Annotated in this window: 33 protein-coding genes and 1 other annotated feature (1 of these 34 only partly in view); of the genes, 4 read left to right on the plus strand and 29 right to left on the minus strand. The window is 37.0% G+C overall.

Going from position 1 to position 44,057, the window contains the following annotated elements:
- From IGJ32_RS09930 to IGJ32_RS09970, 9 genes are all read right to left on the minus strand, one after another.
- Nucleotides 1–583, minus strand: the 5' portion of a protein-coding gene (locus tag IGJ32_RS09930) for a class II fructose-bisphosphate aldolase (protein ID WP_010718708.1). The gene continues 287 nt to the left of window position 1, outside the view; 583 of the gene's 870 nt are visible here — the first part of the coding sequence; it begins with the start codon at nucleotides 581–583; its stop codon lies off the left edge, out of view.
- A gap of 269 nt (nucleotides 584–852) precedes the next feature.
- Complete coding sequence (locus IGJ32_RS09935; RefSeq protein WP_010718709.1) at nucleotides 853–2,463, minus strand: CTP synthase; 1,611 nt, start codon at nucleotides 2,461–2,463, stop codon at nucleotides 853–855.
- 327 nt (nucleotides 2,464–2,790) lie between these two features.
- Nucleotides 2,791–4,314 (minus strand): hypothetical protein, encoded by a 1,524-nt coding sequence (locus IGJ32_RS09940; RefSeq protein WP_342081883.1) that lies wholly within the window; start codon nucleotides 4,312–4,314, stop codon nucleotides 2,791–2,793.
- A gap of 810 nt (nucleotides 4,315–5,124) precedes the next feature.
- Nucleotides 5,125–6,465, minus strand: coding sequence for a type I glutamate--ammonia ligase (gene glnA, locus IGJ32_RS09945; RefSeq protein WP_010718711.1), 1,341 nt, complete (start codon nucleotides 6,463–6,465; stop codon nucleotides 5,125–5,127).
- 30 nt (nucleotides 6,466–6,495) lie between these two features.
- The gene (locus tag IGJ32_RS09950) at nucleotides 6,496–6,888 is read right to left on the minus strand and encodes a MerR family transcriptional regulator (protein WP_010718712.1); all 393 of its coding nucleotides are present in this window, start codon (nucleotides 6,886–6,888) and stop codon (nucleotides 6,496–6,498) included.
- 202 nt (nucleotides 6,889–7,090) lie between these two features.
- Nucleotides 7,091–8,323: a GTPase HflX gene (gene hflX, locus IGJ32_RS09955; RefSeq protein WP_342081884.1), complete on the minus strand. Its 1,233-nt coding sequence runs from the start codon at nucleotides 8,321–8,323 to the stop codon at nucleotides 7,091–7,093.
- On the minus strand, nucleotides 8,313–9,239 hold the full coding sequence (gene miaA / locus IGJ32_RS09960) for a tRNA (adenosine(37)-N6)-dimethylallyltransferase MiaA (RefSeq protein ID WP_081128158.1): 927 nt from the start codon (nucleotides 9,237–9,239) through the stop codon (nucleotides 8,313–8,315). Before miaA ends, hflX begins: the two co-directional genes overlap by 11 nt.
- Before the next feature lie 7 nt (nucleotides 9,240–9,246).
- Complete coding sequence (locus IGJ32_RS09965; protein WP_081128160.1) at nucleotides 9,247–9,981, minus strand: glycerophosphodiester phosphodiesterase; 735 nt, start codon at nucleotides 9,979–9,981, stop codon at nucleotides 9,247–9,249.
- Nucleotides 9,982–10,451: 470 nt separating this feature from the next.
- Nucleotides 10,452–10,979 (minus strand): hypothetical protein, encoded by a 528-nt coding sequence (locus IGJ32_RS09970; RefSeq protein WP_010718716.1) that lies wholly within the window; start codon nucleotides 10,977–10,979, stop codon nucleotides 10,452–10,454.
- Between the two features lie 178 nt (nucleotides 10,980–11,157).
- Between IGJ32_RS09970 and clpP the strand changes: the two genes are divergently transcribed.
- Nucleotides 11,158–11,751, plus strand: a complete 594-nt coding sequence (gene clpP / locus IGJ32_RS09975) for an ATP-dependent Clp endopeptidase proteolytic subunit ClpP (RefSeq protein ID WP_010718717.1) — start codon at nucleotides 11,158–11,160, stop codon at nucleotides 11,749–11,751.
- Between the two features lie 86 nt (nucleotides 11,752–11,837).
- Here the strand turns inward: clpP and IGJ32_RS09980 are convergent, their stop codons facing one another.
- The 4 genes from IGJ32_RS09980 to efrA all read right to left on the minus strand — a co-directional run bounded on the left by IGJ32_RS09980 (nucleotide 11,838) and on the right by efrA (nucleotide 18,730).
- The gene (locus IGJ32_RS09980; protein WP_010718718.1) at nucleotides 11,838–12,326 is read right to left on the minus strand and encodes a gamma carbonic anhydrase family protein; all 489 of its coding nucleotides are present in this window, start codon (nucleotides 12,324–12,326) and stop codon (nucleotides 11,838–11,840) included.
- A 671-nt stretch (nucleotides 12,327–12,997) separates the two neighbouring features.
- Nucleotides 12,998–14,470: a lectin-like domain-containing protein gene (locus IGJ32_RS09985; RefSeq protein WP_207426806.1), complete on the minus strand. Its 1,473-nt coding sequence runs from the start codon at nucleotides 14,468–14,470 to the stop codon at nucleotides 12,998–13,000.
- 766 nt (nucleotides 14,471–15,236) lie between these two features.
- On the minus strand, nucleotides 15,237–17,003 hold the full coding sequence (efrB, locus tag IGJ32_RS09990) for a multidrug efflux ABC transporter subunit EfrB (protein ID WP_010718720.1): 1,767 nt from the start codon (nucleotides 17,001–17,003) through the stop codon (nucleotides 15,237–15,239).
- Nucleotides 17,000–18,730: a multidrug efflux ABC transporter subunit EfrA gene (gene efrA, locus IGJ32_RS09995; protein ID WP_010738063.1), complete on the minus strand. Its 1,731-nt coding sequence runs from the start codon at nucleotides 18,728–18,730 to the stop codon at nucleotides 17,000–17,002. The genes efrB and efrA overlap by 4 nt, the downstream gene beginning before the upstream one ends.
- 387 nt (nucleotides 18,731–19,117) lie before the next feature.
- On the opposite strand from efrA, the gene IGJ32_RS10000 reads away from it, so the two are divergent.
- Both IGJ32_RS10000 and rnjA read left to right on the plus strand, forming a co-directional pair.
- Nucleotides 19,118–19,330 carry a DNA-directed RNA polymerase subunit epsilon gene (locus IGJ32_RS10000; protein WP_010718722.1) on the plus strand — a complete coding sequence of 71 codons (213 nt, stop codon included), beginning with the start codon at nucleotides 19,118–19,120 and terminating at the stop codon, nucleotides 19,328–19,330.
- Between the two features lies 1 nt (nucleotide 19,331).
- Nucleotides 19,332–21,014, plus strand: a complete 1,683-nt coding sequence (rnjA, locus tag IGJ32_RS10005) for a ribonuclease J1 (protein ID WP_010718723.1) — start codon at nucleotides 19,332–19,334, stop codon at nucleotides 21,012–21,014.
- A gap of 165 nt (nucleotides 21,015–21,179) precedes the next feature.
- On the opposite strand, the gene IGJ32_RS10010 is transcribed toward rnjA, so the two are convergent.
- From IGJ32_RS10010 to IGJ32_RS10070, 13 genes are all read right to left on the minus strand, one after another.
- A complete protein-coding gene (locus tag IGJ32_RS10010) occupies nucleotides 21,180–21,380 on the minus strand; it encodes a cold-shock protein (protein ID WP_010718724.1) in 201 nt (66 codons plus the stop codon).
- A gap of 163 nt (nucleotides 21,381–21,543) precedes the next feature.
- Complete coding sequence (gene radC / locus IGJ32_RS10015) at nucleotides 21,544–22,236, minus strand: RadC family protein (RefSeq protein ID WP_034698946.1); 693 nt, start codon at nucleotides 22,234–22,236, stop codon at nucleotides 21,544–21,546.
- A gap of 57 nt (nucleotides 22,237–22,293) precedes the next feature.
- Nucleotides 22,294–22,950: an HAD family hydrolase gene (locus IGJ32_RS10020; RefSeq protein WP_342081885.1), complete on the minus strand. Its 657-nt coding sequence runs from the start codon at nucleotides 22,948–22,950 to the stop codon at nucleotides 22,294–22,296.
- Nucleotides 22,940–24,253 (minus strand): bifunctional folylpolyglutamate synthase/dihydrofolate synthase, encoded by a 1,314-nt coding sequence (locus IGJ32_RS10025; protein ID WP_342081886.1) that lies wholly within the window; start codon nucleotides 24,251–24,253, stop codon nucleotides 22,940–22,942. Before IGJ32_RS10025 ends, IGJ32_RS10020 begins: the two co-directional genes overlap by 11 nt.
- A gap of 215 nt (nucleotides 24,254–24,468) precedes the next feature.
- The gene (locus IGJ32_RS10030) at nucleotides 24,469–27,114 is read right to left on the minus strand and encodes a valine--tRNA ligase (RefSeq protein ID WP_010718728.1); all 2,646 of its coding nucleotides are present in this window, start codon (nucleotides 27,112–27,114) and stop codon (nucleotides 24,469–24,471) included.
- A 47-nt stretch (nucleotides 27,115–27,161) separates the two neighbouring features.
- Nucleotides 27,162–27,402: a binding site (T-box leader), on the minus strand.
- A 161-nt stretch (nucleotides 27,403–27,563) separates the two neighbouring features.
- Complete coding sequence (locus tag IGJ32_RS10035; protein ID WP_342081887.1) at nucleotides 27,564–30,923, minus strand: hypothetical protein; 3,360 nt, start codon at nucleotides 30,921–30,923, stop codon at nucleotides 27,564–27,566.
- Nucleotides 30,924–31,347: 424 nt separating this feature from the next.
- On the minus strand, nucleotides 31,348–31,995 hold the full coding sequence (locus IGJ32_RS10040; RefSeq protein ID WP_430610467.1) for a redox-sensing transcriptional repressor Rex: 648 nt from the start codon (nucleotides 31,993–31,995) through the stop codon (nucleotides 31,348–31,350).
- Between the two features lie 226 nt (nucleotides 31,996–32,221).
- Complete coding sequence (thiI, locus tag IGJ32_RS10045; protein WP_010718731.1) at nucleotides 32,222–33,433, minus strand: tRNA uracil 4-sulfurtransferase ThiI; 1,212 nt, start codon at nucleotides 33,431–33,433, stop codon at nucleotides 32,222–32,224.
- 18 nt (nucleotides 33,434–33,451) lie between these two features.
- Nucleotides 33,452–34,594, minus strand: coding sequence for a cysteine desulfurase family protein (locus IGJ32_RS10050; RefSeq protein WP_010738070.1), 1,143 nt, complete (start codon nucleotides 34,592–34,594; stop codon nucleotides 33,452–33,454).
- Nucleotides 34,595–34,749: 155 nt separating this feature from the next.
- The gene (locus IGJ32_RS10055) at nucleotides 34,750–36,471 is read right to left on the minus strand and encodes a septation ring formation regulator EzrA (RefSeq protein WP_010718733.1); all 1,722 of its coding nucleotides are present in this window, start codon (nucleotides 36,469–36,471) and stop codon (nucleotides 34,750–34,752) included.
- Nucleotides 36,472–36,693: 222 nt separating this feature from the next.
- Nucleotides 36,694–37,224 (minus strand): haloacid dehalogenase, encoded by a 531-nt coding sequence (locus tag IGJ32_RS10060; protein ID WP_034698938.1) that lies wholly within the window; start codon nucleotides 37,222–37,224, stop codon nucleotides 36,694–36,696.
- Nucleotides 37,225–37,288: 64 nt separating this feature from the next.
- The gene (locus IGJ32_RS10065; protein ID WP_034698936.1) at nucleotides 37,289–38,128 is read right to left on the minus strand and encodes a Cof-type HAD-IIB family hydrolase; all 840 of its coding nucleotides are present in this window, start codon (nucleotides 38,126–38,128) and stop codon (nucleotides 37,289–37,291) included.
- 14 nt (nucleotides 38,129–38,142) lie between these two features.
- Nucleotides 38,143–38,976, minus strand: coding sequence for a DUF72 domain-containing protein (locus IGJ32_RS10070; RefSeq protein WP_178285716.1), 834 nt, complete (start codon nucleotides 38,974–38,976; stop codon nucleotides 38,143–38,145).
- Nucleotides 38,977–39,131: 155 nt separating this feature from the next.
- Between IGJ32_RS10070 and IGJ32_RS10075 the strand changes: the two genes are divergently transcribed.
- Nucleotides 39,132–40,100 (plus strand): asparaginase, encoded by a 969-nt coding sequence (locus IGJ32_RS10075; protein WP_010718737.1) that lies wholly within the window; start codon nucleotides 39,132–39,134, stop codon nucleotides 40,098–40,100.
- 615 nt (nucleotides 40,101–40,715) lie between these two features.
- Here IGJ32_RS10075 and IGJ32_RS10080 read toward each other — a convergent pair.
- From IGJ32_RS10080 to IGJ32_RS10090, 3 genes are all read right to left on the minus strand, one after another.
- Nucleotides 40,716–41,453, minus strand: a complete 738-nt coding sequence (locus IGJ32_RS10080) for an acyl-ACP thioesterase domain-containing protein (RefSeq protein WP_034698929.1) — start codon at nucleotides 41,451–41,453, stop codon at nucleotides 40,716–40,718.
- 15 nt (nucleotides 41,454–41,468) lie between these two features.
- Nucleotides 41,469–42,302, minus strand: a complete 834-nt coding sequence (locus IGJ32_RS10085) for a fructosamine kinase family protein (RefSeq protein WP_207426785.1) — start codon at nucleotides 42,300–42,302, stop codon at nucleotides 41,469–41,471.
- 282 nt (nucleotides 42,303–42,584) lie between these two features.
- Nucleotides 42,585–43,913 carry an aminopeptidase C gene (locus tag IGJ32_RS10090; RefSeq protein WP_342081888.1) on the minus strand — a complete coding sequence of 443 codons (1,329 nt, stop codon included), beginning with the start codon at nucleotides 43,911–43,913 and terminating at the stop codon, nucleotides 42,585–42,587.
- Nucleotides 43,914–44,057: the final 144 nt, after the last annotated feature.

Here is a 44,057-nt window from a genome sequence, read left to right on the forward strand (position 1 = left end):
CTTGTAAATGATCAAATGCTAAACCATTCCAGTTTTCTGGATATTGACCATGGATGTTACCGATACCACATGCTAGGTAGTCGATTCCTGTAGCAACCATTTGTTTACATTCTTCGATATCTGCTAATTCACCGTTACCGATGATTCCATCTTCTTCTCCGCCGATTGAACCAACTTCACATTCAACAGAAATTCCTTTAGCGTGAGCTTTTTCTACAACTTCTTTCGCTAATTTCAAGTTTTCTTCAAATGGTAAGTGAGAACCGTCAAACATAACTGAAGTATAGCCTACTTCGATACATTCCATAGCTGCATCATAGTCACCATGGTCTAAGTGGATGGCAACAGGAACAGTGATGTTCATTGATTCAACTAAGTCACAAATAATATCTTTAGCAACTTTGTAGCCGCCCATGTATTTAGCCGCACCCATTGAAGTTTGGATAAGTACTGGTGCTTGTTTTGCTTCAGCTGCTTCAAGGATTGCTTGAGTCCATTCTAAGTTATTTGTATTGAATCCGCCGACAGCGTAACCGCCTTTACGAGCAGCTTTTAAAAATTCAGCTCCTGATACTACTGGCATAATAAATTCCTCCTAAGTTTTGTAAAACTAAATTTGTTAAGACTATCCTTAACCAACGAACCTATTTTACCAAACATTTTCAGAGTTTTCTACTAAAATCAATGAAAATGAAAATTTTCAAGAACTTTTTTGCAAAAAATAAGGTTTTCAGTTGGCTGATTTAGTCAAAAATGGCTAGTTTATCGTTTTTTATTGTTCAAACAATAACAATTTATTTATAACTGTTTTCTCTAAATTCATCTGAAACATTAAAAGCGTATTTGTCCCGCTTATTTTCCTTCACGTTCAGACAAAGCAGCTCCGACAAATCCTTTGATCAATTTTTGTGGGCGATTTGGTCTTGAGATCAATTCTGGATGGAATTGACAACCAACAAAGAATTTTTTCTCTGTTAATTCCACGATTTCCACTAAACGATTATCAGGAGAAACACCTGAGAATACTAATCCTTTTTCTTCAAATAATTGACGGTATTTATTGTTGAATTCATAACGATGACGGTGACGTTCTTGTACTACATCGGCTCCGTCATAAGCTTCGGCTGTTTTCGTTCCTTTTTTAATTTTACATGGGTAAAGACCTAGACGTAACGTTCCACCTAAGTTTTCGATATTTTCTTGGTCTGCCATCAAATCAATGATATTATTTGTTGTTTCTGGTGTAGTTTCTGCTGAAGCAGCATCTTCCAAACCAACCACATTACGAGCGAACTCAACACACGCCATTTGCATGCCTAAACAAATCCCTAAGAAAGGCACATCATTTTCACGAGCGTAACGGATCGCTTCAATTTTTCCTTCGACCCCACGATCGCCAAAGCCACCAGGTACTAAGATACCATCTGCATCTTTCAAATATTCTGCAACATTTTCTTTGGTTAGATCTTGAGCCTTGATCCAGTCAAGTTCGATATCCGCATCAAAAGCAAAGCCTGAATGTTTCAACGCTTCAACAACTGAGATATAAGCATCTGGTAATTCTACATATTTACCTACTAAAGCAATTCGGACTTTTTTCTTCAGATTCAATACTTTTTCTTCTAATTGTTTCCATTCTTCCATATCAGCTTCTGGCGTTTCTAGTTTCAAATGTTCACAAACAATGCGATCCATCCCTTGTTTTTGTAAAAGCAATGGAATAGAGTAAAGTGTGTCCACATCTGGTGACTCAATCACTGCTTCGGGTTCTACGTCACAAAATTGTGCTAATTTATTTTTCACATTTTGTGAAACAGGTTGCTCTGTTCGAACCACCAAGATATTAGGTTGGATGCCTAAACCACGTAATTCTTTCACGCTATGTTGAGTTGGTTTAGTTTTCATTTCTCCAGCAGCTTTTAGGTAAGGAATCAATGTGGTGTGGATATACATCACGTTATCAGCACCAACATCCGCCTTCATTTGGCGTAGTGCTTCTAGAAATGGTAAAGATTCGATATCGCCGACTGTTCCGCCAACTTCAGTGATGATCACGTCTGAATCAGTCATTTTTGCCGCACGCATGATTTTCTCTTTGATTTCATTAGTGATATGAGGGATGACTTGAACAGTTGCTCCTAAGTATTCCCCTTTTCGTTCTTTACGAAGTACTTCTGAATAAATTTTCCCTGTAGTAACATTGGAGTATTTGTTCAAATTGATATCGATAAAACGTTCATAATGGCCTAGATCCAAATCAGTTTCTGCTCCGTCGTCTGTTACAAAAACTTCTCCGTGTTGGTACGGACTCATTGTTCCCGGGTCTACGTTGATGTAGGGATCAAATTTTTGGATGGTTACTTTTAAGCCACGATTTTTCAACAAACGACCTAAAGAAGCTGCAACGATTCCTTTACCAATCGATGAAACTACGCCGCCCGTTACAAAAATGTATTTTGTCATAAGTTCAAAAACTCCTTCTTCTTTTATCTGCAGGAAAAGTCCCAGAAAATGAACAAAGCTCCCTATTCTAGTTAGAATAGGGAGCAAAATTTCTGTGAACTTCTGACCCTTTAAAAGGGTGCCCAATGAGTATACTACAAGCAAATTTGAAGAAAGTCAAGCCTCTAATTTAACGTTGCAGATGTCGTTAATCATAAGAATAATCCAACGTCATTGATAAATGAAAACAGGTAGTTCACTCTCTAATAAAAAACTGCACGAAAAATGGTACACTCATTCTTTTAGTAAGAACGATTAGCCATACGACTTCTTTACTCATTCACTAGACTATCTTTGATGATCTCTAGAAGATTTTTGTCCTTGTTTTTCAGATGTGTTTGTACTTCTCGTTCCTGCAGCATTGAATTTTTCTGTCCTATTTTTTAACGGTAACAATTTTTCTACATCTAATTGTTTCCAGTTTTCTTGTCTTCTTTTCTTCAAATCCTCCACTTTTTTCATTACCTGTTCCTGTTGTTCGGGGGTCAAATTAGAAATTTCAGCTTGAAAACCTGATTTATCTTCAGCTTTAGTTCCCACCTTGCCTACACTTTCTTTAACCAACTCTCTAAATTCTCTTTTATATAATTCAAGGTTTGAAAGTTCCTGTGGATTGCCATGCACAAGATCTGTTTGTGGATGCTGTAACATATTGAATTCAGCATAGTTAGTCAGCAGTTCTACAGCATGGCGGTTAACCTGCCAACGTTCATTTACGTTTTCCACGCTCAAACCGAGATTATGTATAATTTCCCTATATTCATTCTGCCTAAGAGGCAAAACACGTCTTGAAGTACCTTCTATTGTTATACTATGTCGTGTATCTAAATTCGCTTCTAATATAGATACAACCTCGTGTTGTGCAAGTGGAATAACTGGGTCATTCATTTGCTCACGAAGTACTGAAGTGATATCCTGTATCAGGGTAACAGGACGGCGTATTCTCAACTCCTCTATTTTTATTGAAAGTCCAACATCCCTACTTGCTTTCATACCCTCAATTCTTTTCTTTTGAGATTCTTTAATTTCATTACGAGTATCAGGATGGAGGTCAAACAAGTCCACGAAAGAACCAATATCATTAGGTTTCATCTTAAACGTTTCTATTACAAATCCTATATCCTCACTTAAATCAGCCTCATTAACTTTGTAAGGTAACTCTGAATACATTTTTTTAAGACTTTCTGCAACCTCTGTGAACGTCCTTGAAGAATCTGTCATCGACTGTTGCACCATTTCGTTAATTTTTTGCTTTCGTTCTTCTTTTAAAAACTTGATTTTACGTCGAGGTTCTCGTTCAATCTCCGTTTTTCTAAGTGTTTCACGAAAATTTTCTTTATTTGCTAGTTCTAGCTTATCAATAGTTGAATTTATTTCATCTGGTGTAAAATAGTTTTTTTCAAAGAAGATGTATAATGCCTCACTTATCTCAGACTCGTCTATCGGTCGAATAGCATTAATTTCCGGATCATGAATCAATTGATTGATAGATACAACAACTGTATCTATCCTCTTTGAGCGATCAGACAATGAATGGACTTCCTCACTTTGTTTGTTTAAATTTCTATGAACAGCTATAAGTTTTTCTTCTCTTAATAAATATTTTTTTTTCACTTGATGTTTTTCCATTGAATTAATTTGTGATTTTCTAACCTTTTCACGCTTATGATCATTTAGATTAAGACGATCTACTACGTAATTGATTTCATCTTTAGAATAAGTACGTAGGTCTAATACAAATATATTTTCTTCATCTTCCTCTAATTCTTTATTCATATCTTTGATTATTTGATCTAATTCAACTTCATTCATAAATTTATGCCTCCTTTATAATATAATAATAAGGCAATAACTTTAATTTGAGCACTCCTAATTTTCCTCCCAGAAGAAATAAATGTGCTCAAATTAAAAAGATTCAATTATTTATCATCATATACAATCTTCAATGAACTCATTTTTTACTTGTGCGTATCAACCAGGAGTGCAATAATCACTGTAAAACAAGAATATTCTTAGGAAAATTCTACACACAAAAAAAATGAAAAAAATTTTTTATACTATAGAATAGGTGTGTTATTCATATTTTGCAAATAATTTTCTTTCCATTAAAATTTTTAAAAAAATTTCAATCAGAAATAGCTGTATACTACTCGTAGAGAATGATTTCATTACACAATCCAACCAGTTATTTGTGATTCAGAATAACTTAACATCATCCGTTTCTCATTCTCGTACTCCTGAAGTGTATTCTTCAGGAGTTTTTTGTTGTCCCACCACATAAGTTACTCACCAAACAATGCGCGAACAAAATAAGCCAAAATTTCCTAAAATAAGTCTTCAGCGACTAAGAAATCAGTTAAAACAAACTGTCTTTCTTTTCAGTCGTACTCATTTTTCGTAAAATTTTGGCTTATTGTCCTGTTTATCAAGCATAAGAAGGTTGTGAAAAGAGCGGTTTGCCCTGAGTATTAAGGATGAAAATCTCGAAACAGCTTTTCATGTTTTGAAAAATTCAGGCTTATTTCAAGGAGCTGATGCTAAAAACCCATTTACTCGTTTTTAGAATGAGGTGAGATTGATCTCTCCAACTCCAATTATTCGTATTCTAATGGGCAACGATAATCAATATAATTCCAAGTATTGTTCTCTTTCCCATTCTGAAACAGTTTGTCTAAAGGCTGCCCATTCTAAGCGTTTTGCTTCGACAAAGTTCGAAAAGATATGTTGTCCCAAAGCATCGATCATCACTTTGTCTTTTCTTAATTCTTTGATTGCATTATGGATCGTTGAAGGAAGATCTTGAATGTGGGCTTCTTCTCGTTCTTCTTCGTTCATCACATAAATATTTCGGTCCACCGCTGCTGGTGGTGTGATTTCATTACGAACGCCATCTAATCCAGCTTGTAATAAAACAGCCATTGCTAGATATGGGTTAGCAGATGGATCAACTGAACGCAATTCCAAACGTGTGGATAAGCCACGTGATTCTGGAACACGGACTAATGGTGAACGATTACGACCGCTCCATGCCACATATACTGGTGCTTCATAGCCAGGAACTAAACGTTTATATGAGTTGACCGTAGGATTGCAAACCGCTGTATAGGCACGAGCATGTTTCAATAGCCCACCTAGGAAATGATACGCTGTTTGGCTAAGTTCTAAATCGCCATCTTTGTCATAAAAGACATTTCCTTCATCATTGAACAAGGACATATTACAGTGCATCCCCGAACCATTGATCCCGAATAATGGTTTAGGCATGAACGTTGCGTGTAACCCATGTTTACGAGCAATTGTTTTAACGACTAGTTTGAATGTTTGAATATTGTCACAAGCATCCACAACGTCTGCATATTTAAAATCAATCTCATGTTGCCCAGGAGCTACTTCGTGGTGAGAAGCTTCTACTTCAAACCCAAGGCTTTCTAATTCTAAAACAATATCACGACGACAGTTCTCACCTAAATCTGTTGGTGCAAAATCAAAATATCCACCTTTATCGTTTAACGTGGTCGTGATTCCACCATCTTCATCTAACTTAAATAAGAAGAATTCTGGTTCTGGACCTAAGTTGAAAGAGGTAAATCCAAGGTTGCGCATATCTTTTAATGCACGTTTCAAATTCCCGCGTGGATCACCTGCAAAAGGTGTGCCATCTGGGTTATAGATATCACAAATCAAACGAGCTACTTTGCCATGATCACTTTCCCAAGGGAAGATCATCCATGTTGAAAGATCAGGATACAAATACATATCGCTTTCTTCAATCCGAACAAAACCTTCGATCGAAGAACCATCAAACATCATTTTGTTTTCAAGTACTTTATCGATTTGACTAACGGGTACTTCGACATTTTTGATCGTTCCTAAGATATCTGTGAACATTAATCTTAAAAATCGAACGTTCTCTTCTTCAATGATTCGTTTAATTTCATCACCAGTTATTTGTTTCTTTACCATGGTATCCCTCTTTCTTTTTCTTTATATTATTCAGTCAAAGAATTGTCGTTGCATTCCTTGCGACTGATAATGCCCAGTTTTACTTAGCCCACCTTGCGCCAATATCTCATCACGAAAAATTTGTCGAACGTCATGATCAGTTAGCGGTTTTTTGCTCTTTTCTTCCTGTTTTTTGGCTTGAGCCATTTCGTAAACTCGTTTGATACCAGCCATATTTAATCCATCAGAAAGATAATCTTTGATCTCTAACAACAAGTCAATATCGTTTAATGAATACATTCGACGATTTCCTTCGCTTCTTTCAGGATGAACAAAATCTTGTTCTTCATAATAACGAATTTGTCGTGCGGATAAATCAGTCAGTTTCATTACTGTACCAATTGGAAATACAGACATTGAACGGCGCAATTCCTTTTCTCCCATCAGACGTCCCCTTTCGTTTAACAAGTTGGGTAAAGTATACCAATCAAAAAAACTACTGTCAACCGCTTATGTCAGGTTTTCTAACATGAGAGTTGGTTTTTTTACAAAAAAACTTGAGCAACGATTCATTGCTCAAGTTTTCTAACTTTTAAAAAAAGAGAAAATACATAGGTCACTCTGATAAGAAAGAGACAACGACCATTTAACTATTCAGCCATTTAGAAGTTGACTTTGCAAATCCTTTTACTTCATATCCATTTTTTTCTTCTACAAAATGCTCTTTCAAAACGAGGGTTTGTCTTCGTAAAGCACTTAACGTTTGCCCATCCTGACTGGGTACAAAGAGCGTGTATGGCACCATCAATTCCAACAACTGCTGTTTGATCGCTTGTACTAGCTTTTCTTCCCCATCGGTACTTTGCGCCGATATCAATACATTTGGAAAGAGTGAGGGAGTAAATAAGGCTGGATCAATTTGATCCGCTTTGTTATAGACTGTTAATACAGGCATCTCTTCCATCTTTAGTTCCGCCATCAACTGTAATACAGTCTGCTCCTGCAAAATACGATCTGGCGAACTTGCATCAACTACATGTAACAATAGATCCATTGATTGACTTTCTTCCAATGTTGAATGGAACGCATCAATTAATTGTGTCGGAAGATCTTGAATAAATCCAACCGTATCAGTAACAGTAATCTCAAATCCTTCTGCAAATCGCCATTTCTTTGTTAAGGGATCCAAAGTAGCAAATAACTGATCTTTAGAATACGTATCCGCTTGCGTAAGCAAATTAAGAATGGTTGACTTCCCCGCATTGGTATACCCAATCAAACCAATTTGAAAGATTTCACTAGACTGTCTTTTCTGGCGGTTTCTCGCTCGATGCGCTTCTACAGCCTTCAACTCACGTTTTACCCCTAATATTTTATTACGGATATGACGTCGATCCGTTTCCAACTTGGTTTCCCCAGGTCCTCTCGTTCCGATTCCACCACCTAATCGAGACAATGACTTTCCTTGTCCAGCTAAGCGTGGTAAAAGGTATTCTAATTGAGCTAGCTCTACTTGCAGCTTTCCTTCTTTCGAACGGGCTCTCATGGCAAAAATATCTAAAATCAACTGGACTCGGTCAATGATAGGGATTCCTACTGCTTCTGAGACTAGCTGACTCTGCCGAGGGGTCATTTCATGGTTAAAGATAATCAGATCCGCTTCATGAGCATCCGCTTGTTGGATCAATTCTTGTAATTTACCTTTACCGATAATGGTTTGACGATCGACTTGCGGTCGTTTTTGCGTCAATGTAAATACAACTTCCCCAGAAGCTGTATTGGTCAGCTTGCTTAATTCTGCCATCGACTCTGTGAAGTATCGTTGATTCTGTTCTGTCTCAACGCCTACGATGATCACTTTTTCTTTTTTATTTGTCATCTTTTTCCTCCAACCACGTTCTGATCAATTGATCAATTTGCTCCATACTACTGGACTCTGCTAATAAGTCAAACCAATGTGCATCAAGACGATTACGAAACCATGTTAATTGTCGCTTTGCATACCGTCTCGAGTTCATCTTCAACTGCTCCACAACGTTTTCTAAAGATTCTTCTCCCTTAAAATACGGATAAAATTCTTTGTATCCAATACCTTGACTCGCTTGGACTTCACCAAGTTCATACACAAAACGTGCTTCTTCTAATAAGCCTTCCTCTAACATACTATCTACACGTTGATTGATGCGCTGGTATAACAAGGCTCTCTCGGTATTAAGACCAATCATACAATAATCATAAAGACGTGCGGGTTCCTCTTGCGGTGTTGTGATACTGTAGCCAGTCACTTCAAATACTTCTAAAGCTCGAATCACTTTTCGTTGGTTATTCCAATGAATTTTTTCCGCTGCTAGCGGATCTTTTGTTTTCAAACACTCCCAAAGTTCTTTTTTACTGAGTGTTTCAGCTAATTCTTCATATTTTTTTCGTACTGCTGTGACGCTTTCCTCTTTTGCACCCAATTGAAAATCATAAAGTAAAGATTGAATATACAACCCTGTTCCGCCAACGATCATCGGCAAACGACCACGTTCTGTGATTTCTGTGATCAATTTTCGTCCAGCTTTTTGAAAATCTGCTACGGAATAAGTTTCATTCGGTTCGATGACATCAATCAAATGATGAGGGATACCTTCCATTTCTGACGTTTTTATTTTAGCCGTCCCGATATCTAATTTTTTGTACACTTGCAGTGAATCCCCACTAATAATTTCACCGTGAAATTTTTTAGCCAATTCCACGCTAAGCGCTGTTTTCCCTACCGCTGTAGGTCCAACGATTACTAATACTTTTTCCATTATCATCCTACTTTTTCATTGTTTGTTTTATCCAAAATGCTTTTTGGGGAAAGTCTGTGATTATTGCATCTAGTTGTTGATCGAAACATCGTGTCATCTGCTGGTCGTCGTTGATGGTCCAGCATCTGATAGCTTTGGGGAATGTCTCCATGGATGGCAAATGCTCCAAGTACCAGTCACCTCTAGGATGAATCCCTTCTATCCAAGGAGTATCTTCAGCTAACTGTACTTTCTTTTGTGACGTACTTAAAAGAAGATCCAGCTGTGCTTGAGGATCAATTTTTACTACTCGTTCCAATGTATGAAAGTTAAAACTGCAGTACGCATGTCGAAAAGGCCATTCCACTGCTTTTAATTGTTGAACTACTTTTTCTTCGATGCCAGCATACTCATATTTATCTGTTTTGATCTCGATCATTACCGTTCCACGATAATTCATTTCCCAAAAAAGATGCAAGACCTCTTTCAAAGTTGGCACTTTTGTTGCCTGAAACTCTGTATTGAACCACTTTCCTGCATTCAACTTTTTTATCTCTGCTAATGTTTTTTCCCGTACCAATCCTTTGCCATCCGTCGTCCGATCCACTTCCTCATCATGAATCACCACGATCTGCTCATCTTTCGTCAAATGAACATCTAGTTCAATCCCATCTGCACCTATTCGAACCGCTTCGGCAAACGCAGGCAATGTATTCTCTGGATGGGTACCACTACTTCCACGATGTGCAAAAATCTGAACCATTTCATCACCACTTTCAGTCTCTTTGATTGTACCATAGGAAAAAGGCTGTGAAAAAGTCGTAATACTTCAAATGGTTAAGAATGAGGTTGACTTGTCATTCTAAAAAATGAGTAAACGGTATTCAATAAAGAACTACTCAGCAATAAGCGATGATTTTCTAAAATATGAAAAGCTATAAAAGTCCTCTCTCATTCGCTTAAAGCTGTTCTTCGACGATCAGTCAAAAATCTCAAAATATGGGGAGCTGTTTCGAGATTTTCATTCTTCATACTCAGGGCAAACTGCTGTTTTCACAATCTCTCATTCATAGTGTTTCATCTATCGAAAAATAAGCCGAAAAAACCAAAAATATAAGGAACTACTTTTGGATTCTTCGGCTTATTTCTAAAAGCTAGACAATTCTGTCACAACCTTGACTTTACAAATTATAAAAGTTTTTTGATCCTCTTCGATCTCAACTCAAAAAACAATTAGCTCCACACATTATCATTTGAGAAAAAGCCAATGGGTTGTCGCGTGACACTTTTTAATTGCGCTTTTTTTTCATTGATCATTTCCGTCAGATTATCCGTGAAGTTTTCTAAGATCACACGTCCACCTTTATAAGCATAACCGCCTATTTTCATCGTTTCGTCAGGAGAAAGAACGACTTTACGGTGCGCAATGTTTTTAAACAACTCCTCTAAGATGTAATTTGGAAGATAAAAATTATTTTGTGCAGCAAATGACTGTAAATAAGCAAAATCATCAATAGTGATATAACAATCATCAAATGCATCAAAGCTGACATATTCATCTAACAGTGTTGCTCTTTTTTGCAAGATTTCATTGATTTTTTTATTTAGTTGATTCAAAGTCTCAATCTCTTTGACTTTTAATTCTAACTCCCGTCTTCGTTGCTCTTTGTTTTCAAGATGGCGCATCTGAACAACCATCCCGATATATACTAAAATAGCTCCTAATAAAACGCCAATTAAGCCTACGATGCCAACTACCAATTAGTGTTCCTCCTTGCTGTATTCTTCTATTTCATCATAACATAAACGTGCAAGCACAGACTATTTTCTAAAATTTTTTTATTTGACCTTTATTGACCAAGAATGTATACTACTTTTTAGGTAGAAGAAATGAATTTGTGTTACACTATTTGTAAAGAACTTAAGGAGGAACCAAATTATGAATTTAATCCCTACAGTTATTGAGCAATCCTCTCGTGGCGAACGAGCTTATGATATTTATTCACGCTTATTAAAAGACCGTATTATCATGTTAAGTGGTCAAGTGACAGATGATCTTGCAAACTCGATTATTGCCCAATTGCTTTTCCTAGATGCACAAGATTCTGAAAAAGACATTTATCTTTATATCAACTCTCCTGGCGGTTCGGTTACTGCTGGAATGGCGATTTATGATACGATGAATTTTGTTAAAGCAGATGTCCAAACCATTGTGATGGGTATGGCTGCTTCTATGGGTAGTTTCTTACTGACAGCAGGTAAAAAAGGCAAACGTTTTGCTTTACCAAATGCTGAAATCATGATCCATCAACCACTTGGCGGCGCACAAGGTCAAGCGACAGAAATCGAAATCGCAGCTCGTCACATTTTACAAACACGAGAACGCTTGAACAAAATTTTAGCAGAACGTACTGGTCAACCTCTTGAAGTGATCGAAAAAGATACCGACCGTGATAATTACATGACTGCTGAACAAGCAAAAGCATACGGTTTGATTGATGAAGTGATGGAAAACAGTGCTGGATTAAACTAATATCATTTGTAAACTAAAAGGACGATGGGACTGCTCGATTGAGCGGCTCATCGTCCTTTTTTCAGTTGGAACGAAAGCTCGTTTTTTCAATGCTGTTCTTTAAACTTTCCTTCGTTATATTGTTCTCCAAGTTCAACGTAATGTTGAATATTTTGGCGATTCTTTTCAATCTCTTCTTCCGTTAAAGGACGAATGACTTTAGCTGGCCGACCAAACGCTAATACGTTGGGCGGAATGACCTTTCCTTCGGTCACTAAAGAACCAGCACCAATCAAACTATTTTCACCGATCACTGCATGGTTCAAAATAGTTGATCCCATACCAATCAACGCGCCCTTTTCGATGGTGCAACCATGAAGCATACATTGATGTCCTACCGTTACATTTTCAGCAATTTCAACTGGTGCATCATGGTCCACATGAATAACAGTACCATCTTGAATATTCGTTCTTGCTCCAACTTTAACCGTATTGCTATCCCCACGAATCACCGCTTGATACCAAACTGTGACCGATTCTGCGAGCTCTACATCGCCAACAACAGTTGCATTCGGTGCAATAAATTTTTGACTCATTTTTACACATCTCCTTTTTTGGCTTATTTCCAATTATAGCAGAAGATGGATTTCTCCTTCAAAAAGACTGGCAGCTATTATTTCATAGTCCCTTCAAGCACACCTACTCTCTAGGGACTGAGACAAAAGTTGTCTCAGTCTCTTCTAGTATCTCTAAAAACGAATAAACGGCGTTCAAGAAGCAACTCCTCAACAATAAGCGATGATTTTCTAAAATATGAGGAGCTATTTTAAAAAATCCTCTCTTATTCGCTCGGAGTTGAACGCTTCTTTCACAGCCTCTTGCTTTAAACGGTGTTCAAACATCAGCTCCTTGAAATAAGCCTGAATTTTTCAAAACATGAGAAGCTGTTTCAAAAAATTCTTTCTTATTGTCATCAGAGCTACCCGATGTTTTCACGACCTCTGATTCACGGTGAGACAAAAGTAGCATCTTCGGAAAATTTGCCGAAATTTACCAAAAATTTGAGAAGCACCAAGTAGGTAACAATCAACATCAAAAACTAGTTTTTGTGTTTCTTGTCAATTTTCGGAAATTCCTTCTTATTTCTTGATGCTGAACACTTTTGTCTCAACCTCTCGTTTTTACACAACTAAAGAGCTCAGAACAATCTTTCGTGTTCCAAGCTCTTTCCTTTTATCTATATGCTATCTAAACTGGTAGCTAAATTTTATCCATTTACTTTAGAAATATTGATTGAGCCGATATAGCCAGCTTTATAGTTTTCCACATTGATTAGTGGGCTTGTTTCTCCTTTATTTACTTTAAAAGTAGTTGTAAGTCGATAGTATCCTTTTTCTTCTAACACCCCATCTCTCATCAATGTGGTGTTAAGGAGTTCACGGCTATCTTTAGACGAAGTATCTTCCTTCAATGCCACTTTTACATAATGGTCACTCAACATATCGACCACTGGTTTCACATAAACGGTTACTCGATAAGTTGCATTTTCTTCTAAAGCTTCACTACCGTTAAAGATTTTATATACACTCGCATGCTGATCAGCAAAGAAAGTATAGTCACCAACTAAAGCATTCACAGGGTCTTTCACTAGTTCAATGTCATCTCCTGAGAACATTTTCCATCCAGCAGTTTGTCCGTCAGGCCAAGTATCATTGATTTTCACCGTTACATTAATCGTTTTTCTAGCCACTTCATTTACACTATTTTTCACTTCATAAGTGACTTGGTATTTTCCAGGAATAGAGGAATCAACGTTGTTTTCTACCACTTTGATTTTGTCTGTGATGTCTCCGTCAACACGATCATAAGCACTTAGATTGATTCGTTTGTCAAATGGATCAAATAACTCATCGTGCAAAATTTCAATATCATTTGCATGTAACTCTGGTTTTTCAAAAACAGCTGCAAATTGATTGATTCTGACAGTATGCGTATTGAAGTGTTCTCCTGTTGCAGCTCCAATCGTAAAAGTATATTTCTTTGATTTATCGATGTTTGGATTTTTCAATTCCCAATGTTGCCCATCATAATCTGCAGTAATAAGTTGTTGCTTGCTATTCCATTTTAACGTTAATTTTTTAAAAGTATTTGGCGTGAATTTAATTTGTTGCATAGGAGCTAAAGCGGTTAAAAATCCGCTGTTGGCATCTGTTGAAACAAAGCCTCCATGAGCACCAACCATTTGAGCATGGTTGAAAGAAGTATCCGCATCATCTCTATCTGGCGCTTTAGAATAGGTATCCAATTCAAATCCAATTCCCTTTTTCAGGCCTCTGATACCTAGACCACCACCATTAGCTCCAATGTCGCCAATTGCTCCTTGGTGGAAAGCCACACCTACCCCATCAGCACCATTTACATTATCACCTAAATTGACATCCATATCCAACAAGAAATCATAGTTCATATCAAGGGAGACGATTCCAGATATTGTTCCTTTTTGAAATTGTTTCGATTGAGTAAGACGAGCTGTATGGGAATCAAGTTGGACGGCACTTCCATTAAATGCGACGATGTCTTTCAAATCAAAATTATTTTGATCCACATTTTGGGAGATAGCAATATTTTTATTGACTAAAACATTACTAGTTTCTGCATTTACTGACAATCCAACAACACTTACCCCAATTAATCCAATAGTTCCTGCACATACTTTTTTATAAAAGGTCTTTTTGTTCATAATAAATAACACTCCCATTCATATAGTTATTTTTTATACACTATCCTTTTCCGTTTTATCTGCATTTCACCATCTCTTTTCATTCTTTTAGTAAACAATTACGCGTAAAATTCATTTACTAGCAAGCATCCAGTAGTAGAAGCATTTTTGAATGCTATTTCGCCTCCCTTGATCTTTTTTCTACTACAAAATTATCGTAACGCTCAGATCCTATTATTTTTATTTTGTATAGTAGTCCAACAAATAAAAAAAGAGGTGAGACAAAAATGTTTAGCTTTAATAAATAAGAAGGGATTTCTGAAAATTAACAAGAAGTATAAACACTCGTTTTTTGCTTTTGATCGTTACCTACTTGGTGCTTCTTATTTCTTGATGCTACTTTTGTCTCACTGTTTATTCGATTTTTAGAGATACTAAAAGAGACTGAGGAAAGTTTTTCCTCAGTCTCTCTATTCTAAAATTCTTTCTTATTTGCTCGGAGCTGATCGCTTCTTTCACGACCTCATGGTTTAAACGGTGTTCAAAGAGCTGACCTTCGGCGATAAGTCAAAAAATCTCAAAACATGGAGAGCTGTTTCGAGATTTTCATCCTTAACGCTCAGGTCAAAACGCTCTTTTCACAACCTCTTGGTTTAAACGGTGTTCAAGAAGCAACTCCTTGAAATAAGCCTGAATTTTTCAAAACATGAGAAGCTGTTTCAAAAAATTCTTTCTTATTGTCATCGGAGCTACCCGCTTCTTTCACAACCTCTTGGTTTAATCGGTATCAAGCATCAGCAACATCTTCAGCAAATTGGCTATTGTACAGTTTTTCATAGAATCCGCCTTGAGCTAACAGCCCTTCATGCGTTCCTTTTTCGATAATTTGTCCTTGATCCATCACTAAGATCAAATCCGCATCACGAATTGTTGAAAGGCGATGAGCAATAACAAAACTTGTTCGTCCTTCCATTACACGATCCATTGCTTTTTGGATCAATGCTTCTAAACGAGTATCGACAGAACTAGTAGCTTCATCAAGTATCAAGATTTTAGGATCAGAAACTACGGCTCTGGCAATAGTCAATAATTGCTTTTGCCCTAACGAAACATTGTCACCTTCAGCGTTGATTTCCATTTCGTACCCATCAGGCATTGTCCGAATAAAATGATCAACGTTAGCTGTTTTTGCTGCGTCAACGACTTCATAATCCGTCGCATCTAATTTACCAAAACGAATATTATCAGCGATTGTCCCTTCATAGAGCCAAGCATCTTGAAGAACCATCCCAAATAATGAGCGGACATCACTACGACTCATCGTTTTAGTATCAATACCATCGATTTTTATTGCCCCATGACTCACATCATAAAAACGCATCAATAAATTAATCAGAGTGGTTTTCCCTGCACCGGTTGGTCCGACTACCGCAACTGTTTGACCAGCTTTTACTTCAAAGTTCAAATCTTGAATCAACGGTTTTTTAGGGTCATAAGCAAAATCAACATGTTCAAATGAAACATTTCCTGCTACTGTTTCTGGTAAAGTGACATCCACTTTATTTTCTTTTTCTTCTGGTTCATCTAAAATCTCAAAGACACGTCTGGTAGCCGCAGATGCACTTTGCAATACAGAAGATAACTGTGTGATATTCCCCATTGGCTGGCTGATTTGCCAAATATATTGGATAAATGCTTGTAATTGCCCCACAACGATGACACCCGTAATGACGTAAAAACTTCCCAATACAGCCATACCGATATAAGTAGCATATGCGGTCAACTGAACTAAGGGCATCATCAATCCAGATATAAAGGCTGCTCTAAATCCATAATGTTTCAATCGATGATTGACTTGTTTGAATCCTTCAAACGTTTTTTGCTCACGTCCATAAACTTTTAACACACTAAAACCAGTCATATTTTCTTGGACATAACCATTTAAATCCCCTAACGAATTTTGCATTTCTTGGAAATATTTTTGCGAAGCATTGATCACACGTTTTGAAATCCAGATAGATGCAGGAATCATGATCATCGAGATCAACGCCATCAATGGCTGGATATAAAACATCATCGCTGCTGCCAGTGTTATCCCTAAAATAGCATTCACCACACCGATAAACGCTTGCTGTAACGCCCCGCTGACTGCGTCTACGTCATTCGTCACCCGAGATAAGATATTTCCTTGTTGATTTTTATCAAAATAAGAAACAGGCAATCGATTGATTTTTTCTTCAATATCTCTTCGCAAATCTTGCATTGCACTTTGCACGACATTCGTCATCAAAACACCTGAAAGTAATTGCGAAACACAATAACCAACGCCCACGATCGTGATCCAAATCAAACAATTGAAAATATAAGAAAAATTAATCGCTTCGTTGTTTGCAATATTGTGACTGATCTCAGTAGTTGGCAATCCGACAACGTAGGGTAAAGCAACGTTGAAAATCACCGTCAAAACAGTAAACAACAGCACAAAGAAAAATGTTAACTGATAAGGTTTGATGTATCGAGCTAATCGTTTTAAGGAAGATAATGTTTGTTTCATGCTAATTCCTCCTTCGATAATTGCGAAGCTGCGATATCATAATAGATTGGACAGTTTTCTAATAATTCACGGTGTGTCCCGATACCTACGACTTCTCCCTCATTCAAGACGATGATTTTATCAGCATGCATGATCGTACCCACTCGCTGCGCCACGATTAACACCGTTGATTCGGTCGTTTCTTTTTTCAAGCGAGCTCGAAGTTTTGCATCCGTTTGATAATCAAGTGCCGAGAAGCTGTCATCAAAAATATAGATTTCCGGACGTCGAATAATAGCTCTGGCAATCGCTAAACGCTGCTTTTGTCCTCCAGAGAAATTAGCTCCACCTTCGGAAAGAAGTTCATCATACCCATCCGTTTTCTTCGAAATGAAGTCCGTTGCTTGTGCGATTTCAGCTGCTCGCTCCATCTCCTCTTGCGTAGCATCTTCTTTTCCATATCTTAAATTATCTGCGATCGTCCCAGTAAATAACAATGCTTTTTGAGGAATAAAGCCAATTTTATCTCTTAATTTACTCAAGCGATAGTCCCTGACATCTACGCCATCAATAAGGATTTCCCCATCACTTACATCGTAAAATCGAGGAATCAATTGAATCAACGTTGACTTCCCGCTACCTGTACTACCGATGAATGCAACTGTCTCTCCTGGCGAAGCAGTAAAACTCACATTACGGATCACGGGTTCTTGTGAATGTCCAGGGTAAGCAAATGTCACATTCTTAAACTCAATATATCCTTTGGTTTTTGTTTCAGATACACCATTTGGATCTTCTTTGATCGACGGTGAGGCATCTAATGCTTCTTGGATACGCCCTGCTGAAACAGCTGCCCGTGGATACATCATAAAGACACTTGCAAACAGCATGAAGGAGAATAATGCATGGAAAATATATTCAATAAATGCAATCAGATCCCCCACTTGAAGAGAACCAGCATCGATTTGAACTGCTCCGCTCCAAATAATCAAGACCATTACAATGTTAAACAGGAAGTAGAATCCAGGCTGTGCAACGGCCATTAAACGAAACAAGCTTTTCGAGCTTTTTGTATAGTTATCATTAACTTTCGCAAATCGTTTTTCTTCAAATTTTTCATTAACGAATGCCCGGATAACACGTAATCCTGAAAGATTTTCACGTAAAATACTATTAATCTTATCCAAATTTTTCTGTTGTTTTTTTGATAACGGTTCAGAAAATTTCGCAATCGCAACCACTGAAAGTAGTAAAAACGGTAGCGCTCCGATCACATAATAACTCAATGAAACACTGGTCCGCATAACCATATAAAGACTGACAACAAACATCATCGGTGTCATAAATCCGATCCGTAAGATATTTTGTAAGAACAGCATAATTTGATAAGCGTCGTTCGTCGTACGCGTGATCAACGAAGCAACCCCCAATGTTTCATATTCTTGGTGAGAATAACTCTGGATTTTCTTGAATAGATCGTCACGAATATCCGCAACGATGTTCGTCGTGATCCGTGAACCAAAATATCCTAATAGAATATTCATAATGATCCCAACCACAGTAATCACGACCATCAAGATCCCTTGTTGTTTTACATAACCAAAATCGTTGTTACGAATCCCGACATCAATCATACGAGCTAAAATCGTTGGTAAGCCTAACTCAATTAAAATAAAACCAAATACGCAGATGAAATTTAATAACAAATATTTCTTATAGCGCATGGTATAGTGCCACATCAACTTCAAACTCTCATCTCCTTTTAATTAGAATAAATTTAGCTATTAATAAAAATAATAGCACACTCCTATAGTATATAGAACACCTCTCTCATCAAAAATTTTTTTTATTACATTTAAATGATAAAAAACATTTTTCCTTTCCACCTTGTTGATTTCTATACTTATCCACTTTTTTATGCTAAAATAGCAATTAACTATTGTATGAATTCATACAGAAGGTACGGTTGAAAAAATTTCCGAACAGAGAAGCAAAACGAGGCTTGTCTCTTTGATTAGAATCGCTCATTTTAATCAAAGCATATCAAAAAACAGGTGGCTTGACCCCTCGTTTTGTGTTGTCTAAAAAATCAACTAGCTAAATTACTGCGACATGCAGATAAAGGAGACATAAACATGATTTACAAAGTATATTATCAAGAATCAAAAATCCGTAATCCTAAACGGGAAGAAACAAAATCACTTTACATTGAAGCAAATAGTGATGTTGACGCACGTCAACAAGTGGAAGAAAATACCCCATACAACATTGAATTCGTTCAACTTCTAGAAGGCAGTCATCTAGAATACGAAAAAGAAAATGCTGAATTCACATTAGTGGAGTTTTAAAATGAAACTTTCCATCAAAAATAATGAGACAGGCGTCTTTGCTATTGGTGGATTAGGTGAAATCGGGAAAAACACGTATGGGGTACAATTCCAAGATGAGATTATTATCATTGATGCTGGAATCAAGTTTCCAGAAGATGATCTGCTTGGGATTGACTACGTAATTCCTGACTACAACTATATCGTTCAAAATATACACAAAGTGAAAGCACTGGTGATCACGCATGGACACGAAGACCATATCGGTGGCATTCCTTATTTGTTGAAACAAGCGAATATCCCTATTTATGCTGGGCCATTAGCGCTTGCACTGATTACCAATAAGTTGGATGAACACGGATTGCTTAGAGATGCACAATTGCATGAAATCAATGAAGATACCGTGATTCGTTTCAGAAAAACATCGGTCAGCTTTTTTAGAACAACCCATAGTATCCCTGATGCGTTGGGTGTCGTTGTAAAAACACCTTCTGGTAATATCGTTGCAACAGGTGACTTTAAATTTGATTTCACCCCAGTCGGTGAACCTGCTAACCTGCACAAAATGGCACGGATCGGTGAAGAAGGCGTACTCTGCTTGCTATCAGACAGTACAAATGCTGAGATCCCAACATTTACAAAATCAGAAAAAACGATTGGTCTTTCGATCCTAAAGATTTTTGAGAAAATCGAAGGTCGGATCATTTTTGCCAGCTTCGCTTCAAACATTTTCCGTCTACAACAAGCAGCAGATGCAGCGGTTGCTACCGGCAGAAAAATTGCTGTTTTTGGACGCAGTATGGAAAATGCGATCGTTAACGGCCAACGTTTAGGCTATATCAAAGTCCCAGAAGGAACCTTCGTTGATGCACATGAAATCAATCGATTACCTGCGAATGAAACGATGATCTTATGTACTGGTTCTCAAGGTGAACCGATGGCTGCTTTAAGTCGTATTGCTAATGGTACCCATCGCCAAATCCAGATCCAACCAGATGATACCGTCATTTTCTCAAGCTCACCAATTCCTGGGAATACTACCAGCGTCAACCATTTGATCAATTTATTATCTGAAGCTGGTGCAGAAGTCATTCATGGGAAAATCAACAATATCCATACTTCTGGACACGGTGGTCAAGAAGAACAAAAGCTGATGCTTCGTTTGATGAAGCCTAAATACTTTGTCCCAGTCCACGGAGAATTCAGAATGTTGAAGATCCATGCTTCCCTTGCTCAAGATACTGGTGTACCTGCTGAAAATTGCTTTATTATGGAAAATGGAGATGTGTTGGCTTTGACTAGCGAAACCGCTCGTCCAGCCGGACATTTTATTGCCGGTGACGTCTATATCGACGGTAGCGGGATCGGTGATATTGGTAATGTTGTTTTGAGAGACCGTCATTTGTTATCTGAAGAAGGACTAGTTCTGGCAGTTGCTACTGTCGACATCAAAAAGAAAGAAATTTTAGCGGGACCTGATATTTTATCACGTGGCTTTGTTTATATGCGTGAATCAGGTGAGATGATCAATGAGGCGCAACGCATCCTTTTCCATGCATTGCGTGAAGTGTTAAATGCTCCTGATTGCTCTGAACATAAACTGAAAGAAGCCATGACAGGCGCTTTACAACCTTTCTTATTTGAACGAACAGAAAGACATCCAATGATCCTTCCAATGGTGATGACACCTGATGAAGAAAAATAAATGAAAAACTTATAATGGCTGCATGCGCCGACTACCTACATAGATGGGTAAAGTTCGGCGCAGTTGTCCATTATAAGTTTTTTTGTAACAAAAAAGAGCGTAATCACTTACGCTCTTAACATGTTTAAATAGGTGAACAACACTTATTTAGTTTACTCGCTCTACTTAAGCTTTTTCAACATTAGCAGCTTGTGGGCCACGATCTGATTCTTCAACATCAAAAGTCACTGCTTGACCTTCTTCTAAAGTTTTGAATCCGTCACCTTGGATAGCTGAAAAGTGAACAAATACATCGCTTCCGTCTTCACGTGAAATAAAACCAAATCCTTTTTCAGCGTTGAACCATTTAACTGTTCCGTTTTCCATTAATAATACCCTCCTCGTGCCTAAGCACTTAATTGATTGTAACATTGCTCGCGTACGATAGAGGTGCAACAGATGTTTCAACTTCTATTCCCAAACAAAATTACAATATAATTGTACACTTGGTTCTTTTTTTTTGCAAGAAAGCTACTTCCACTTATTCAATTTATTCCTCTTCCATCAATCCCTCCTCTCTCAGACTAAAATACTGTTTGCATCCAATGATCAAATGATCTAAGACATCGATTCCCATCATCTCCCCACATTTTTGAACTCTTTTAGTAAAAAGCAAATCTTGTTTAGATGGAAGAACATTCCCCGATGGATGATTATGAACTAAAATAATTCTCGCTGCAGAATATCGAACAGCATAATGGAACACTTCTCTTGGATGTGCGATCGTTTGATCCAGGGAACCAATAAATAGCGTTTTTTTCAACAATACTTGATTCTTAGTATCCAAATAAATACAAATCAAATGTTCTTGTTTGTGATCCTTTAATTCTATGATCAATTGATGCGCTAATTCATAGCTGGCATGGATCGTGGGTTGTACCGCTACATGCTGTGTTTGGATTCTTTTTCCTAGCTCGATCAGTGCTTTGATTTCAAGAGCCTTAACCTGACCAATTCCTCGTATTTTTTCCAGCTCAGACAGCGTTGCCTGTCTTAACAGTGCAAGTCCACCAAATGTTTTCAACAAATTACCTGCTAGTTCCAAGACATTATAGGGATGCTGTCCCGTGCGTAATAAAATAGCAAGTAATTCTTGATCAGAGAGTGCTTTCTCTCCGTAAAGCAACATTCGCTCCCTTGGAAGTGAGGTTGCTGGCACAGCATCCAGCAAATTTTTTTCCATAAAATCCCCCCTTTCTTCTTCTCACTAATAAGATACGAAAAAAGGGGGGAGCTATTTTTATTTTTTTAGATATCCTGGTACTTCGTGTAGAGAAGATAAAACTGCTAACGTTTTTTGTTGCAATTCTTCTGAAGGAGCCAACAAATCTGGAATCATAATCACTGGGATCTCCGCACTTGCTGCTGCAAGTATCCCGTTTTTAGAATCTTCCAGAACCAATGTTTCTTGTTTTTTCGTTCCTAGATATTCATGGGCAAGCAAAAAGATTTCTGGATCAGGTTTAGCACGTTTGACATTTTCTGCTGAAACAATCGTTTCAAAATAGTTTGTCAGTTGGTTCTTTTCCAACAATAGCTCAATAATATGACGTTGGTTACTAGAAGCGACAACTTTAGGAATTCGGTGTTCTTCTAAAAAATCCAGTAATTCGATTACTCCTGGTTTTAATTGCACTGCACCTAAGGAAAACCGTCTGATCGTTTCTTCATAAGCATCATTAATGAATTTTTGGACATTATTTTTCCCAAAACTTGCAAAGATCTGATGATAATTTGCCCAAACCTCTTCATCTGATACACCTAGATATTTCAAATACAATTCTTTGTCGTAAGGAAAGCCCATTTGATCAGCAACCATTTGCGAGGCTTCATAGTAGACGATTTCTGTGTCGAAGAGTAACCCGTCCATGTCAAAAATGACAGCTTTATAATTCATTTTTTCCTCCTAACTGTAACAATAGTGTTCGTACTTCAGAAATAAAGTAAAGAGAACCTGTAACCACTAAGACATCTTCATTGGTCATTTTTTCTAATATTTCAGCTAAACCAAATTGCCATAATGAAACAATTGAAACTGTTTCATCTACAAGATCAGTCACGGTGCTTAAATCCAATGCTTTCGGGTGTTCAAACGTCGTTAAATACAAATGCGCATTAGGAACTGCTTTTAATTGGGTTAGCATTGCTTCTACATCTTTTGTACTTAGTGCAGAAAATAAAATATTGATCCGATAATCTTTGAACTCTTTCTTCAAATTTTGAACCAAACGGCTGACTGCATGTGTATTATGAGCGCCATCTAAAATAACAAAAGGTTCTTCACTCAATTTTTCCATTCGTCCAGGCCAGTGCGCTTTTTTCAGCCCTTTGCGAATTTCTTTTTCACTAAATGGTATACCTGTCATCTTGCAGTAAACTTGGTATAGTTCAATTGCCATACCAGCATTTTCTGTCTGATGTTGTCCAATCATGCCAATCGTAAGCGAGGTCATTTTTCCATGCTCATTATGAAATGAAAATACTTCTCCCCATTGCTCAGCTGGATGTTGATAAGTAACTTGATAGTTTTCGCCAAAAATATGAAGGGGGGCATTTCTTAGTCTAGCCTGTTTTTTGATTACTTCTAAAGCTCTTTCTTCGATATTTCCCGTAACGACAGGCACCCCTTGCTTGATTATTCCTGCTTTTTGGGCAGCGATTTCTTCAATTGTTTCTCCTAAAATATCCGTATGATCCAAGCCAATCGTGGTGATTCCTGTAAGTAATGGTATGGCAACATTCGTTGAGTCTAGTAAACCGCCTAACCCAACTTCAATAATAGCAACGTCGACTTTTTGACACAAAAAATAATCAAATGCCATTGCTGTCAGCGTTTCAAACTCAGTGATTCCGGCAACTGCTTCAAATCGATCCAAATGTTCAACAAGTGGTCGGTATTTTTGTACAAGCTTGATTAAGTCTTGATCTGGAATTTCTTGTCCATTGATCGAGATTCGTTCATTAAAAGATTCAATATACGGCGAAGTAAATGTCCCCACTGTCAGACCTGCTTCTTCTAGTAGACATCTCAGATACGTAACCGTCGAACCTTTTCCGTTGGTTCCTGCGATATGGATCGTTTTCACCTGTTTTTCAGGATGCCCGACTATCTCTAATAATGCCTCCACTCGATCTAGTCCCGGACGAGAGCCAAATGGCAAGCGGCTATGGATCCAGGCGATTGCTTCTTCTATTTTCATCAACGTTTCCCCCATTCCATATTTATTATAGCAAAAAGCAACCGGAAACACAGGAAAAGACGTAGTGTATGTAAAAGAAGAAGAAATACTGAATAGCCCATTCTGATTCTACTTATTTGTGCTGACGTCTTGCTTTTTACTTAAAAAAAGAGCGGAAATGTTTTTCAACTACTTTCCGCTCTCTTTTGCATTTGTACGATTGTTCGAATGTCAGATTACTGGATTGTTCTTAAGCTGCGGATTCTTTCTGTAACTGCTGCTTGTTTGTCCAAATAATCTTTTTCTTTTGCCCGCTCTGCTTCAACCACTTCTGCTGGCGCATTGGCAACAAAGCGTTCATTGCCTAATTTTCCTTGTACTCGTTTCACTTCATCTGTCCATTTCGCTAGTTCTTTTTCTAACCGTTTGATTTCTTCTTCGATATTGATCAAACCTGCTAATGGTAAGAAAATTTCTGCCCCTGTCAATACAGCTGACATTGCTAGATCAGGCGCAACGATTTCACTTGAGATCGTTAGCTCTTCTGGATTACAGAAACGCTCGATATAGCTGGTATTTTCTGTTAAGAATTGACCGATTTTCGGATCATTGATCTTAATCATTAATGTAATTGGTTTTGATAATGGTGTATTCACTTCAGAACGAATGTTACGTACGGAACGAATTAGTTCTTTGAGTACTTCCATCCCTTTTGAAGCTGTTTCATCATTAAATTCCGGATGAACCACCGGATAATCAGCAACTACTAAAGAAGTACCTTGATGTGGGATGTGTTGCCAAATTTCTTCAGTAACAAATGGCATAATTGGATGCAATAGACGCAAAATTTGATCTAACGTATGCACCAAAATACTTTGTGTTGTTTGTTTTGAGACAGCATCATCACCATACAAGACTTCTTTACTCATCTCGATATACCAGTCACAAAAATCATCCCAAATAAAGTTATACAACTGACGCCCAGCTTCCCCAAATTCAAAATGATCAAAGAGTTCAGTAACCTTAGCGATCGTTTCATTTAGACGTGTCAAGATCCAGCGGTCTGCCACAGTTTTCTCGCCAGTTAGCGTAATATCTTCAACTGTCATGCCTTCACTGTTCATAATAACAAAACGTGAAGCATTCCAAATTTTATTAATGAAATTCCAAGCTGCATCCATTTTTTCATAGCTGAAACGGACATCTTGACCAGGTGCTGAACCGTTTGATAAGAACCAACGTAAGGCATCAGCGCCATATTTTTCAATCACTTCCATTGGGTCAATGCCGTTTCCAAGAGATTTACTCATCTTACGTCCTTGCTCGTCCCGAATCAACCCATGAATCAAAACATTTTCAAACGGACGACGATCTGTAAATTCTAAGCTTTGGAAAATCATTCGACTAACCCAGAAGAAGATAATGTCGTAGCCAGTTACTAATGTGCTTGTTGGGAAATAGCGTTGATAATCAGCACTATTTTCATCTGGCCATCCCATCGTTGAAAAAGGCCATAATGCTGAACTAAACCAAGTATCTAATACATCTGGATCTTGTACCCACTCTTCACTATTTTCTGGAGCTTCCATCCCTACATACATTTCACCCGTTTCTTTATGGTACCAAGCCGGGATTTGGTGTCCCCACCACAATTGACGAGAGATAACCCAATCGTGAACATTTTCCATCCAACGTAAAAATGTTTGATTAAAACGTGGTGGGAAAAATTCAACTGCATCATCAGTCTCTTGATTTTTCATTGCTTTCTCAGCTAATGGAGCCATTTTAACAAACCATTGTGTGGACAAGCGTGGTTCAATGACTACTCCCGTACGTTCTGAATGCCCAACATTATGGATCATTTTTTCAATTTTGATCAATCGTCCGATTTCCTTCAAATCAGAGACAATCGCTTTACGTGCTTCGAAACGATCCATACCTGCATATTTTCCAGCTAAGTCATTCATCGTTCCATTTTCGTTCATCACATTTACACGCGGCAGATCATGACGGTTACCTACCTCAAAGTCATTTGGATCATGCGCAGGTGTAATTTTCACTACGCCTGTTCCAAATTCCATATCAACATACGTATCTGCAATAATCGGAATTTCTTTATTTACTAATGGTAAAATTACTTTTTTGCCGATCAACGCTTGATAACGCTCGTCTTCTGGGTGTACAGCAATCGCTGTGTCACCTAGCATAGTTTCTGGACGAGTCGTTGCAATTTCCACTACACCCGAACCATCAGCCAGTTCATAGCTCATGTGGTAGAAAGCACCTTCAATCTCTTTGTGGATCACTTCGATATCCGATAAAGCAGTGCGTGCTTGTGGGTCCCAGTTAATGATGTATTCACCACGGTAAATCAAGCCTTTTTCATAAAGTGTCACGAATACTTTACGAACAGCTTCTGACAAGCCATCGTCTAGTGTAAAACGTTCACGACTATAATCGAGAGATAAGCCCATCTTTGCCCATTGTTCACGGATATGGCTTGCATACTCTTCTTTCCATTCCCATACTTGATCCACAAATTTTTCACGTCCTAAGTCATAACGCGAAATTCCTTGTTGACGAAGCTTTTCTTCTACTTTTGCCTGTGTAGCGATCCCTGCATGGTCCATCCCAGGTAACCACAAGGTATCAAAGCCTTGCATCCGTTTTTGACGAATCAGCATGTCTTGTAAAGTCGTATCCCAGGCATGTCCTAAGTGAAGTTTTCCTGTAACATTTGGTGGGGGGATTACGATTGAATAGGGTTTTGCTTTCTGATCGCCACTTGGTTTGAACAAATCTTGTTCCAACCATTTTTCATAACGGCCAGCTTCAACTTCTTGCGGATTGTATTTTGTTGATAGATTTTTTTCTTCCGTCATACTGATGTCCTCCTTAAAAATAAAAAAAGTCCTAAAATACTTTCGTATTTTAGGACGTATTGATTTACGCGGTACCACCTAATTTGTAGCAGTTTCCTACTACCTCTCATGTGAGTTAACGATCACGACTCGTTTATCTCTAGGTTTTATCGGTTTGCTGTACACGATAAAGGGTTCAAGATAAAAACTCCCAAGCTACCTTCACTAGTCTCTCCTAAGAACGTCTCACCATCTCGTTCTCTCTCTAAAAGGCTGTAACTAGTTACTCCTCTTGATCAACGTTATGCCTCATTTTACAATGGTTCAATTTTAAAGTCAATAAAAGACGGTAAGAATCGTATTTCCCTAAATAGTACCTCTTCAGGCTTATGATTCGCCTATTATAAATAATTGACTAAACAATAAGCAGTAGTGACAATGTTTGCTTATTCAGAACGTGACTGTTCAAATTAATTTTTTAACTCTCTTACAGAAGACTGATTTTTTCCTGCTTCCTTCATCTCATTTAGATTATTAGCCTTATTTGTAGACTGATTCATTCGCTCCTCTAGTGTTTGAATTTTTATTACAGGGTGACTATTGGGCGTTTGAGGTGATTTATTTGTTAGAGATTGATCCCTGATTTCCTTGGGAATTGGTATTGATTGAATACCAGCGGACTTCTCCTGATTTAGACTATCAGCCACATTTGTAGACTGATTCATTTGCTCCTCGAATGTTTGATTTTTTATTACAAGGGGCGTTTTGGTTTGTTTATCTGTTATAGAGTGATTACTGATTCCGAGAGGTGTTAATGTTGGTTCAATACCTGTAGACTTTTCTTTATGTTGCTCCTTTTTTCTCTCTGGTTCCTTTACTGAATTACTTATTAGAGACTGATTACTTGTTCCCTGAGGCATTGGAGTTGGTTCAACATCTATATTCAGTTCTTTAAGTTGCTTCATTTCCTGTCTATGTGAGTGTAATTTCTCGAAACTCTCAACTAGTCTTTTAATTTTCCCTCGATTCTGTTGGTGTTCTGAGTCTTTATTAAGATACCCTGCCGTGTATTTAGGATTTATATTTTTAAATACACCAGATGAATATACCAAGAAAGACAAAACAACCTGGGAACAACAATGCTCATCCTTGATTAGTAATTCTTCAATCTGTCGATTCACATCAGACACTAATAGGTTATTCGGACTTACGTAAGTATTTATAAACTGCTTAATCTTATCGCTTTCCTGTTGCCACCACTCCCTTTCGAATGGAGTCAGCACCTGATTAAGATTCTTAAAATATTTATTATTGTTACCCTCAACTTCATTAATCGTTACCTTCTTAAGATCAACAGAAACTAAAGGAATTTGTTTGCTACACTCGTCAATGACACTTTTTAATTTGGGATATGTATGTATAAAATGTTGTATCTTTTCTTTTTGATTAAGGATATTTGAAAATTGCTCCTCTATACTAAGTCGATCATCTCTAAATTCGTACACCTCAATCACACTATATTTCATTTGTTTTTTAATTTCTTCTTTTTTATTATTTAAATCTTTTTGAAACGTCTCAATTACTTTATTGACTCTGACTTGTTTTGTATTTTTTTTATTTTTTATCTTCAATAAACTATTTTTAATCTTATTTATTACAACTTGGGATTCCCTTTGCCGCTTTTTTTCATCCATTGATAAACATTTTTCCGTCCAATTGATGACATCCGATTCAGTAAAATCGATATTACTCGAGGAAAGTTCTTTTTTTATTGGTTGGAGAAAGCCCTCGGCTTTTGAGATATCCTTGATTTCCTTTAATAATCCTTTTCCGTCATCCCCAAATCTTTTTTTAAAATCAGTTACATCACTTGAATTTCCCCATTCTCTACTCATTACAGAATAAATGACTGTTGATAAAGTTTCTCCCTCCTTTTTTTGTTGGAGTGCTTCTTCGATTTTTGGAAGTAGTTCTTTTTTTGTCTGATAATTTTGTAATAGATTTAATGCTTTTTCCCTATCCGAACGATTCGAACAATCAATTCCTTCTTCACTTAGTGTATGATTAATCGTTTCCAGTATTATAGGAAAAAGGTAATCTACTTTTTGTTTTTTTAAATCTTTTCTTACTTCCCCCACTATATCAAGACTTTTTATTTTATCAGTAGGGGCAAGTATTATAGTTTGTGCTTTTTCTCCCATTTCCATGCTTATTGCGGATATTCTTAAGATCACTTCTTTTTCATTCAAAATTTTGTTTGTTTGAATCTTATCCTCTTCATTTAAATAAGTGCTTAATTGATTATTGACTTGTTCAAAGTTTTTTTCCGTCCAGTTTGGGTAATTAACTTTTAACTGAAGCATAATCGTTGCAATCTGCTCGGGTTTTAATTGTTTGAGATAGTCATTGTTCTCCAGTTTATTATCAATTGATCGAAGTCCATTCATGTGTCGCTGATTTTCGATTTCACTCAGATCTTTTTTCATCATTTCCGATAAGGAACTATTTTTTTTTGCTTCTGTCTCCTTTAATTCTTCTTTAAATGCTTGAACTGTTTCAAATTTGTGCCATTGATTTTCACCAAAAACAAGTCTCCCTAAATAGGATAACTGTTTTTTTGACTCTGGAGAATTCAATAATCTATAGAATCTATCAAATCGGTCTATTTTTGCCCCACTATTCAATAAATCTTCTAATTGATCCCCTAAATCTGATCGATTTTCTTTTTTTAGTTTTTCGATGATACTTTTTTTATAAAATTCTAAACGGTCCGTTTCTTTGAAGGAAGTATTGACATGTTGTCTAACAGACTCTTTTACTAATGTGGACTGAGCCTCAACATAAATTTGTGTCATCAACTCAACTGTTCCTTGTTCTTCTCCTCTTAATATTTCATCATACTTTACAGCCAACTCTGGGGTTACTTCTTTAGCAATCAAATAAACGAGCTCTTGATCAAGGATTCTTTTTTTTGTGATTATGGTACTTTCTTTTATATTTATTTTTTTAAAATATGGAATGCTATTACCAATAAACGGCGAATCACTATGATTTGTAGCTATAGAAATATATGTTTTTTTTTCAGCTTCTGATAAATTCTTTCTTTGGAGAAGTTTAGAAATTATTTTATCTTCTCTCAAAAAGTCAAAAAACCATTTATACTCATTATTCTTAGGAGATCTATTCATCGTTTCAAAAAATCCATCAATTACGATTTCTCTACATCCTTCTTCATAATCTAGCTCCATATTGACTAATTGTTGATATTTTACACTGCCCTCGTTTAATAGTTCAAATGTACGAGCTAAAATATCCTCTTTGACTTTAGCTGAGTCCATGCCATATTGTAATTCTATACATATCTCTTTAATTTGTTTCTCGATTACATCTGTCAATAATTCCATTTTATTAATCCTAATCAAAACTTTCTCATGAAAAAATTTCTCGCCATCCATAGATAAACTATTAGTTAAAGATGTTAATAAGTTTAGCTGTTCTGTCAGATTTCTAGTTGGAACCATTAGAAGATCAAAAAGATGAATCTGATTTATTACATTATCAGAATTTTGTTGAAAATAGAGACAAGATTCCACGATCTCTCTCGTTATTACTCTCTCTTGTTGCAGCATTATTATCAGCTCATCAAGAGTGTCAAATCTGTTAATTGCCGTCCCCCCTCTTAATGTATCCAGTAATTGCTGATAGTCTGCAGTTATTTTGTAAGGGAATTTATTCAACACTGCTTTCATTTGGTGGTATCCTTCACTTGTTTTGTCCGAAAACCGCTCCATTTCCATAAGAATTGTATTTTTTACCTTCTCTTGATTCATTTTTACCATCCTTTACATTTTTTTCGTTATAGCATCCGTGGCTTGTCTGTTTTGCTAGACATTCATATCTAGCCTAAATCATAAGAATTAAGGATTGTTCCTTTTATGTACATTCAATCAAATCTTAAACTTCATTAGTATTTTTTACTCCAACTTGTTTCATAACCGCCTCCTTCAGATTAACTTTTTTCTTACAACAGTGATTCTATCCATTGCATTCATCTTTATTACTGTCATTCACTCCTAAAAAAAGGTTTCTTCTTTCAAAAAAACCAGTTATTTTATAATCCCTGCACACGATGATACAATGAACTGAAAGCTATTATATCAGTATTATGATTGTAAACAAACAAAAATAGATATAAACATGCGTTATAAAAAAACGCTTAGAAACATTGGCTCTAAGCGCTAAAACTATGGATTGTCATAAAAAAACTTCTGAATATTTTTCGTTAAAAAATATAAGCGTTTGCAATTCTGTCGTCAAATCAATGTATTGAATATTCACATGTTTGGGTACGATCACTCGGTCAGGAGCAAAGTTTAAGATCGCTGATACGCCACCTTTCACAATTTCATCGATTGCTGACTGGGAGTGTTTACTTGGAACCGTTGAAATCGCAACTGTTACTTTTTCTTTTTTGACGATTTCGCCAAACTGTTCGATTGGATAAATGAATTGACCATCGATTTCTTGGTTGACGATTTTAGGGTCATTGTCAAATACACAGACGATATTCAAATTTTCATTTCTTCTAAAATTATTGTGCTTTAAAGCTTTCCCTAGATTCCCATACCCAACTAAGGCAATTCGTTTTTCCTCTTCCGTCTTTAAGATCCGATCAAATACTTCGATCAGATAAGACACTTCATAACCATAGCCACTGCGCCCCAACTCCCCTAAATATGAAAAATCTCTACGGATCGACGCAGAAGGTACTTGGGTGATTTGACTAAATTCATTTGATTTAATCCGCTTCACACCTGAATCATTGAGCATTTTTAAATAACGTAAATATAAAGGTAGTCTTTTAGCTGTTGCTTTTGGTAAAACCGCTATTTTTTCTCCCATCTTTAAACTCCTTTGTTAATTTCTTCACATAGTCAGTTTATCATTTATCCTCTCTTAGAGCAACAGTAGGGAACATAAAAAAGAGTCTGGGATTGACTCCAGACTCTTAAATAAGTGTAAGAACAAATAAAAAGTAATGTTTTTAAAGTCTGTTTTATTAAACATAAAAAAACGGTTCAATCTACTTTCTTATTCTTATCAAAGCTCCACGATAATTTCAAGACTCTTATAACAAATCAGCAAATTCTTCTACTTGTTCAGCTTCGGTAGCTGTATGGATCGTTTCCATTTTTAAACCAGAAAGAGCTCGTTCGATCATTTCTTCGATTGGTAAACGTTCTTCGTATTGATGAACTTTATCAAGTCGTGGTCGGGTCTTTGGTTGAGGTGGGGCAAAAATCGTACAGCAATCTTCAAATGGTTGGACTGAAAGCTCAAAGGTATCGATTTGTTCAGCTACTTCAATGATTTCTAATTTATCCATCGTAGCAACTGGACGAATGATAGGCGTATTCGTTACTTCATTGATAGCAACCATGCTTTGTAAGGTCTGCGAAGCTACTTGTCCTAAAGACTCCCCATTAAGGATAATCAACCCATGGCGTAATCGGCGGATCTCATCCGTTAATCGCAGCATCATCCGTCGAGTAATCGTCATCCAGTACCCTTGCGGAATGTTTTTCTTGATTTCTTCTTGGATCTCAGTAAACGGTACCTCGATAAACTCGATTTTACCGACATAAGGAGTCAATTTTGCTGTTAAATCTTTTGCTTTTTGTAATGCTTGCTCACTCGTGTAAGGTGGACTAGCAAAGTGGACCGCTTCAATTTCGACACCACGCTTCATGGCAAAATAACCAGCCACAGGTGAATCGATTCCACCAGACAACATCAACATGCCTTTACCACTCGTTCCCACTGGCAATCCGCCTGCTCCTTTAATCGTTTCATAGGATAGGTAAGCAGCATCTCGACGGATTTCTACCCGTAGTGGAATATCTGGTTTGCGCATTTGTGCTTCTATATCAGGGAAGATATCTACCACCGCATTTCCTAACGTTTGATTTAATTCATTACTTGTTAATTCAAAGTCGTGGTCACTACGTTTCGCAATAATTTTAAAGGTTTCTTTTCCTGTATAGACTTCTTTCATGATAGCTTGAACTGCATCTTTTAACTTTTGAACATCTTTTTCGATTCGAATACTTGGTGAGAAATTTTGGATACCGAAAATTTTAGCCAATTTAGGTATAACTAATGCACTATCAGCACCATTTAACAGTAGGTGCATCCGGTCACGATCAGCATGGATCTTGATTTCGGGAAAATCACTCAATGCTTGACGAACATTTTGAGCAAGTTGCATAATAAAACTTTTACGGTTTTTTCCTTTTGTTGACAGTTCACCATAGCGGACCATGATTTCACTATATTTCACAAAAACACTCCTTATTGATTAATTGATGGTTGAAAATTTCTTATATAATTGTTTAAAAATGATCATAAATTGTTCTACTTCTGCCATAGAATTACTTTCATCTAAACTAATGCGAACAGCTGACGTAGCTAAATCATCAGGCACATGCATGGCATGCAACGTGCTACTTGCAAGGTGTTTACGAGAAGAACAAGCACTAGTTGTAGAAATAAATATTTGTTTTTCTTCTAACGCATGAACAAGGACTTCTCCTCGAATCCCTTTGAGTGAAAAACATAAGATATGTGGTGCATAATCTTCTCCCTCTGAAAAAATAGTCACTTTTTCATAGGCTTTCAAAGCGTTGATCAATGCCTCTTTTAAATGTTTGGTGTGATCTGGCTTTTGAAGTTTTCGATCCAGTGCAATTCGTAAGGCTTTCGCCATTGCGACAATCGCAGGAACATTTTCTGTTCCACTTCGTTGATTTTTTTCTTGGCCACCACCATTAAGAAGCGGTGCTAAACGTCGTCCCTTCTTCCAATAAATAAAACCTATACCCCGTGGTCCATGAAATTTATGAGCTGAAAACGTCGCAAAATCAACTCTTTCGGTCAGCCATTCAGATAAAGAAACTTTTCCGATTGCTTGCACAGCATCCACATGAAAATGGATTTTAGGGTATTCTTTTAGCAACTCACTGATTTCTAAAATTGGTTGGATTGATCCAATTTCGTTATTGACTGCCATGATTGAAACCAATACCGTGTCTTTACGAATTAGTTTCTTCAATTCATCAACAATGACAAATCCTTGATTATTTACTGGCGCTATACTAACTTCTACCCCTAGAGATTTAAGTTGTTCAGCTGTTTCACTTACAGCAGGATGTTCTATCCCAGAGATGATCATGTGGTTTCCATATTCACGTTTTTCAATCATCGTCCCTTTAAGTACCCAATTATCGCCTTCTGTCCCACCAGAAGTAAAATAAATTTCATCTGGAGTAACAGTTATCAGCTCAGCAATTTGTTTTCTAGCTTGTTGTAACAAACGGTTTGCTTGATTGCCTAAATCATGCAAACTTGACGGATTCCCAATAATCCGCTGACTTGTCTTTATATAGGCATCTAAACTTTGCGGAAAGATTGGGGTTGTCGCACTATTATCAAAATATATCATAAGAAACCCCTCTTTTTTGAAATTCTTTACTATTATAACGGTTGTCCCAATTGCTTTCAAGAGGAGGTTGTTTTTTCAGAAAGTTTCGTGTAATTGAACACGCAAAAAGACAACACTTGGTGGATTGACCAGTGTTGCCTTTTTAGTTAGTTTTATTAAACTAAATCAGGATTCTTAAAATAAAAATCTTCAATTCGCTTGAAAGCACCAGGTTCAACACGTTCGAGTGCTGTACCGATCTCATCCAGAGCTTCTTGATAATGATGTTCCTTATTGAATAAGTAATAACTTTTATCAATTGCTTCTCTGATTTCTTCATGTGTGTGGCGATAACGATTTGCATACTGTAGCATTTGTTCTGTCAGTGCTGCAGCATCCACTAAATCATGCGTTTTCTTATCAAGTAAGTCTAAATCTTCTTCACATAACGTAACTAAGCGATTGACTTCTTCCATATTGACTCTGATTTTATTTAGCACGATACTTAGCTCTTCAATCCGATCAGTTGCCACAAAGAAAAATTCTAAATAATCATTTGGTAGACCAGGCAAACGTTGTTGTTCCACAAAACGTTTCAAATTACGCAATTTAAATTCGAAAGTATCGATTTTTTCTTGCGCTTCTTTTTCACCTTTTCTTAACTCGTGTAGTGAGTCATCGATTTCAACTTGTTGGTTTTCGATATCTTCTAAAACTTTGAATACTTTTTTATAGAAAGTCCGTACTTCAGAATATGGTAGCAAGTGTTGCTGGATTTGTGGTTTCATCTGTTCGTTTTGACGTTCGATTTCTTCCACTTCTGTTTGGAATCCGCGTACTCGACCAATTTCATTATGATTCAACGCATAACTTTGAGCAGTATGATCTAACTCAATCAATAATTGACGATTGTTTTTTGTGGCATGTTTGATGTATTGTTCAATGGTTGCTTGATTGGTTGTGACATAATTTTGGGCTTCCATTTCCCGCTCTAGAATGTCGTAGAGCGAATCAATCATACTAGCAGTTTCACGATTCTCGAATTCAACCGTTTCAACTTCTGTTTTTTCAAGATTTGCTAATGAACTTTCAATACGATGGCTTACTTTTTCAATCTCACCAACAAGATCTTCTTCTGGGAAAACATATTGTTCCTGCATCAATTTTTCATAAGTTTGCTGGATTTCTTCCAGTTGTTCTGGGAAAGTAGTGTTCAAATCTTCAAATAGCGGCGGAACTTTTTTCATCAAAGCTTCAACTTCATACGTATGTTTTTCTGCTTTATCCAAAACTTCTCGAGCTTCAACAGGATCACCTGAAGTATTCAATGCAACAAATTGCGTGAATTCATTTTCGATCATCTTGACTTGCTTTTGTAATTCAGGAAACGCAGGACCGTATTCTTGCTCATCTTCTCTGATTGTTTCTTTCAGTTCTTCATAGACATCCAAAGCTTGCTGAACCGCTAGTGAATTACGTTCTTCTGTTTCACGTAACTCTTTTAGTCCATCACGAATCTCAGAAACTTTCTTTTCCATTTGGTCCATGGTTTTTTCTGCTTCGATCACAGCTTTTTTACCTTTTAAAAATCGGAAACTCTCATTAAGATTTTCTACTTCAAAAATTTGACTTTCTAACTCAGCAAACGAGGAAGTGGATATGTCATTCCATTTTTGACTCCATTCACGAAAGGTATTTTGGCTTTGCCCCACCAGATGCATTTTTTTAACATCATCGACTTCTTCAATCACAGGCAAGTCGAATAATTCTTCCTTGCGCTTTTCCAAGGCGTCCAATCGATCTTGGTTTTTTTTCTTCATATAGTAACTAACCAAAAAGACGACTAGGGCGACTATAATGATTGCTATGACGATTCCGATGATAACATTATTTCCCATTTAAGGTACCTCCGTTTTCAATATGCATCTATTTTTTATGCTTAGTTAAATAATTTGTGTGCATAAAACAATAAATACGTCTTCCGTGCAAAAGACATCTATTGTAAATTATAACACACAATTTTTAAGCATTCACTAACTTCATCGAAAATCTTTTATTCCTACCTAGAAAATAGCATAACCAGTATGAAACGCCGGTTTATTTTGGTTTGTTTCGTCCATTCAAGACTGTTTCTTTCGAGTCGCTTGGGCGATTTGCCGTTGAATTTCTTTGGCGATCTTAGGTTCAGGGGCACACTGCTCTTCCCAGTTATCAGGTTTTAATACCTTATTCGTGACCGGATGATAATGTGGTTTACCATCTGGGAATAATTTCCCCATGTTTGCTTGGTGAACGATCTCAAATATCTTCGTAGGATCAACACCCAATAATGAAAAAGAACCATAAGTAAAATATAAAAGATCGGTTAAAGCATCGACTTGCTCGATCAAAGGTGCTTGTCCCCATTCTTTTTTAGTCAACATTTTTTGTTCTGCTTTCTCTAATGCTTCGTGAAGAGCTGTTACTCCTTCGTGTAATTGTTCCTGATCTCCCTGACAATTGGCCGCAATCAATTCGACTAATTCTTCAATTTTAAATTCTGCACGATAAATGGCTGCTTGTTTCGAAAATGCAGTCGGTACATCAGGTGAACGAGGGTCAAAAATTTTATGAAACTCTTCTACTTGTTGAAAGGGTGTTTTCTCAGACATCTTTTTCTACCTTCTTTTCTTACTTCTCTTAACATTTTTACTGAAGTCTAGTCTATCAACTGTTTTAGTAAATCAAACCATAATGCTTCAGTCCTTGATAAATTCCGTCTTTTTCATTGGTATCCGTCACATAATCAGCAGCTTGCTTAACTTCTTTTTGAGCATTCCCCATAGCAACCCCGATTCCGACACCTTCCAGCATCTCAATGTCGTTATAATGATCACCAAATGCCATGATCTCGGTCATTTCGATCCCCATGTCTTTGGCAAAGGCTGCAATTCCTGAAAGCTTTGAGCCACCTTTTGGAATGATATCAACGGTATACGCATTGGACCGTTGAAAGCTGCACTCCGGAAACCGCTCTTCTAATTTTTCTTGTTCTGATTCCTGACTCAATAAAATACATTGGTAAATTGGCTCATCAAGAATCTCCAGTGCTTCATATCGCTTTTTCTGCCGATGTGGGCTAAAAATTTGCAGTCCTTTTTTCATCAATCGAACGGGAAATTTTTTTGGTAATAAACTAACTAAACGTTTGATTAAAATCGACTGTCCTAATAGCATCGTGGTCGAACCAGCTAGTTGATCTCTTCCACCAAAAATGATCTGGCGATGGTTCTTATCAGCATATTCCACGATCTTACTTAAAACGACTTGATCAAATGGTTGATCTACAATCGTTCGTTCGGCAGTAAATACCAATTGTCCATTATAGACAACATACATATCTAATTCCAATTCATCAATCACTTCTTTGATTTTAACTGGACTCCGCCCAGTTGCTACACCACACAATATCCCATTTTTTCTAGCATAGCTAATCGCACGTTTAGTCGAAGCAAGTGCTTTTGAACGGTCGTTGACTAATGTGCCATCAATATCAAAAAAAATTGCTTTGATCATTCAACGCTCCCTCTCTAAAATAAATCCATTTGTTGTGGGTTTAAGCCTTCCGGTTTTATTTTTAATATTTTTTGTAAAGCTAACGCATTTTCTGCAGCATCTCCACCAGAATTGTTGTTAAAGATAACTCCGATTTCTTTCGTTTTTGAGCTAACAGAGTCAATAGCAGTTGCTAGTTCTCTCAGTTCCTGCTCAGAATAGCGATAAAGAGTTCTTTTTTTACGCCAATCTTTATCATTGGCCTGCCAACCTTGAGCATTTCTTCCGTGAAACCTGAAAAGAGCAAAGTCTGGATTCGTGATGAATGGGTCAAAAGGAACTGTTGTGTTTAACAACTGTGGTTCATCAATTACTGCCAAAGAAAATTCTGCTCGAGTCATGAAGCTTCTCGTGCGCTCAACGAATTCCTCACTGTACCACGAAAAGTCCCGAAGTTCGATTGCTACCGGATAGCCAGCAAACCATTTTCGAAGCTTACGTAGGTATTGTACACTTTCCTTGGTGCATTTAAAGGAAGCTGGAAATTGGACTAAAAAACAAAAAAGCTTGTTCGCATCACTCATTGGTTTCATTACTTCCAGAAATTTAGCAATCATTTCTTCTTCTGTTTGATAATATTTTTCCCAGTCTCCTTGACCACTAATCCCTTGATACGCCTTAACAACAAAACGAAAATCATTTGGAACCTCTTGCACCCATTTTTCTACCGAAGTTCGTCTTGGGATTCCATAGTAAGCTGTATCAAGCTCCACTAATGGCAAATATCTAGCATACTCATAAAGTGTGTTATTCTTTTTTCCAGTCAATTTATCATGTTCTTTAAATGAGGTTAATCCGATTCGTATCATTTCAAGCCACCTTTGCTTTTCCATCCAAAAATCAACTATGTATAGTGAGATTTACTACTCATTGCTCAATGCCACGGATAGCAAAACTCTTTCATATAGTATACAATAAGCGTTAAAGCCTATGCAAAATTATATGTAAGGAAGTCCGAAAAAAAATGAAAAAAATTCTAATTTTACACACTGGCGGAACGATTGCCATGAGAGAAAATCTTTTAACTGGTGGAGTGAGTCCTGATGTTGTGAATCCTTTGCTAGATGCTGAAATTGAAATTCCAGAAGATGTTGATTTAGTAATAGAAGATATCTTTAATCTTCCTTCACCTCATATCATGCCTAAACATATGTTGATTTTAAAAAATCGGATTAATGAAGCCTATCATTTGGGGTTTGACGGTGTTGTAATCACTCATGGAACAGATACGTTAGAAGAAACCGCCTTTTTCTTAGACACGACGATTGGAGATAAACTGCCGATCGTACTAACTGGCGCTATGCGATCCAGCAACGAATTAGGGAGCGATGGGCTGTACAATTTCGAGAGTGCTATTCGAGTCGCTAGTTGTAAGGAAGCAAATGGAAAAGGTGTATTGGTCGTAATGAACGATGAGATCCACTCCGCGCGTTACGTGACCAAAACCCACACGACAAATGTTGCCACTTTTCGTACACCCACATTAGGTCCAATTGGTCTAGTAACAAAACATCGGATCTTATTTATGCAAGAATTACTAGAAACTACACGCTTAGATATCACTTCAGTCAATGGTACGATCCCAATCGTTAAGGCTTATGCGGGGATGCAAGGTGATCTATTAGAAGCTATCGCCCATACCAAAGTAGATGGCCTAGTGATCGAAGCTTTAGGAGCTGGCAATTTACCACCACAAGCTGTAACAGCTTTGAAAAAATTATTAGTACAAAAAATCCCAGTGGTCTTAGTTTCCCGGTGTTTTAATGGGATAGCAGAACCTGTTTATGACTACGAGGGTGGCGGAAAAGAACTAGCAAACATGGGGATTATTTTTTGTAATAGCATCAATAGCCAAAAAGCTCGCATCAAACTACTAATTGCCTTGAATCACGGGTTAAAAGATCAATCATTGATTTCGTTTATTACTCAATAAGTTATAGCTAAATCACATACAAAAATTCCTGACATTAAAATTCCGTTCTAAAAAAATCCAGTGTTTGTTTAGCAATTGAACCAATTTTGCGCATTCTTTTTTCAATCATGGAAGGTTATCGATCCTTACCTATTACTGGATATCCAAAAGTCTTATTTCCATGTTAGAATGTCCAAAAGTATGAACACCTAAAGAATTCTTTATTATTCAGCACTTCGGCAATCAATCAAAAAAGAGGTTGAGACAAAAGTGTTCAGCATCAAGAAATAAGAAGGAATTTCCGAAAATTGCTTCTCAAATTTTTGGTAAATTTCGGCTTATTTCCGAAGATGCTACTTTTGTCTCACCGTGAACAAGAGGTCGTGAAAAGAGTGTTTTGACCTGAGCGTTAAGGATGGAAATCTCGAAACAGCTTCCCATGTTTTGAGATTTTTTGACTTATCGCCGAAGGTCAGCTCTTTGAACACCGTTTATCCGTTTTTAGAGATACTAGAAGAGACTGAGACAACTTTTGTCTCAGTCCCTTTTTTCCCTTGTTGTTCCTGCTTATTTCCCAGAGCTAGACACTTCTGCGACAACCTCTTTCCGATTGGAACATCGTTTGCTATTAGCAGTTTATTTATTTTTCCAAGTGATATTTGCTTCACAATAGAGTTGTTCTTGCATTCTGATTTCATGTCTTGTTTTCACACCATGTTCCATCTCTACTTGTTCATAATGACTTTCAATTTCATTTCCATATTCCACTTCTTTGTCAAAACGGATCAAAACTTTTTCTGGTACATGTGTCGTCAAGAAATCATAGCCTAAGACATCAATAATCCAGTTGAAATACATGGCATTGTTCACATGTTGGTTACTATCGATATCATAGAAACGCACGCGATAAGGTAACATCGTGCCCGATTCGATCTTTTCTATTTTTTCTTGCCGTTTGATTTTTTTGATTTTTTCGCTTTCAAACGGTGCAATAATTTCTTCATTGACGCTACTCATTTTCCGATTCACAAAATCCATTAATACAAAAACTGATTCTATTTTTACCAGTTCTGTACCTTCTTCATCATGAATCCAAAAATTACGATAACAAAAGAATTTATTGTACTCCATGGCTTGTGTTGTTATAGAAATCGTCTCTCCTACTTTAGGCAAACGAGTGATTGTCATTGAATAATTGGTAATGACCCAAGTCAGTCCAAAACTATTGACAAATTTACTGCCACGATCAAGCGCATCACTTTGATCTTCTGATGTCTTGATCACGATTCCTAACATTGATGGAAATGTCATGGTCTGATTAATGTCACATTCATAATATGAAACTTCATGTTTTTTTGTATATCTCTTTGCCAAAAAAACACCCTCCTCTTATCTTTTCGCTAATAATTGATCCACTTGTGAACCATAACTTTCCCCAAACATATTTAGATGGGCTAACAAATAATATAACTGGTAAATCGGCAATCGTTTTTCCCAATTTTTTTCCAAAGGATAGACCATTTGATAACTTTGTAAAAACTCTGGACGAAACCCACCAAATAGCTGGCTCATAGCTATGTCCTGCTCACGATCACCGTAAGAAACGGCTGGATCAACGAAGACTGGTTCTCCTTGCTGATCAAAGAACACATTACCACTCCACAAGTCGCCATGCAAGAGGCTAGGGACAATCTTTTTATCACTAAAGTTTTCTAACACGTATTGCTTAAAAGAAATAAATGTTTCTTGGCGGTTTTGATTCCAATGGTTGTTTTTTTGTGCCAAAGCAATTTGACTTTCTAGACGATTTTTGAAGAAGAAAAGCCACCAATCTTCTTCCACATGATTGAATTGCGGAACGGTCCCTAAATAGTTATCCTTTCGATACCCAAATTGAGGAGCGGTTACCTTGTGCAAATTCGCCAAAGAAACGGCTAGATCTTTTTGATCTCCTTTGCCAGGTTCGATCCATTCCATCAAAAGATAGGCACCATCTTTTTGTTCACCCAGCATGTAAGTTTCAGGTACTCGAACGTAGGGAGCTAGTTCTTTTAACCCATCCACTTCCGCTTCAAAAAAAGACTTTCCAATATTAGGATGAAGCTTTAAGAAATATGATTTATTTTGCTCTTCAATTCGATACGTTTGATTAACGTCCCCACCAGTGATAGGTATCACTTTGCCTTCTAATTGGATTTCTGCTAACACCGACTGAATATTCATCTCTACTCCTCCTTACATGCTTTTCCAACCTATTTGTTAGCTATCATTATATCACAGAGAATCTAAAACAAAGAAAATGAGTCTAGTAACTCTTTGTTCAACAGTAAAAGTCCATTGCTCATATTTATAGACAAAAAAAGAGAGGCTTCTTTCAAAATTAGCAATCCTACTAATTTCGAAGACTAACCTCGTCTTTCTTTCAATCCCTCATTTACTTTCTTTTTCAGTAATCTGAGACACCAATTCGTCTATTTTCTTCATACTTTGAGTAGAATTAGTTTTTTAAGCCAATGCGCCCATTGGATCCCAAGGAGCTAAAACGATTGGTTCTTCATTGAAGGCTTGGAGTTGCTCTTTCGACAACAAATCTTTGCGAACAACGATTTGATACGTGTATTCGTTCATCCAATCGTCACTCATTACAAAAAATCCTTTATTGCCGACTTTTTCTCCCCAGCTATTTTCGACTTTCCATTTCGTTGATTTCCCATCAACAAGATCGACTCCCGTCAATACCATCGCGTGGGTCATTAAGCTTTCACCATAATCTAAACGTTGTGCTTTAGTCATCGTAAAATCTACATCGAATAAGTCATCCATGTCGTAAACATCCAGTGCCATGACCCCACTATCTCTAGTTGAAGATTGTCCGACATCACAACCAAACCAAACAGACTCTCCTTGTTCCAGTTGGGCAACAGCCAACTGTTTAAACGTTGACATATCTACGTTCAAATAACGAACTTCTTTCCCGCCAACCACATTACCTAACATTTCTACAGTGTAAGAACGATCAAAAGGTTTGTCTTTTGTCGGTGCATTGATGATGCTAACGTAATCATCTAGTTTTACGCCAATATATTTATCATAAAAGAGTTGAGGTGTAAGCTGTTGGTCAATATGATAATTGTTTTCTTCGTCACGGTATTCAAAATCAAATTCTTTTGGTGGTGTTCCTAAGGAGATGGCTAAAAATTGATAGATTCCTTCTAGCATTTCCTCTTTTTTTGCTTGAATCGCTTCAGCAGTTTCACCACCGGCAATCATTTCACGTAAGACCGTCGCATCTTTACGCAACAATTTATTCAAGTAATTATTTAAATCTCGTGAATTTGAACTATTTGCACTTTCTGGCATAACAGATTTAGGAACTACACCATATTTCTGGAAGAGGGAAACGATCATATCCCATTGTCCGCCATCTTGTTGTGGGGTTGTTAATAAAAAGGCTACTTTTCGGCTATCTAAGGCATCATTCCCTGTTGCGATAATATTTTCATAAAAATAATTAGCTTTTTCATATTTGTCCCAGAAAAATGTATAGTTTTGTGATAATTCAAATTCTTTCAAATGGAATTGATTGAGCAATTTATGTCGGAAAGTATTTAATGCTGCAAACATCCAGCAACGACCAGATTGTTTCTGATTTGAAACCTTTCCCGTTGATAAATCAATTGAAAAAACCGGTGTATTAGACACATGGGCAGCCACATTTTCAGCAGAAGCGGTGATCCCATTTTTTACTACCGCTCTTTGTAGAGCTTGTTGCTTGTTGTTTTCTTCAAAACCTTTTGCAAATTTTTTCGTCATTTCAGGTGTAATAGCTTTCATCCAATCATCCTTCCAATCAAAAATATATCTTTAATTCTACCCTTAAGTGGTTTGAAATACAACGACTCACTTTTAATCGTTACAACAAATCGACTGAATCCCCCTCACGACAACCCTTTTTTGTTATTCTCAAAAGTTTTTGAG

The organism is Enterococcus sp. DIV1639a (genome assembly GCF_050530445.1).
Classification (GTDB): domain Bacteria; phylum Bacillota; class Bacilli; order Lactobacillales; family Enterococcaceae; genus Enterococcus_B; species Enterococcus_B hirae.

What these genes read in the sequence shown, in the direction of transcription:
- IGJ32_RS09940 (WP_342081883.1), bottom strand. Translation starts at nt 4,314, where the DNA reads ATGAATGAAGTTGAATTAGATCAAATAATCAAAGATATGAATAAAGAA.
- IGJ32_RS10060 (WP_034698938.1), bottom strand. Translation starts at nt 37,224, where the DNA reads ATGTCTGAGAAAACACCCTTTCAACAAGTAGAAGAGTTTCATAAAATT.
- IGJ32_RS09965 (WP_081128160.1), bottom strand. Translation starts at nt 9,981, where the DNA reads ATGGTTCAGATTTTTGCACATCGTGGAAGTAGTGGTACCCATCCAGAG.
- clpP (WP_010718717.1), top strand. Translation starts at nt 11,158, where the DNA reads ATGAATTTAATCCCTACAGTTATTGAGCAATCCTCTCGTGGCGAACGA.
- hflX (WP_342081884.1), bottom strand. Translation starts at nt 8,323, where the DNA reads ATGACAAATAAAAAAGAAAAAGTGATCATCGTAGGCGTTGAGACAGAA.
- efrB (WP_010718720.1), bottom strand. Translation starts at nt 17,003, where the DNA reads ATGAAACAAACATTATCTTCCTTAAAACGATTAGCTCGATACATCAAA.
- IGJ32_RS10075 (WP_010718737.1), top strand. Translation starts at nt 39,132, where the DNA reads ATGAAAAAAATTCTAATTTTACACACTGGCGGAACGATTGCCATGAGA.
- IGJ32_RS09985 (WP_207426806.1), bottom strand. Translation starts at nt 14,470, where the DNA reads ATGAACAAAAAGACCTTTTATAAAAAAGTATGTGCAGGAACTATTGGA.
- IGJ32_RS10085 (WP_207426785.1), bottom strand. Translation starts at nt 42,302, where the DNA reads ATGAATATTCAGTCGGTGTTAGCAGAAATCCAATTAGAAGGCAAAGTG.
- IGJ32_RS10090 (WP_342081888.1), bottom strand. Translation starts at nt 43,913, where the DNA reads ATGAAAGCTATTACACCTGAAATGACGAAAAAATTTGCAAAAGGTTTT.
- IGJ32_RS10055 (WP_010718733.1), bottom strand. Translation starts at nt 36,471, where the DNA reads ATGGGAAATAATGTTATCATCGGAATCGTCATAGCAATCATTATAGTC.
- IGJ32_RS10000 (WP_010718722.1), top strand. Translation starts at nt 19,118, where the DNA reads ATGATTTACAAAGTATATTATCAAGAATCAAAAATCCGTAATCCTAAA.
- radC (WP_034698946.1), bottom strand. Translation starts at nt 22,236, where the DNA reads ATGGAAAAAAATTTGCTGGATGCTGTGCCAGCAACCTCACTTCCAAGG.
- IGJ32_RS10040 (WP_430610467.1), bottom strand. Translation starts at nt 31,995, where the DNA reads ATGGGAGAAAAAATAGCGGTTTTACCAAAAGCAACAGCTAAAAGACTA.
- glnA (WP_010718711.1), bottom strand. Translation starts at nt 6,465, where the DNA reads ATGGTAAAGAAACAAATAACTGGTGATGAAATTAAACGAATCATTGAA.
- IGJ32_RS10020 (WP_342081885.1), bottom strand. Translation starts at nt 22,950, where the DNA reads ATGAATTATAAAGCTGTCATTTTTGACATGGACGGGTTACTCTTCGAC.
- IGJ32_RS10030 (WP_010718728.1), bottom strand. Translation starts at nt 27,114, where the DNA reads ATGACGGAAGAAAAAAATCTATCAACAAAATACAATCCGCAAGAAGTT.
- IGJ32_RS10065 (WP_034698936.1), bottom strand. Translation starts at nt 38,128, where the DNA reads ATGATCAAAGCAATTTTTTTTGATATTGATGGCACATTAGTCAACGAC.
- IGJ32_RS10025 (WP_342081886.1), bottom strand. Translation starts at nt 24,253, where the DNA reads ATGAAAATAGAAGAAGCAATCGCCTGGATCCATAGCCGCTTGCCATTT.
- IGJ32_RS10070 (WP_178285716.1), bottom strand. Translation starts at nt 38,976, where the DNA reads ATGATACGAATCGGATTAACCTCATTTAAAGAACATGATAAATTGACT.
- IGJ32_RS09980 (WP_010718718.1), bottom strand. Translation starts at nt 12,326, where the DNA reads ATGAGTCAAAAATTTATTGCACCGAATGCAACTGTTGTTGGCGATGTA.
- IGJ32_RS09950 (WP_010718712.1), bottom strand. Translation starts at nt 6,888, where the DNA reads ATGGGAGAAAAGGAATTGCGCCGTTCAATGTCTGTATTTCCAATTGGT.
- rnjA (WP_010718723.1), top strand. Translation starts at nt 19,332, where the DNA reads ATGAAACTTTCCATCAAAAATAATGAGACAGGCGTCTTTGCTATTGGT.
- miaA (WP_081128158.1), bottom strand. Translation starts at nt 9,239, where the DNA reads ATGGAAAAAGTATTAGTAATCGTTGGACCTACAGCGGTAGGGAAAACA.
- IGJ32_RS10050 (WP_010738070.1), bottom strand. Translation starts at nt 34,594, where the DNA reads ATGATATATTTTGATAATAGTGCGACAACCCCAATCTTTCCGCAAAGT.
- IGJ32_RS09935 (WP_010718709.1), bottom strand. Translation starts at nt 2,463, where the DNA reads ATGACAAAATACATTTTTGTAACGGGCGGCGTAGTTTCATCGATTGGT.
- IGJ32_RS10010 (WP_010718724.1), bottom strand. Translation starts at nt 21,380, where the DNA reads ATGGAAAACGGAACAGTTAAATGGTTCAACGCTGAAAAAGGATTTGGT.
- IGJ32_RS10035 (WP_342081887.1), bottom strand. Translation starts at nt 30,923, where the DNA reads ATGAATCAAGAGAAGGTAAAAAATACAATTCTTATGGAAATGGAGCGG.